The organism is Polynucleobacter sp. MWH-Adler-W8 (assembly GCF_001889925.1).
Classification (GTDB): Bacteria; Pseudomonadota; Gammaproteobacteria; order Burkholderiales; family Burkholderiaceae; genus Polynucleobacter.
Genome location: NZ_LZFI01000005.1, coordinates 56,373 through 109,923, shown reverse-complemented (window position 1 = coordinate 109,923; position 53,551 = coordinate 56,373). Strand labels below are relative to the sequence as shown.

Annotated in this window: 70 protein-coding genes (2 of these 70 only partly in view); 49 read left to right on the top strand and 21 right to left on the bottom strand. The window is 44.0% G+C overall.

The features are described from left to right. Both rfbC and waaC read left to right on the top strand, forming a co-directional pair. Nucleotides 1-13: the 3' end of a dTDP-4-dehydrorhamnose 3,5-epimerase gene (rfbC, locus tag AOC28_RS07320; RefSeq protein WP_072583318.1), read on the top strand. The gene continues 554 nt to the left of window position 1, outside the view; 13 of the gene's 567 nt are visible here — the last part of the coding sequence; its start codon lies off the left edge, out of view; it ends in the stop codon at nt 11-13. 40 nt (nt 14-53) lie between these two features. Continuing rightward, nucleotides 54-1,127 (top strand): lipopolysaccharide heptosyltransferase I, encoded by a 1,074-nt coding sequence (waaC, locus tag AOC28_RS07315; protein ID WP_072583317.1) that lies wholly within the window; start codon nt 54-56, stop codon nt 1,125-1,127. Nucleotides 1,128-1,133: 6 nt separating this feature from the next. Here waaC and AOC28_RS07310 read toward each other — a convergent pair whose 3' ends face one another. Beyond that, a complete protein-coding gene (locus AOC28_RS07310) occupies nt 1,134-2,759 on the bottom strand; it encodes a TolC family protein (protein WP_072583316.1) in 1,626 nt (541 codons plus the stop codon). Between the two features lie 120 nt (nt 2,760-2,879). On the opposite strand from AOC28_RS07310, the gene AOC28_RS07305 reads away from it, so the two are divergent. From AOC28_RS07305 to trmB, 3 genes are read left to right on the top strand one after another with little or no spacing between them, the layout of a single operon-like run. Then, complete coding sequence (locus AOC28_RS07305; RefSeq protein WP_072583315.1) at nt 2,880-3,725, top strand: undecaprenyl-diphosphate phosphatase; 846 nt, start codon at nt 2,880-2,882, stop codon at nt 3,723-3,725. A gap of 39 nt (nt 3,726-3,764) precedes the next feature. Beyond that, nucleotides 3,765-4,229, top strand: a complete 465-nt coding sequence (locus AOC28_RS07300) for a DUF2721 domain-containing protein (RefSeq protein ID WP_072583314.1) — start codon at nt 3,765-3,767, stop codon at nt 4,227-4,229. Next, complete coding sequence (trmB, locus tag AOC28_RS07295; protein WP_072583313.1) at nt 4,226-5,005, top strand: tRNA (guanosine(46)-N7)-methyltransferase TrmB; 780 nt, start codon at nt 4,226-4,228, stop codon at nt 5,003-5,005. The genes AOC28_RS07300 and trmB overlap by 4 nt, the downstream gene beginning before the upstream one ends. 8 nt (nt 5,006-5,013) lie before the next feature. On the opposite strand, the gene AOC28_RS07290 is transcribed toward trmB, so the two are convergent. The 4 genes from AOC28_RS07290 to ribBA form a co-directional block, all read right to left on the bottom strand. Then, nucleotides 5,014-6,486 carry an NAD-dependent succinate-semialdehyde dehydrogenase gene (locus tag AOC28_RS07290; protein ID WP_072583312.1) on the bottom strand — a complete coding sequence of 491 codons (1,473 nt, stop codon included), beginning with the start codon at nt 6,484-6,486 and terminating at the stop codon, nt 5,014-5,016. Nucleotides 6,487-6,596: 110 nt separating this feature from the next. Beyond that, a complete protein-coding gene (nusB, locus tag AOC28_RS07285; protein ID WP_072583311.1) occupies nt 6,597-7,106 on the bottom strand; it encodes a transcription antitermination factor NusB in 510 nt (169 codons plus the stop codon). A 5-nt stretch (nt 7,107-7,111) separates the two neighbouring features. Further along, on the bottom strand, nt 7,112-7,627 hold the full coding sequence (gene ribH, locus AOC28_RS07280; protein WP_072583310.1) for a 6,7-dimethyl-8-ribityllumazine synthase: 516 nt from the start codon (nt 7,625-7,627) through the stop codon (nt 7,112-7,114). Nucleotides 7,628-7,661: 34 nt separating this feature from the next. Further along, nucleotides 7,662-8,792: a bifunctional 3,4-dihydroxy-2-butanone-4-phosphate synthase/GTP cyclohydrolase II gene (ribBA, locus tag AOC28_RS07275; protein ID WP_072583309.1), complete on the bottom strand. Its 1,131-nt coding sequence runs from the start codon at nt 8,790-8,792 to the stop codon at nt 7,662-7,664. A gap of 151 nt (nt 8,793-8,943) precedes the next feature. On the opposite strand from ribBA, the gene AOC28_RS11390 reads away from it, so the two are divergent. The 6 genes from AOC28_RS11390 to AOC28_RS07250 are packed head-to-tail and all read left to right on the top strand — an operon-like array spanning nt 8,944 to nt 12,465. After that, on the top strand, nt 8,944-9,243 hold the full coding sequence (locus AOC28_RS11390; RefSeq protein WP_158009044.1) for a hypothetical protein: 300 nt from the start codon (nt 8,944-8,946) through the stop codon (nt 9,241-9,243). Then, the gene (locus tag AOC28_RS07270) at nt 9,167-9,832 is read left to right on the top strand and encodes a hypothetical protein (RefSeq protein WP_072583308.1); all 666 of its coding nucleotides are present in this window, start codon (nt 9,167-9,169) and stop codon (nt 9,830-9,832) included. The genes AOC28_RS11390 and AOC28_RS07270 overlap by 77 nt, the downstream gene beginning before the upstream one ends. Beyond that, nucleotides 9,829-10,158 carry a hypothetical protein gene (locus AOC28_RS07265; RefSeq protein WP_072583307.1) on the top strand — a complete coding sequence of 110 codons (330 nt, stop codon included), beginning with the start codon at nt 9,829-9,831 and terminating at the stop codon, nt 10,156-10,158. Before AOC28_RS07270 ends, AOC28_RS07265 begins: the two co-directional genes overlap by 4 nt. A 7-nt stretch (nt 10,159-10,165) precedes the next feature. Next, complete coding sequence (locus tag AOC28_RS07260) at nt 10,166-10,711, top strand: GspH/FimT family pseudopilin (protein ID WP_237767765.1); 546 nt, start codon at nt 10,166-10,168, stop codon at nt 10,709-10,711. A 17-nt stretch (nt 10,712-10,728) separates the two neighbouring features. Next, complete coding sequence (gene ribD / locus AOC28_RS07255; protein WP_072583306.1) at nt 10,729-11,844, top strand: bifunctional diaminohydroxyphosphoribosylaminopyrimidine deaminase/5-amino-6-(5-phosphoribosylamino)uracil reductase RibD; 1,116 nt, start codon at nt 10,729-10,731, stop codon at nt 11,842-11,844. A 9-nt stretch (nt 11,845-11,853) separates the two neighbouring features. After that, nucleotides 11,854-12,465 carry a riboflavin synthase gene (locus AOC28_RS07250; RefSeq protein WP_072583305.1) on the top strand — a complete coding sequence of 204 codons (612 nt, stop codon included), beginning with the start codon at nt 11,854-11,856 and terminating at the stop codon, nt 12,463-12,465. On the opposite strand, the gene AOC28_RS07245 is transcribed toward AOC28_RS07250, so the two are convergent. Further along, a complete protein-coding gene (locus tag AOC28_RS07245; RefSeq protein WP_072583304.1) occupies nt 12,462-12,707 on the bottom strand; it encodes a type II toxin-antitoxin system Phd/YefM family antitoxin in 246 nt (81 codons plus the stop codon). The two genes, AOC28_RS07250 and AOC28_RS07245, sit on opposite strands and share 4 nt — an antisense overlap. Before the next feature lie 93 nt (nt 12,708-12,800). Between AOC28_RS07245 and AOC28_RS07240 the strand changes: the two genes are divergently transcribed. Both AOC28_RS07240 and AOC28_RS07235 read left to right on the top strand, forming a co-directional pair. Beyond that, nucleotides 12,801-13,109: a type II toxin-antitoxin system HigB family toxin gene (locus tag AOC28_RS07240; protein ID WP_072583303.1), complete on the top strand. Its 309-nt coding sequence runs from the start codon at nt 12,801-12,803 to the stop codon at nt 13,107-13,109. After that, on the top strand, nt 13,106-13,489 hold the full coding sequence (locus tag AOC28_RS07235) for a transcriptional regulator (protein ID WP_072583302.1): 384 nt from the start codon (nt 13,106-13,108) through the stop codon (nt 13,487-13,489). The genes AOC28_RS07240 and AOC28_RS07235 overlap by 4 nt, the downstream gene beginning before the upstream one ends. 5 nt (nt 13,490-13,494) lie before the next feature. Here the strand turns inward: AOC28_RS07235 and queC are convergent, their stop codons facing one another. From queC to tolQ, 7 genes are all read right to left on the bottom strand, one after another. After that, entirely contained in the window at nt 13,495-14,238 is a 744-nt protein-coding gene (gene queC, locus AOC28_RS07230) for a 7-cyano-7-deazaguanine synthase QueC (RefSeq protein ID WP_072583301.1), read from the bottom strand. Nucleotides 14,239-14,248: 10 nt separating this feature from the next. After that, a complete protein-coding gene (gene ybgF / locus AOC28_RS07225; protein WP_083564263.1) occupies nt 14,249-14,980 on the bottom strand; it encodes a tol-pal system protein YbgF in 732 nt (243 codons plus the stop codon). Then, entirely contained in the window at nt 14,981-15,481 is a 501-nt protein-coding gene (gene pal, locus AOC28_RS07220; RefSeq protein ID WP_072583300.1) for a peptidoglycan-associated lipoprotein Pal, read from the bottom strand. It lies immediately after the preceding gene. Between the two features lie 121 nt (nt 15,482-15,602). Then, entirely contained in the window at nt 15,603-16,925 is a 1,323-nt protein-coding gene (tolB, locus tag AOC28_RS07215) for a Tol-Pal system beta propeller repeat protein TolB (RefSeq protein WP_072583299.1), read from the bottom strand. Between the two features lie 3 nt (nt 16,926-16,928). Further along, nucleotides 16,929-17,747, bottom strand: coding sequence for a cell envelope integrity protein TolA (gene tolA / locus AOC28_RS07210; protein WP_072583298.1), 819 nt, complete (start codon nt 17,745-17,747; stop codon nt 16,929-16,931). 23 nt (nt 17,748-17,770) lie between these two features. After that, nucleotides 17,771-18,190, bottom strand: a complete 420-nt coding sequence (gene tolR / locus AOC28_RS07205; protein ID WP_072583297.1) for a protein TolR — start codon at nt 18,188-18,190, stop codon at nt 17,771-17,773. Nucleotides 18,191-18,226: 36 nt separating this feature from the next. Then, complete coding sequence (gene tolQ / locus AOC28_RS07200; protein ID WP_072583296.1) at nt 18,227-18,883, bottom strand: protein TolQ; 657 nt, start codon at nt 18,881-18,883, stop codon at nt 18,227-18,229. Between the two features lie 76 nt (nt 18,884-18,959). Between tolQ and glyA the strand changes: the two genes are divergently transcribed. From glyA to AOC28_RS07175, 5 genes are all read left to right on the top strand, one after another. Beyond that, nucleotides 18,960-20,204: a serine hydroxymethyltransferase gene (glyA, locus tag AOC28_RS07195; RefSeq protein ID WP_072583295.1), complete on the top strand. Its 1,245-nt coding sequence runs from the start codon at nt 18,960-18,962 to the stop codon at nt 20,202-20,204. Between the two features lie 40 nt (nt 20,205-20,244). Beyond that, nucleotides 20,245-20,691: a transcriptional regulator NrdR gene (nrdR, locus tag AOC28_RS07190; protein ID WP_072583294.1), complete on the top strand. Its 447-nt coding sequence runs from the start codon at nt 20,245-20,247 to the stop codon at nt 20,689-20,691. A gap of 45 nt (nt 20,692-20,736) precedes the next feature. After that, complete coding sequence (galE, locus tag AOC28_RS07185) at nt 20,737-21,747, top strand: UDP-glucose 4-epimerase GalE (RefSeq protein WP_072583293.1); 1,011 nt, start codon at nt 20,737-20,739, stop codon at nt 21,745-21,747. A 144-nt stretch (nt 21,748-21,891) separates the two neighbouring features. Further along, nucleotides 21,892-22,194, top strand: a complete 303-nt coding sequence (locus tag AOC28_RS07180; RefSeq protein WP_072583292.1) for a type II toxin-antitoxin system RelE/ParE family toxin — start codon at nt 21,892-21,894, stop codon at nt 22,192-22,194. Beyond that, nucleotides 22,195-22,497 (top strand): addiction module antidote protein, encoded by a 303-nt coding sequence (locus tag AOC28_RS07175; protein WP_072583291.1) that lies wholly within the window; start codon nt 22,195-22,197, stop codon nt 22,495-22,497. A gap of 43 nt (nt 22,498-22,540) precedes the next feature. Here the strand turns inward: AOC28_RS07175 and adk are convergent, their stop codons facing one another. The 6 genes from adk to AOC28_RS07145 form a co-directional block, all read right to left on the bottom strand. Then, nucleotides 22,541-23,206, bottom strand: coding sequence for an adenylate kinase (adk, locus tag AOC28_RS07170; protein ID WP_072583290.1), 666 nt, complete (start codon nt 23,204-23,206; stop codon nt 22,541-22,543). Nucleotides 23,207-23,330: 124 nt separating this feature from the next. Further along, nucleotides 23,331-24,095 carry a 3-deoxy-manno-octulosonate cytidylyltransferase gene (kdsB, locus tag AOC28_RS07165; protein WP_072583289.1) on the bottom strand — a complete coding sequence of 255 codons (765 nt, stop codon included), beginning with the start codon at nt 24,093-24,095 and terminating at the stop codon, nt 23,331-23,333. A 20-nt stretch (nt 24,096-24,115) separates the two neighbouring features. Next, a complete protein-coding gene (locus AOC28_RS07160; RefSeq protein WP_072583288.1) occupies nt 24,116-24,295 on the bottom strand; it encodes a Trm112 family protein in 180 nt (59 codons plus the stop codon). A 60-nt stretch (nt 24,296-24,355) separates the two neighbouring features. Then, nucleotides 24,356-25,447: a tetraacyldisaccharide 4'-kinase gene (gene lpxK / locus AOC28_RS07155; RefSeq protein ID WP_072583287.1), complete on the bottom strand. Its 1,092-nt coding sequence runs from the start codon at nt 25,445-25,447 to the stop codon at nt 24,356-24,358. A 26-nt stretch (nt 25,448-25,473) separates the two neighbouring features. Next, nucleotides 25,474-25,950 carry a biopolymer transporter ExbD gene (locus tag AOC28_RS07150; protein WP_083564262.1) on the bottom strand — a complete coding sequence of 159 codons (477 nt, stop codon included), beginning with the start codon at nt 25,948-25,950 and terminating at the stop codon, nt 25,474-25,476. After that, nucleotides 25,947-26,588 carry a MotA/TolQ/ExbB proton channel family protein gene (locus AOC28_RS07145; protein ID WP_072583286.1) on the bottom strand — a complete coding sequence of 214 codons (642 nt, stop codon included), beginning with the start codon at nt 26,586-26,588 and terminating at the stop codon, nt 25,947-25,949. Before AOC28_RS07145 ends, AOC28_RS07150 begins: the two co-directional genes overlap by 4 nt. A gap of 313 nt (nt 26,589-26,901) precedes the next feature. Between AOC28_RS07145 and xseA the strand changes: the two genes are divergently transcribed. Continuing rightward, complete coding sequence (xseA, locus tag AOC28_RS07140; RefSeq protein ID WP_072583285.1) at nt 26,902-28,116, top strand: exodeoxyribonuclease VII large subunit; 1,215 nt, start codon at nt 26,902-26,904, stop codon at nt 28,114-28,116. A gap of 24 nt (nt 28,117-28,140) precedes the next feature. Here the strand turns inward: xseA and murB are convergent, their stop codons facing one another. Continuing rightward, nucleotides 28,141-29,178: a UDP-N-acetylmuramate dehydrogenase gene (murB, locus tag AOC28_RS07135; RefSeq protein WP_072583284.1), complete on the bottom strand. Its 1,038-nt coding sequence runs from the start codon at nt 29,176-29,178 to the stop codon at nt 28,141-28,143. 126 nt (nt 29,179-29,304) lie between these two features. Between murB and AOC28_RS07130 the strand changes: the two genes are divergently transcribed. The 13 genes from AOC28_RS07130 (at nt 29,305) to AOC28_RS07070 (ending at nt 36,927) form a co-directional block, all read left to right on the top strand. After that, nucleotides 29,305-29,790 carry a YajQ family cyclic di-GMP-binding protein gene (locus AOC28_RS07130; protein ID WP_072583283.1) on the top strand — a complete coding sequence of 162 codons (486 nt, stop codon included), beginning with the start codon at nt 29,305-29,307 and terminating at the stop codon, nt 29,788-29,790. A 70-nt stretch (nt 29,791-29,860) separates the two neighbouring features. After that, a complete protein-coding gene (locus AOC28_RS07125) occupies nt 29,861-30,160 on the top strand; it encodes a BrnT family toxin (RefSeq protein WP_072583282.1) in 300 nt (99 codons plus the stop codon). Next, nucleotides 30,147-30,419: a BrnA antitoxin family protein gene (locus AOC28_RS07120; RefSeq protein ID WP_072583281.1), complete on the top strand. Its 273-nt coding sequence runs from the start codon at nt 30,147-30,149 to the stop codon at nt 30,417-30,419. Before AOC28_RS07125 ends, AOC28_RS07120 begins: the two co-directional genes overlap by 14 nt. Nucleotides 30,420-30,457: 38 nt before the next feature. Further along, nucleotides 30,458-31,390 (top strand): site-specific tyrosine recombinase XerD, encoded by a 933-nt coding sequence (xerD, locus tag AOC28_RS07115; protein WP_072583280.1) that lies wholly within the window; start codon nt 30,458-30,460, stop codon nt 31,388-31,390. Between the two features lie 42 nt (nt 31,391-31,432). Further along, nucleotides 31,433-32,065 (top strand): glycerol-3-phosphate 1-O-acyltransferase PlsY, encoded by a 633-nt coding sequence (plsY, locus tag AOC28_RS07110; protein ID WP_072583279.1) that lies wholly within the window; start codon nt 31,433-31,435, stop codon nt 32,063-32,065. Nucleotides 32,066-32,109: 44 nt separating this feature from the next. After that, entirely contained in the window at nt 32,110-32,481 is a 372-nt protein-coding gene (locus tag AOC28_RS07105) for an MAPEG family protein (RefSeq protein WP_072583278.1), read from the top strand. 51 nt (nt 32,482-32,532) lie between these two features. Next, nucleotides 32,533-33,285 carry a GTP cyclohydrolase I gene (locus tag AOC28_RS07100; RefSeq protein ID WP_083564261.1) on the top strand — a complete coding sequence of 251 codons (753 nt, stop codon included), beginning with the start codon at nt 32,533-32,535 and terminating at the stop codon, nt 33,283-33,285. Nucleotides 33,286-33,289: 4 nt separating this feature from the next. Beyond that, nucleotides 33,290-34,228: a hypothetical protein gene (locus AOC28_RS07095; RefSeq protein WP_072583277.1), complete on the top strand. Its 939-nt coding sequence runs from the start codon at nt 33,290-33,292 to the stop codon at nt 34,226-34,228. Beyond that, complete coding sequence (locus AOC28_RS07090; protein ID WP_072583276.1) at nt 34,225-34,452, top strand: hypothetical protein; 228 nt, start codon at nt 34,225-34,227, stop codon at nt 34,450-34,452. The genes AOC28_RS07095 and AOC28_RS07090 overlap by 4 nt, the downstream gene beginning before the upstream one ends. 226 nt (nt 34,453-34,678) lie before the next feature. Continuing rightward, entirely contained in the window at nt 34,679-34,987 is a 309-nt protein-coding gene (locus AOC28_RS07085) for a high-potential iron-sulfur protein (RefSeq protein WP_072583275.1), read from the top strand. Nucleotides 34,988-35,247: 260 nt separating this feature from the next. Further along, a complete protein-coding gene (locus AOC28_RS07080; RefSeq protein ID WP_072583274.1) occupies nt 35,248-35,730 on the top strand; it encodes a helix-turn-helix domain-containing protein in 483 nt (160 codons plus the stop codon). A gap of 220 nt (nt 35,731-35,950) precedes the next feature. Continuing rightward, nucleotides 35,951-36,319, top strand: coding sequence for a PIN domain-containing protein (locus tag AOC28_RS11245; protein WP_143143904.1), 369 nt, complete (start codon nt 35,951-35,953; stop codon nt 36,317-36,319). Nucleotides 36,320-36,384: 65 nt separating this feature from the next. Beyond that, on the top strand, nt 36,385-36,927 hold the full coding sequence (locus AOC28_RS07070; RefSeq protein ID WP_072583273.1) for an HPP family protein: 543 nt from the start codon (nt 36,385-36,387) through the stop codon (nt 36,925-36,927). A 27-nt stretch (nt 36,928-36,954) separates the two neighbouring features. Here the strand turns inward: AOC28_RS07070 and AOC28_RS11385 are convergent, their stop codons facing one another. Beyond that, nucleotides 36,955-37,104 (bottom strand): hypothetical protein, encoded by a 150-nt coding sequence (locus AOC28_RS11385; protein WP_158009043.1) that lies wholly within the window; start codon nt 37,102-37,104, stop codon nt 36,955-36,957. A gap of 248 nt (nt 37,105-37,352) precedes the next feature. On the opposite strand from AOC28_RS11385, the gene AOC28_RS07065 reads away from it, so the two are divergent. From AOC28_RS07065 to AOC28_RS06985, 17 genes are all read left to right on the top strand, one after another. Then, a complete protein-coding gene (locus AOC28_RS07065; RefSeq protein ID WP_072583272.1) occupies nt 37,353-38,867 on the top strand; it encodes a mannose-1-phosphate guanylyltransferase/mannose-6-phosphate isomerase in 1,515 nt (504 codons plus the stop codon). 32 nt (nt 38,868-38,899) lie between these two features. After that, entirely contained in the window at nt 38,900-39,880 is a 981-nt protein-coding gene (locus AOC28_RS07060) for a GDP-mannose 4,6-dehydratase (RefSeq protein WP_072583271.1), read from the top strand. Nucleotides 39,881-39,907: 27 nt separating this feature from the next. Next, nucleotides 39,908-41,038, top strand: coding sequence for a GDP-mannose 4,6-dehydratase (gmd, locus tag AOC28_RS07055; RefSeq protein WP_072583270.1), 1,131 nt, complete (start codon nt 39,908-39,910; stop codon nt 41,036-41,038). Between the two features lie 28 nt (nt 41,039-41,066). Further along, nucleotides 41,067-42,047: a GDP-L-fucose synthase gene (locus tag AOC28_RS07050; protein WP_072583269.1), complete on the top strand. Its 981-nt coding sequence runs from the start codon at nt 41,067-41,069 to the stop codon at nt 42,045-42,047. A 13-nt stretch (nt 42,048-42,060) separates the two neighbouring features. Then, entirely contained in the window at nt 42,061-42,930 is an 870-nt protein-coding gene (locus AOC28_RS07045) for a DUF6492 family protein (RefSeq protein WP_143143903.1), read from the top strand. 464 nt (nt 42,931-43,394) lie between these two features. Beyond that, nucleotides 43,395-44,591 (top strand): O-antigen ligase family protein, encoded by a 1,197-nt coding sequence (locus AOC28_RS07040; RefSeq protein ID WP_158009042.1) that lies wholly within the window; start codon nt 43,395-43,397, stop codon nt 44,589-44,591. A gap of 229 nt (nt 44,592-44,820) precedes the next feature. After that, the gene (locus tag AOC28_RS07035) at nt 44,821-45,669 is read left to right on the top strand and encodes a Wzz/FepE/Etk N-terminal domain-containing protein (RefSeq protein ID WP_072583266.1); all 849 of its coding nucleotides are present in this window, start codon (nt 44,821-44,823) and stop codon (nt 45,667-45,669) included. 86 nt (nt 45,670-45,755) lie between these two features. Continuing rightward, a complete protein-coding gene (locus tag AOC28_RS07030; RefSeq protein ID WP_072583265.1) occupies nt 45,756-47,435 on the top strand; it encodes an HAD-IIIC family phosphatase in 1,680 nt (559 codons plus the stop codon). Then, nucleotides 47,432-47,668 (top strand): acyl carrier protein, encoded by a 237-nt coding sequence (locus AOC28_RS07025; RefSeq protein WP_072583264.1) that lies wholly within the window; start codon nt 47,432-47,434, stop codon nt 47,666-47,668. Before AOC28_RS07030 ends, AOC28_RS07025 begins: the two co-directional genes overlap by 4 nt. Further along, nucleotides 47,658-48,257, top strand: coding sequence for a GNAT family N-acetyltransferase (locus AOC28_RS07020; protein WP_072583263.1), 600 nt, complete (start codon nt 47,658-47,660; stop codon nt 48,255-48,257). Before AOC28_RS07025 ends, AOC28_RS07020 begins: the two co-directional genes overlap by 11 nt. Nucleotide 48,258: 1 nt before the next feature. Then, on the top strand, nt 48,259-48,663 hold the full coding sequence (locus AOC28_RS07015) for a VOC family protein (RefSeq protein ID WP_072583262.1): 405 nt from the start codon (nt 48,259-48,261) through the stop codon (nt 48,661-48,663). A gap of 20 nt (nt 48,664-48,683) precedes the next feature. Beyond that, the gene (locus tag AOC28_RS07010; protein ID WP_072583261.1) at nt 48,684-49,397 is read left to right on the top strand and encodes a class I SAM-dependent methyltransferase; all 714 of its coding nucleotides are present in this window, start codon (nt 48,684-48,686) and stop codon (nt 49,395-49,397) included. Between the two features lie 20 nt (nt 49,398-49,417). Further along, a complete protein-coding gene (locus tag AOC28_RS07005; RefSeq protein ID WP_072583260.1) occupies nt 49,418-49,840 on the top strand; it encodes an FdtA/QdtA family cupin domain-containing protein in 423 nt (140 codons plus the stop codon). Then, complete coding sequence (locus AOC28_RS07000; protein ID WP_237767764.1) at nt 49,815-50,939, top strand: DegT/DnrJ/EryC1/StrS family aminotransferase; 1,125 nt, start codon at nt 49,815-49,817, stop codon at nt 50,937-50,939. The genes AOC28_RS07005 and AOC28_RS07000 overlap by 26 nt, the downstream gene beginning before the upstream one ends. Before the next feature lie 34 nt (nt 50,940-50,973). Further along, nucleotides 50,974-52,215: an O-antigen translocase gene (locus tag AOC28_RS06995; RefSeq protein ID WP_158009041.1), complete on the top strand. Its 1,242-nt coding sequence runs from the start codon at nt 50,974-50,976 to the stop codon at nt 52,213-52,215. 44 nt (nt 52,216-52,259) lie between these two features. Then, nucleotides 52,260-53,135, top strand: coding sequence for a glycosyltransferase (locus AOC28_RS06990; protein ID WP_083564259.1), 876 nt, complete (start codon nt 52,260-52,262; stop codon nt 53,133-53,135). A gap of 48 nt (nt 53,136-53,183) precedes the next feature. Continuing rightward, nucleotides 53,184-53,551 carry the 5' end (the start) of a hypothetical protein gene (locus tag AOC28_RS06985; protein ID WP_072583256.1) on the top strand. It continues 988 nt past the right edge of the window, so only the first 368 of its 1,356 coding nucleotides appear in the window; the start codon lies at nt 53,184-53,186; its stop codon lies off the right edge, out of view.

Below are 53,551 nucleotides of genomic sequence, written 5' to 3'. Positions count from 1 at the left end.
TCCGAAATTCTAATTCGATATCAGACGCTCTTAAAAGATAAGATAATGCTCAAATGAGCGCTGTATCGTCCACCTCCGCAGTAATTTCTTCGTCTAATCCCAAGGTTTTGTTGGTGAAGCTTTCCTCATTGGGAGATGTCCTTCATAACCTACCGATTGTTTGGGATTTACGAGCACGCCTACCGCATGCCCAAATTGACTGGGTAGTTGAGGAAGGCTATGTTCATTTACTCGAGCCACTTTTAAGTCGCGATGGATTTAGAGGTATCGATCGCATCATTCCATTCGGCTTGCGTCGCTGGAAAAGGAATCTTCTCAAGGCGTCAACATGGCAGCAATTGTTTAGCTTCAAAAAAGCGCTGCAAGAAGTTTCTTATGACGTCATTATTGAAACCCAAGGACTGCTTAAATCGGCCATTGTTTGTTCTTTGGCTAGCAAATCCCCAAATGTTGTGATTGCAGGGCTTGCCAATGCAACTGAGTTTTCTGGCTACGAGCCAATAGCCCGTTCTTTCTACAACCAATCGGTTCAGGTCCCCGCTCAGTGTCATGCGGTAGACCGTTCCCGCTGGGTCATGTGCTCAGCTTTAGATTGGCCCTTGGTTGATCGTGCTAGCGCCCCAAAATTTTATCCACAGACTTATGTTGACTCCCTAAATACGAGTGCATTAAGCATCTTTGAGAAATTAAAGTCTCCCTATGTTCTATGTTTTCATTCAACAGCTAGAGAGGCCAAGCGCTGGTCCAATGAAAATTGGGTAAATCTGGGTAAGGAGTTATCCAGCAAGGGCTTCCAAGTGGTGTTTCCTTGGGGAAATGCTGCTGAGAGAAGTGTCAGCGTTCAAATTGCAGGTCAAATACCGGGTGCGATCGTCCCGCCTGCATTTTCAATTGAGGATGCTTTCTCAGTCATTGCGGGTGCCGCACTCACTGTTGGTGTAGATACCGGCTTGACCCATTTAGCTGCTGTTTTGGGCAAGCCAACAGTAGAAATTTATTGCGATTCACCAAGATGGAAGACCGAAGGTTATTGGTCTGAGAATATTCGTAACGTGGGCGATATACAAGCACCACCGAATGTGGACGAAGTGATTGCTGCTTCTTTGAACTTATTGTCTAAGAGTTGACTAGACTTAACGTAGCAAAGAATTAATCGCCAACAAATCCTCATCAGATAGGCTAGACGCACTTGCTTTGAGTTTGAGCGCATTTAAGACTGTGCTGTAGCGCGCTTGCTGCAGCAGGGAACGGGTAGTAAATAAGGTATCGACTGCAATTAATACGTCGATATTAATTAAAGTCCCAACTTGAAAGCCTAGTCGACTAGATTCCACTGCAGACTCTGAGGACCTCTCTGCCGCTTCATAGGCTTTAACGCTCGCCAGACCACCATAGAAGCCAGTGAATGCTGCGCGCGTATTTTGTGCTGCAGTACGTCTTGCATTGTCATAGTTGGCTTTAGCGGTATCTACTAGTGCAGCATTCTGTCTAATGACAGAGCTATTGAAGCCACCAGAAACCAATGGAATGCTCATTTGTAACGCAATAGTATTGTTATAGACGTTAGTTTGAGCTGGTGTGTAGCTATTCGGTGTGCCGTTTGAAGTGTTGTAGCCTGAAGTGCCCACTAAATTCAGTGAGGGATAGTTCAAAGCCTGGGCTGCGCGATAAGTGCTTTCGGCCAAGCTAACAGAAAGCTGACTTGCTAAGACTTTAAAGTTTGCGGCTTCCGTTTGATTAATCCAGTCATCTAAAGTTTGACCAGGCGGCAGTACTGGATTGACGTTATCAACAAGGGTGGCGCTTTTATTTTCTTTACTTTTGCTACGGGGATCTTTCAGAACACCATCAATTTTGGCTGCTTTCACTAAAGGCTTGAGTGCGCCAACTGGGTGCCCAACTAATTGCTCTAAAACCCCTTTTTTTACAACTAAATCTGCTTGCGCGGCAATCTCCTGTGAGACGGTGAGATCAAAGCTTGCTTGAGCTGTATTGACGTCCACAATGGTTGCAAGGCCTGCATCAAACTTGGCTTGAGCAACATCTAACTGTTGCTTAATCAGGTCTTTCTTGTTGCGATAGAGTGCCACATTGTCTTGGCTTGTCAGCGCATCAAAGTAAGCTTGTGAAACTCTCAGAATTAAATCTTGCTGAGCTTGAAAGAAATTCATATCAGCAATCTTGGTATTCAGATCGCCTTGCTTAAAAGCCTCGAGTGCAGCTACGTTAAAAACAGGCTGGGTGAGAGTAACAGTGTAGCTCTTCTGGTCAAATACACGGGAGTTGCCTGCGCCTGTGGAGACTACTGTAGACCCAGCGCCATGCTGGTAGTACCGCGTACCACTAGGTGTTGCATTAGCTTGAGGTAGTAATAAAGAGAGGCCTTGCCAGAAGAGCTCTTTGCTCGCCTGATAGTTAAAGCGCGCAGCGTTTAAAACTGGATCGCTAAACGCGGCATCTTGATAAAGCTGAATGAGGTCATTGTATTGAGCATTGCTATTACCTGAATTGTTATTTCCAAGATAGGATGGGGTTGCACTATCAGGTAATGCAGTCTTATTAGGTGGTGGCGCTATCTGTGGTGGCTGCTCTAAGCCAATCAGGGTCGATGCACTCATTGGGGTGGGTAAGGCTGGTCTAGGGGCCGCGCTAGGGCTTTGCGCAAGGGCGTCGAATGACCAGGTGCCGAGACCGAGCGCTTGACTGAGGATCAAACCAAAGGCGGTAAGTCGAGAAAGTCTAAAGCGGGTTGGGGTCATGTAATTCGGATACTTTTTAATGTGCCATGCAGTTTAAGGCTAATTTATTCAAAATGCTCATTTAGATGCTATTTTGCCAAATACCCTACGTTACCTCTAGATACCTATAAAATTTGGGCTATGGATCTAATTTTGTTACTTAAAGCAGTCATTCTGGGGGTGGTAGAGGGGCTAACCGAGTTTTTGCCGATCTCTAGTACTGGGCACCTGATTTTGGTTGGGGATTTACTCAACTTCAATGATGATCGAGGCAAGGCTTTTGAGGTCATTATTCAGTTTGGCGCTATTTTGGCGGTTTGCTGGGAGTTTCGCCAGAAACTCATGAAAGTTGTCGCCTCGTTCTCGGGTAGCCCCATTGCCCGTCGCTTCGTACTGAACTTATTAATCGCTTCTATTCCTGCAATGGGCTTGGGCTTCTTATTTGGCAAGCATATTAAGGCAGTATTATTTTCGCCGATTCCTGTAGCAAGCGCTTTTATTGTGGGAGCCTTAGTTATTTTTTGGGCTGAACGTCGTCAGCAAATTCGGACTGATGTATCTAGTCACATTAAATCAGTGGATGACCTTACTCCCTTGGATGCACTCAAAGTCGGCTTAGCGCAATGTGCGGCTTTGATTCCAGGAACGTCTCGCTCGGGCGCAACTATTATTGGCGGCATGTTATTTGGTTTGCCTCGCGCTGTTGCAACTGAGTTCTCATTCTTCTTGGCCATACCAGTGATTGGTGGCGCTACTGCTTATGAGTTGCTCAAGCTTTGGAAGGCGCCAGTAGCTTTCTCCGGTGAATTTACTCTAGCTACTATTGTTGGTTTCATTGCCGCCTTTCTCTCTGCATTTATCTGCGTTCGCTGGTTAATTCATTATGTAGCACACCATAATTTCATTCCATTTGCTTGGTATCGAATCGCTTTTGGCTTGTTAGTGTTATTGACTGCTTACAGTGGATTGATCGCTTGGTCTCACTGATCTAACCAATACCCCTCATCAAAGTTAAGGCATTTCAATATGGATGTATCAATAGACGCAATCACCAATAACATTCAGCTGGCACTAGCCCCTGTATTTTTGTTAACTGCCGTAGCAACTTTGATTAATGCGATTTCTGGACGCTTAGCTCGTTCAGTCGATCGTATGCGCGCGATTCGACATTCCATTAACCTGGGCGAGGTAACGGATGCGGCAATGCTGCAGCACATGCATAAAGAGGCTGATGAAGCTCAAATCCGGGGTCGACTTTGTACCGCCGCTATCTTTTTTGATGTTCTCAGCGGTGTTTTTATTTCCTTAACGGTTCTTGAATTATTTTTCTTTCAAGCGGGCGCGGTGCGTTCATTGCAGACAGCCTATGTCATTTGGACATTTGTACTAGGCCTCATCTTTTTTATGACCTCTTTATCCATTGTTCTAGCTGAGGTTGTTTATGCCTATCGCTCAGCAGGCTGGAATACGCCGAATGGCTTTGATAAATGAAGAGAACGGATAGAATTCGCTCATTCGTATTAAGGGCTGGAAGAACTACCGCTGGTCAGCAGCGCGCAATTGAAGAATTGGGACCCCAGTTTTTACTGCCTTATCAAGCATCTAATCTCAATTTAATTGAAGCATTTAACGGCTCAACTAAACCAAAGATATTGGAGATTGGCTTTGGTATGGGCGAGACCACCTCTAAGATTGCCGCCTTGAGAGCGGATGATGACTTTTTGGCGATCGAGGTTCATCCTCCTGGCGTAGGCGCCTTGCTGAAGCTCATAGGCGAAAACAATCTTACTAATCTCAGGCTCATACGCCATGATGCTGTTGAAGTTTTGGAGAATATGCTGGCGCCGGATTTACTGGATGGTATTCATATTTACTTTGCAGATCCTTGGCATAAGAAGCGTCACCATAAGCGTCGTTTAATTCAGTCTGAATTTGTAAGACTTTTAGTCTCTAGATTAAAGCCGGGTGGCTATTTACATTTAGCTACCGATTGGCATAACTATGCCGAGCAAATGCTCTTGGTTCTGAATGCCGAAACTACTTTGCAAAATACTTCCAGTGAATTGATGAAAGTAGAAACTTTCACCGCTGAGGATATTGCTAAGCCTGGTGAGGTTTGTAATGAATTTAAGCCTACCCTAGAACAGCTCAATGCCGAGCATCAGGGTTATGTCGTGCGCCCAGACTATCGCCCAGTGACGAAGTTTGAAAACCGTGGCATCAAGCTAGGCCACGGTGTTTGGGATCTGGTCTACAAGAAAAAATAAAAGTAAATTTACAAACCTACGCAGACGTATTTCATCTCGAGGTATTCATCCATTCCGTAGACGCTACCTTCACGCCCTAGGCCTGACTGCTTGATGCCACCAAAGGGCGCTACCTCGTTAGAGATTAATCCAGTATTAACGCCCACCATGCCGTACTCCAAGGCCTCAGCTACTTTCCAGACGCGGCCAATGTCACGACTATAGAAATACGATGCCAAGCCAAACTGACTGCTATTAGCTAACTGGATGACCTCTTCATCACTTTCAAAAGGAATGATTGGTGCTACAGGGCCGAAAGTTTCCTCGTGCGTAATGAGCATTTGACTGTTTACGTTAGCCAGAATGGTCGGCTCATAAAAGTTCTTGCCTTCAATGGACTGTTTGCCACCAGTAACTAGCTTGGCACCTTTGCTAAGTGCATCAGCAACATGCTTTTGTACTTTCTCAAGAGCGGCGGTTTCAATCAGGGGCCCTTGAGTAATGCCAGCCTCCATCCCATTACCGACTTTAATAACAGCTAGTGCTTTAGCAAACTTTTCAACAAACTGATCATGCACTTTTTTATGAACATAAAAGCGATTTGCACAAACACAGGTCTGACCAGAATTTCTAAATTTAGAAGCCATGGCACCACTGACGGCGGCATCGATATCGGCATCTTCAAAGACAATAAACGGTGCATGCCCACCTAACTCCAGAGCAAGTTTTTTGACAGTTGGAGCACACTGTTCCATCAAAATGCGGCCGACTTCTGTGGATCCTGTGAACGATAGATGACGCACTGTTGGTGAGGAGCAAAGTGTTTTGCCAATCACAATCGACTGATTAGCATCAGCAGTCACAATATTAATCACCCCATCCGGAATACCAGCACGCTTGGCAAGTTCAGCCAGAGCTAAGGCGGATAGCGGTGTCAATTCAGCAGGTTTGATGACGATAGTGCAGCCCGCTGCTAATGCAGGTGCAATCTTGCGCGTAATCATCGCAATCGGGAAGTTCCAGGGAGTGATGGCTACGCAAACACCGATCGGTTGTTTGAGAACCATGAGACGCTTATCACTCCAGGTGGTTCCCAGAATAGAACCCTCTACGCGTTTCGCTTCTTCAGCAAACCACTCTACAAATGAAGCGCCATAAACAACTTCACCAGCAGCTTCAGCTAGAGGCTTTCCTTGCTCGAGCGTCATGAGCTTTGCAAGATCTTGTGTATTTTCAATAATGAGGTCAAACCACTTGCGCATAATATGTGCGCGTTCTTTGGCTAATTTGCTGCGCCATGCAGGCAGTGCTTTTTCAGCTGCGGCGATAGCGAGCTCAGCATCTTTGGTTTCTAGATTGGCTACCGCAGCAATAATCTCATCGGTGGCTGGATTAGAAACGGCAAAGGTATTTTTAGAGCTAATCCATTGGCCATCAATAAAAGCTTCTTCTTTAAAAAGGCTTGAATCTTGTAATTGGCTACGAATGTCTACTTTTTGCATGATGTTTGACCTTGGTATAGATGTAAATCATTTTATCCCTCAATAAATAAAATAGCCCCCAAGCTTTTAGGGCCTGGAGGCTGGATTCCTTGCTGCTAGTTAGGGGGTGTTTAGCCTGCCTGAGTCTCGGCGGTGCGAAGCTTCTGGGCAAGTAGATCAAGAACGCCATTGACATACTTATGGCCATCAGTACCGCCAAAGGTTTTAGCAAGTTCAACCGCTTCATTGATGGCCACTTTGTAAGGTACCGAAAGATCGATAGCTAGCTCATAGGCGCCAATGAGTAATGCTGCATGCTCCACTGGAGAAAGTTCGTTAATTGGGCGATCTAATGCTGGGGTAATAATCGCCTCCAGCTCATCGGTACGAGCCAGTACGCCATCAAAAATACCTTGGAAGAGATCAAGTTGGCAGCGACGGAATGCGGGGTCTTCCGCAAGCTGCTTGGCAATGGAGGCGCCATTAGGGATGCTGCCAGCACGACGCATGACTAGGCTTTGATAAACACCCTGGAGGGCGTATTCACGAGCGCGACGACGTGGTGTCAGTGAGCGCTTTGGAGCAGGCTTTACTTCCTTGGCGGCTTGAGGGTTTAGTGGATTTTGGCTAGATGTAGACATGCGAATTATTCTTCTTCACTCGAGTTAATTTCGATATCAATATCAGGAGTTAATGCCAAGGCTAAATTTGCCATCTCCACTACTGCTTGAGCACATTCTGCGCCTTTTACCTGAACACGAGCAAGAGCTTGCTCATCAGTGTCGCAAGTGAGCACACCATTGGCGATTGGTAATCCAGAGTCAATCGAGATACGAGTGATGCCAGAAGCAGATTCATTGGAGACTAATTCGAAGTGATAGGTCTCACCGCGAATGACTGCGCCTAGGGCCACTAAGCCATCAAATTCACCAGTCTCGGCCATTTTTTGGAGGGCAAATGGAATCTCTAGCGCGCCAGGAACAGTCACCAATTTGATATCTGCTTGGGAAACCCCAAGCGAAATTAATTCATTGATACAGGAATTGGTTAGGGCAACGCAATGATCTTCATTAAAGCGTGCTTGCACAACACCGATACGGAGATCTTGACCATTGAGATCAGCTTCTAGTACGCCTACAAAATCATTAGTGGAACTCGTCATATCAATCTTTAAAATATTCAGGCTTTAATGGAATTTAAGAAGTGTACGGCTTGTAACCTGTAACCTCGAGCTTATAACCAGAAAGGCTAGGCACAGGACTTGGGTTGGCAAGCAAGCGCATTTTGCCAACACCAATATCTTTCAATATTTGGGCGCCAATACCGTAGCTTCTGAAATCAGTTTTTCTAGCCAACGGCTTCTTACTTTCTTCCTGCGATTGATTCAGTTTCTGAAATTGCGCTAACCAATCTTGATCATTAGGGGCGGCAATGCCAGAGGCATTGAGGAGCACGGCTACACCAGCCGGTGAAGCGGCAATTTGCTCTAAGGCCTTCGCTAGCGGCCATGAATGGTTGCTGACATTGGAGTCCAGGAAGTCTAAAACAGTGACTGGCTCATGCACGCGCACTAAGGTTTCTTGAGCTTCAGAAGGCTTGCCATGCACTAATGCAATATGAATGCATGAGCTAGGAGTATCACGATAAATAATGCCTTGGAATTTTCCCCAAGGGGTAATGAATTCACGAGTACCTTCTCGAACCACAATGCTTTCATGTTGGCTACGGTATTGAATGAGATCTGCAATGCTGCCAATTTTTAATTGATGCTCTTTCGCAAACTCTAGAAGATCTGGAAGACGTGCCATGCTGCCATCGTCTTTCATGATTTCACAAATTACGGAAGTCGCTGAGCATCCAGCCATTGCTGCCAAGTCGCAACCCGCTTCAGTATGTCCTGAGCGTATAAGTACACCACCAGGCTGTGCCATCAGTGGAAAAATATGGCCAGGTTGTACTAAATCACTGGGCTTGGCATTTGATGCCACAGCAGTTTTAATGGTGAGCGCACGATCAGCCGCTGAGATGCCTGTAGTTACTCCGCTAGCTGCTTCGATAGAAACTGTGAAATTCGTTCCCATGGATGTGCCGTTATCCCGAACCATCAAAGGTAGGTTGAGTTGTTGGCAGCGCTCGCGCGTCAAGGTTAAGCAAATCAATCCACGGCCGTGTTTTGCCATGAAATTCACAGCCTCAGCGGTGACATGATCGGCGGCTAGGACTAAATCACCTTCGTTCTCACGATCTTCTTCATCGACGAGGATCACCATTTTGCCGGCGCGGAGCTCGGCAATGATTTCTTCGGTGGAGGCAAGGGTATTTGGCATAGCCCTCTATTTTAAGCTCAGGAGCCCTTTACAGTGCTGTCCTACCTCAATATCCCGTGTTTCTGACAGCAAGAGCCTTGGTTCGGAGTTTCAGTCCACAAGACTGCCTTTGAAAATGGGCGATGCCCCCTATAAAGCTCCTCAACCCCCAATGAGATCTAAAAATGGCCAGGGATTCATCTTGCTGGAGGTTCTGGTCGCAATGGCCCTGATTTTGGGAGTTTGGATGACATCGGCGGGCGTTTATCAGCGCCTCGCTTTAACTCTGACACAACAAGAAAGTAAAAGAGCTCAACTCAGAAAGGATTCGGATACTTTTGAAATACAAGAACACAGCAGGACCAATGGCAATCTACCCAAAAAAGCCCTAAGTAATGAGTCTGCTCGAATGTCTAGTCGGAATCGCTCTATGCGCACTTCTACTCAACCCTCTCTTAAAGACAAGCGCTGATTTGGTAATTAAGCAAATTGAGTATGAAAAATCACAAGCATTAATTTCAGAGGCGGATCGTGCATTTGAATTAATTGGCCGCGCGATTCGAATGGCTGGCTACCGGAACATTCAATCTGTACAAATCTCAAACCATAAGTCAGGGCAAAAAATAAGACAGCAAAAAAACGATGGTTCATTTATTCAGGTTGAAAAAAGATCGGGATTTCGTGGATCTGATTCACTAATCATTCGTCATGAATTATCCGCTGGTACAGATTTTGATTGCATTGGTAATGCACTTACTCAAGATCGCACAAAAAATAACTTAGCCATGCAAGGATTCTTGGTGGATTATCAGGCAGGTATTCCCAAAGGTAAGAAAGTCAATGGCGGTTCGCTAATTTGTCAGTCGCTCGATCGCCAGGGACGCATTCAAAACACCACCTTAATGAATGGGGTTAATAGTCTTTTAATAGAGGAGTTGAGCCCCTCTCAAGCCCAGCATTTATCGGCATCAAGGCTTTTTAAGATCAAGCTGCAAATGACTGACGGAGCCAAGCTCAATCTAGATCTTGAAAGAACTTTTTCGACGAGGAATCTCTTGTGATTTTGGCTTGGGTGATATCGCTACTCTTACTCTGTTCATCTCTCATTGCGTATTTAGAGAGGCTGAGTGCATTACGTATCGTAGAAGTAAAAACAATGGAAGTAGCTCAGAAAAATTTTCTTGCTGCTGAAAAAGCAGTCATAGACTGCGAGAAAAATTTAACCACTCTTGCTAATTTGGAAGAGAATGTTTGCTTTGTTCAATCAGTCGGTAAAAACCGTTGGCTGATTTCGAGCAAAGAGAAGCCGGCGATTCAGATTGGTGTTGTGATTGATGCAACATCTGGCACAGTCACTCGCATAAACTGGCGACAAGTATTTGAATAACTGCAAGTTGGATTCGAAATCTGGATTTAGCCTCCTTGAATTAATGGCTGTGGTTTTACTCATTGCCATGGTTGCGATGATGACCATGCCTTTATTGCAAGAACAAATTGCCGCTCGAGAAATTAAGACTATTGCCAGAAGGTTTATTGCTCATGCCCACTTTGCTCGTCAGCAGGCCTTACATTTGGGTCAACCCGTCTACCTTGCGCCTATTTCTAGCGATCGGTGGGAGGCGGGTTGGGTGGTTAAAAGTGGCTGCATCGAAAAGCCAGCCAAACCGGGCTGCATCGAAAAGCCCTGGTTTTCGCAGGGAAGTATTGACCCCGTTTACTTTAAGGGTGGAGGCAAGCAATTTATCGACCCCAATTCGGGCAAGAAGGGCATTCTGTTTAATGCTGCTGGTGCGGCAAAAACGGCTCAAGGCGGGTTTGTGGCCAATCGATTGATCCTGGGTCACAGCAGGGCTCCCGACTTGGAGCGCCAAATGATTTTGGGAAGTGGAGGGCGCTGGCGAATCTGTGACCCTGCTAGAGATGCAAAGCGCTGCCATTGAATGGTTTAATAGACCCTATGTACAGCGCAGTTGACCACCAGTTCATGAGCGAGGCAATAGCCGAGGCTCAAAAAGCACTTTATTTATCGAACCCTAATCCTAGAGTGGGTTGTGTCATTGTTAAAGATGGCAAAGTGATTGGTAAGGGCTTTACTCAGAAGGTAGGCAGCGCTCATGCTGAGGTGCAAGCCCTAGCGAACGCTAAATCACTCGGAAATGATCCTGTTGGATCAACTATCTATGTCACGCTAGAACCATGCAATCACACTGGACGAACACCTCCCTGTGTGGATGCATTGATCGCAGCAAAACCTGAAACCGTATTTGTGGCGATGTCTGATCCCAATCCTTTGGTTGCCGGTAAAGGCTTGGAGCGTTTAACAGCTGTTGGCATCAAAGCGCATTGCGGGTTAATGGAGGCGGAAGCGCGGGCATTGAATCCAGGATTTATCTCAAGGATGACTAGAGGCTTACCTTGGGTGCGCATGAAAATCGCTGCGAGCCTTGATGGCAAAACAGCCCTGCCTGATGGCCATAGTCAATGGATCACTGGATCTTTAGCGAGAGCGGATGGCCATGATTGGCGTGCGCAAGCTTGTGCCATTGTTACTGGCGTAGGTACTGTTAAAGAAGATGATCCCACTCTGAATGTGCGAGATGTTCAAACTGAGCGTCAGCCTTGGCGCATCATCGTTGACTCCAAATTAGAAACGCCGCCGGCAGCAAAGATTCTCAACAACATTGAGCAATCAGGCGTCATCATTGTTTGTGCCAGTTTGGACAGCCCTGAAATGCAACAAAAAGCGCAAGCATTTACTGAGCGCGGTATAGAAGTCATTGCTATGGCTAACCCATCTGGCAAAGTAGATCTGCCAAAACTATTCACGTATTTAGCTAAAGAGCGTGAGATGAATGAGATTCATATTGAATCGGGCTTTAAGCTCAATGGTTCTTTGCTCAGAGAAAACTGTGTAGATGAGCTACTGCTCTACTACGGCCCATTCTTGATGGGCGATGGTATTGGAATGGCTAATATTTCGCCCCTAAATTCCCTGAATGACAAAGAACAGTGGAAAGTCATTGATCACAGTCTCTTTGGCCCCGATCTTCGACTCCGCTTAATTAAGAACTAAAATCACCTCATGTTTACTGGAATCATTACTGCAGTTGGTCAAATTAAGAGCGCTCAAGCAAAGGGCGATGGCTTGCATTTAGTTGTTGAAGTTCCATCTGGCTATTTGGATGATGTTGCCTTGGGTGACAGCATTGCCATTCAAGGTGCTTGCATGACAGCTACCCAGTTAACCAGCAATTCTTTTGCCCTGGATATTTCTCGCGAGTCTCTGAATAAAACGATTGGTCTTGATAAGGTCGGTCCAGTCAACCTCGAAAAAGCCATGCGCTTAAATGATCGCCTGGGCGGACATTTAGTTAGCGGGCACGTAGATGGTGTTGGTAAAGTGGCGCATTTTGCTCAAGTGGCTAATGATGCTTATGGATCTTGGTTGTTACGCATCGAGGCGCCAAAAGAGTTGGCGCAATATTTGGCTTACAAAGGCTCGATTGTTGTGAATGGCGTATCGCTTACAGTCAATCAGACTGAAGACACGGCAACTGCTTGCATCATCAATATCAATATCATTCCCCACACCTTGGAAAACACTACGTTGGGTAATCTCAAGCAAGGTGATGCGGTAAATCTTGAAGTAGATTTGATTGCGCGCTATGTAGCTAGAATGCTTAATAAGGCTTAAATCTTTACTTTTATAGTTTTGCCACCCCTACGAGCCTTGATAGTTTTTATTAGTGAGGCATCATCAATAAAATCAAGTACCACTTCATATGCCTTAGCTGACAAAAGATAAGCCTTAGGTTTGTTGCTATTTAAGATGGCCATAGGTAGATCGTCTGCATTACCAATAATCTTCTTAGGATTGCGTTTTAGCTCAGCCATGCTGACTGTGGTTTTGATGCGAAGTATGTCTGCAATATCCATGTGACTTGTAATTTTAAATCGCTTAAATCTTAATTGGCATAGGGTTATATGGCCCCACTTGCAATAGTCCCATTTTGGGACTAAAATTAATGTGTGCGAATAATAGCCAGAAAACACCTAACAAATTTTTGGCGTATTCATCCCGATGCCGAGCAGCCACTTAAAGCTTGGTATGACGAGGTGGCGCATGCAAGTTGGAAAAGGCCGCAAGATATAAAGAATAAGTATCGAAATGCGAGTTTTATTGCAGGCAACAGAGTTGTCTTTAATATCAAAGGAAATTCCTACCGTTTGGTGGTGGTAGTTGCTTATAGTTTTGGGGCGGTATATGTGAAATTTATTGGTAGCCATGCTGCATACGATCGAATTGATGCTTGCACAGTGCAGTTGGAGGAAAAATGAAAGAATTAAAACCCATTCGTAACAAGCTTGAATACAAGGATGCCCTAGCCCAGGCGTCTTACTATTTTGATCATGAGCCAAAACCTGGGACTAAGGATGGAGATAGGTTTGAGATCCTCTTAATGCTCATTGAGTCTTATGAGAGCAAGCACTATGCGATTCTTCCACCAGACCCAATTGAGGCAATTAAATTCAGAATGGAACAATCCGGCTTGAGTCCAAAGGATTTGCAGCCGATGATCGGTGGCCTAAATCGCGTATATGAAATATTAAATCGCAAACGCCCCCTTACACTGAAGATGATTTGGAGGTTGCACTCTATGTTGGGGATCCCTGCTGATAGTTTGATCCAGCAGGATGATGAGCTGCGCGCAGCCTAATACGTTTAATACTTTTTTTGGTAGCGAGTAGGATCGCCCACATTGGCTTGCTTAAAGCCTGCCTGCCTTAGACGGCAAGACTCACATTCTCCACAAGCTTCACCCAAATCATTAGCTTGGTAGCAAGAGACTGTTTGCGAGTAATCAACGCCTAGAGTGCTTCCTAGCTGGATGATTTCGCCTTTAGTTAGGCTGATGATAGGCGCGTGCACTCTAAAACGATTTGCATCATTGATGGCTTCTACACCTGCTTTAGTAGCTAGGTTAGCCATATGTTCAAAAGAGGCAACATATTCAGGGCGGCAGTCAGGATAGCCTGAGTAATCTACCGAATTAGCCCCATAGAAAACATCTAGTCCGCCTAATGACTCTGCCCAACCCAATGCAAGTGATAGCAGGATCGTATTGCGTGCTGGTACGTAGGTAACGGGGATTTCTTGATCTTTGCCGGGGGTCGTTGGGATTGCAATCGAGGAGTCAGTTAAAGCAGAGCCCCCAAAGCGAGTGAGATCTAGGTTAACTACTTCGTGTCGTGCCACTCCAATTTGCTTGGCAATATGTTTGGCCGCTGCCAGCTCAGATGAATGACGCTGACCATATCCAACCGAAAGGGCATACGGCGTATATCCCAGGTCTTTGGCAAGGGCTAGAACAGTAGTGGAGTCCAACCCACCCGAAAACAGAATGACCGCTGGAGCGCCTGCTTTACGGGGCGCCAGAGATTCGAATGCAGCAGAAAGCTTAGACATAGATGATTAATTACTTGGTGCTAGCAATGAGTTGCTGCGCATCCTTGGCTGCGTCAGTATCTGGATACTTAGCGATGATTTCGTTAAATGTTTTTTTAGCTGCTGCCTTATTGCCACTTTCTAATTGCGAGTTTCCTAAAGTCACCATCGCTGCAGGAATACGTGGATGATTCGGAAATTTCTTAATTAGGCTTTGTAGTTGGCTAATCGCACCGGCGTAATCTTTATTCGCATATTTGCTATTACCGCTCCAGTACAGAGCAAGTGGTAAGTAAGGGCTTTTAGGATATTTGGCTGCAAATACTGAAAATCCCTCATCAGCTTTTTTGAGACTGCCTGCTTGGAATGACTTTAAGGCGTCGTCGTAGGCTTTTTTCTCACCAGGTTGTACTGTTCCAGAAACGCCTTCAATCGTTACGGTGCGAGGCTCAAAATTACCTAAACGAGTATCGAGATCTTGGTAGTAAGTCTTCTGACTGGTACTAATGTCTTCGCCTTGTTTCTCAAGTTCTTCAACTTTGCCACGGAGCTCTGCATTCTCAGTATTGAGTTTGTCGATTTGGCCCTGTAACTCAAGCTGGGTGGTGGCTAGAGACTTACGCAGATCCAGAATTGCCTTACGCGCTTCATCATCAGAGAAGAGCGCCCAGGCGCTATTAGATGCGCCTAAGCAAATGAGAGCAGCACTTAAACAAAACGCTCGTGAGAGCGTTTGTTTTACTGAGCATGAAAGTATCTTCATTTAGTTCGTGATGTAAACAATATCAGCGCGGCGATTTTCTGCCCAAGCTGCTTCGGTATCACCTTCTGCTTTTGGTTTTTCTTTACCAAAGCTCACCGCTTCCATTTGGTCGTCAGAAACGCCCATCAAGTTCAATGATTTACGTACAGCATCAGAACGACGTTGGCCAAGTGCCAAGTTGTATTCAGCTGTGCCGCGTTCATCGGTATTGCCTTGAATAATGATCTTCTGCTTTGGATTCGCTTTTAAGTAGCCTGCATGAGCAGACAACATTTTTTGGTATTTAGTCTGAACGGTGTATTCATCAAAGCCAAAGTAAACGCTTTTCTCAAAGAGTGGGCTGCTTGGATCATTCCACGGCTGTGAGCCAAATTTGCCACTGCCGCTACCATTGGCGCCATCAGTGTCATCTAGCTTGACGCTGGAGCAGGCTGCCATCAAAAATGCTGCGGCACCAATCAGGGCGAATGTCGCTGCGCGACGTGCGATAGAAATCTTCATGAATTTTCCTTTTTCCTACGAGCTAAATCTATAAATGAATCAATAGACAATATTATGCCCCTAAGAACATCAAAAGTGACTATTTAAACCCCTAAAAGGGGGTTTAGACGTAAGTTAGGACCTAGTCCATGAATGGACCCCAGGAAGGCTGACGTACATCAGATCCTGGAATGCTCAACACCTGCTTGGAGTTCCCGTCTACTGAGACAGCAGCAAGAACGCGTTTGCCACCAACTTTGGTGGAGTAGAGAACATAGCGGCCATTGGCTGCAAAGGAAGGGGATTCATCGCTAGTGCCATCGGTAAGCGCTTGAGTATCACCAGTAGCTAAGTTCAGAATGTAGAGGCGGTATGCGCCACCAACGTTAGCAATGTAAGCCAAGTACTTTCCGTCTGGAGAGATACGAGGTGAAGTTACAAAACCTTGTTTGAAGGTAATGCGTTTGACACCTTCAGCTTGTTCACCATCAGCACTCATGCGATAGATTTGTGGGTTACCACCGCGATCGCTGGTGAAATAGATATAGCGACCATCAGCAGAATATTGCGGCTCAGTATCAATCGTGTTGCCACGAGTTAAGCGATGTAAACTCGTGCCCTCGGCATTGATGCCGTAGATCTGAGTGTTGCCGTCTTTAGATAATGAGATTGCCAATTTCTTGCCATCAGGCGACCATGCTGGAGCGCTGTTATTCCCTTTTTGGTTTGATAGGGAAATGCGACGACCAGTGGCAAGCTCGTGAACATAAATGACTGGCTTGCGATCTTCAAAAGAGACGTAAGCTACTTTCTTGCCATCAGGCGACCATGATGGAGAAATGATTGGCTCGCCACTATTCATAGCATTACGAATATTTTGACCGTCCGCATCGGAGATCACCAGCCGATAACGCTTACCATCCTTGATGACGTAGGAGAGACGGGTGGAGAACACGCCACGCTCACCCAGTAATTTGAAGATGATGTCATCAGCAATTTTGTGGGCAACCGCACGCAGGTTATCGGCGCTTGAGTTGAGATTTAAGCCGCCCAGACTTTGGGATTTACGAACATCAAATAACTTGTAATGAATATCAAACTGATTATTGCCAGTCTGCACGACTGATCCAACGACTAGTGCATCAGCACCGCGTGCCGCCCAAGACTTGTAGTTGGGCGTGCCATCATCACTCTCAACAGCATTACCGTTTTCAGTATTTTTAAAGTAACCGCTGCGTGCTAAATCTTGCCGAATGATTTCAGTAACACTGATAGGTAATTTATTTTCGTCTTTAAACCGCATTACCGCGATTGGGTAGAGTGATTGACCAACGCCCGTGATTTCAATATTCATCTGCGCTAGCGCAGGCATTGCAAAGCTGATACAAAGAGCAATAACAATCAAGCTAAAAGAGTTTAATTTTGATGCTAGCTTCTGTAGCTGTCTTTTTGCTAATTGCAACATGCATTAATCCTTGGGTTTAAAAGTCAGTTTTACTTCGCGTTGAGGAATTTTGCCATTGTCGTCTTTCGGCAGGCTTTCTGCGCGAGAGAGTGCAAGTAGTACTGCGCGATCCCAGCCAGCGTTGCCGCTAGAGGACTGAATGCTGGTGCTCAGAATAGCTCCGTCTGGAGCAAGGCTCACCAGAATGACTGCAGCAGGGTTGCCACTTACGGACTCAGGATTAAAGACAATCAATGGCTTGACTTTCTTAATCACTTTATCGGTCCAGCCTGGAGGCGCATTGCCTCCGCCACCAACACCACTTCCAACTGTGCCACCACTACCACCTTCGGCACCAGCTGCAGCACGTAAACGCGCTAACTGATCTGCACGTGCTTTTTCTGCTGCCGCATTGGCTTTGGTTTCTGCAGGAGATTGCGCTTTAGGGGCTTCAGCCTTTTTCGGCAGCTCTTCTTTCTTCGGTTTTTCCTTCTCCTTAGGTGGAGGAGATTTTACTGTTTTAGGTGTTTCTTTTAGTTCTTTTTTGGGCGGTTCTTTCTCAACCTTCTTTTTCTTGATGGCGATATCAGCAGCTTCTTCTTTAACTTCTGTTTTGAGTTCTGGTTCAGGCGGTGCTTCAACCTGCGGAGCAGAATCCCAAAGCTCAACTTCAACACCAGAAGAGGTGGTGTTATTCCAGCTAATGCCAATCATTAGAAAGGCAAGCAATCCCAAATGGGCAATGAGTGAAAAAGTAAACGCGCGCTTAGTGCTTTCTTCTTTCGTAAAACGTCCTCGCTTGAATTGCGAGAGGGGTGGCTGAAAAGAGTGTACGCTATTCATGAGCAGCTATGAAGGCCAGATTCTTACTGGGTCTTGACCGCAAGGCCAACGCGCTTCACGCCATTCTCTTTGAGCTTGGACATGACTTCCATCACTGTTTCATATTTGATGGATTTATCTGCGGCGATGACAATAGGTTGATCGGCAGACTTTTCTGCTTGTGATCTTGCAAAAGCACCGAGTTCAAATTTATTGAGTGTTTGAGTCGGATCACCATCTTTGCGCACGATGACATTCTCGTTGGCATCAATCGTTAAAAAGACTGGCGGTAGTGATTGCACTTTGGCGCCACCAACAGTGGGTAAGTTGACAACACCTGGATTGACCATTGGTGCAGTGACCATAAAGATCACGAGTAATACCAGCATTACGTCGATGTACGGAACGACGTTGATGTCAGACATTGCCCGACGTTTGTTTTTACGTAATGAAGATCCAGCCATAATTTTTTTCGCTTATCGGTTCACGCGTTATTTCAATTAACGTCCTGCAGTTTGACGCTGCAAGATATTGGTGAACTCTTCAATGAAAGTTTCAAAGCGAATGGAGAGACGGTCTACATCAGTTGCTGCACGGTTGTATGCAACTACTGCCGGAATTGCTGCGAACAGACCAATCGCTGTAGCGATCAACGCTTCTGCAATACCAGGGGCTACAGCGGAAAGAGTCGCGTTTTGCACATTGGCCAAACCGCGGAAGGAGTGCATGATGCCCCAAACGGTGCCAAAGAGGCCGATATAGGGAGAAACTGAGCCTACGGATGCCAAGAAAGGTAGATTGGCTTCCAGGAGGTCCATTTCACGTTGGTAGGTGGCTTTCATGGCGCGACGGGCGGCGTCAATCTCACGACCTTTTGCAAATTCTTGCATCCCAGCTTCGAAAATATGCTCTAGGACCGCGTCATTGCGGTTATTACGCTGGGCTGCCTCCAGGAGGGTATTGAGGTCGCCGCCGGCCCAAAAGTCGCGCTCAAAGCGCTCGGTATCCTGGCGGACCCCACGTAAAACAGCAGTTTTCTTGAAAATAATGGTCCAAGAGGCCACGGACATGCTGAGTAATAACAACATTACCAACTGTACTAATAGGCTGGCATTAAGGACTAGGGAGAGAAATGAGAGGTCTTGTGTAGGGGTCATGATGGATTTTGTATGATGTAGGTTGATTTTACTAAGTTAATTCACTCAGCAATCCAACTTTTTCAGGATTATCACCATGTTTGACCGTCAAAACACCTTAGCCAAAACCGATCCCCAATTATGGGCAGCCATTCAGAACGAAAATAAGCGTCAGGAAGACCATATTGAGTTGATTGCTTCTGAGAACTACACCTCACCAGCGGTAATGGAGGCCCAAGGCTCTCAGTTGACCAATAAATATGCCGAAGGTTATCCAGGAAAGCGCTATTACGGTGGTTGTGAATTCGTAGACGTTGCTGAGCAATTAGCAATTGATCGTGTCAAAGCGCTTTATGGTGCTGAAGCTGCTAACGTGCAACCGCATTGCGGAGCATCTGCCAACCAAGCGGTGTTCTTGGCCTTCTTAAAGCCAGGGGATACCTTCATGGGTATGAGCTTAGCTGAGGGTGGTCACTTAACGCATGGCATGGCTCTGAATATGAGCGGTAAGTGGTTCAATCCTATTTCTTATGGGCTTGATAAAAACGAAGCGATTGACTATGAGCAAATGGAGCGTTTGGCACGTGAGCACAAACCTAAATTGATTATTGCTGGTGCATCTGCCTACTCCCTCGTCATCGATTGGGAGCGCATTGGTAAGTTAGCAAAAGAAGTAGGCGCGATTTTTATGGTGGATATGGCGCATTACTCTGGCCTGATTGCTGCTGGTGTTTATCCAAGCCCCGTACCGCATGCAGATATTGTTACCTCTACTACCCACAAGAGCTTGCGCGGCCCTCGTGGCGGCATCATCTTGATGAAGGCTGAGCATGAGAAGGCCATTAACTCCGCAGTGTTCCCAGGCTTACAGGGTGGTCCTTTGATGCATGTCATCGCAGGTAAAGCAGTAGCATTCAAAGAGGCGCAGGAGCCGGGCTTTATTGATTACCAAAAGCAAGTTGTTGCGAATGCAAAAGCACTTGCAGAGACTTTGATTGCACGTGGCTTACGTATCGTTTCTGGTGGAACGGATTCTCATGTGATGTTGGTAGATTTGCGTGCCAAGAAAATGACCGGCAAAGAAGCTGAACGTGTTTTAGGTGAAGCACACATTACTTGCAATAAGAATGGCATTCCAAACGATCCAGAAAAACCAATGGTGACCAGTGGTATTCGTTTGGGTTCGCCAGCGATGACTACCCGTGGATTTAAAGAGGCAGAAGCAATACAAGTAGGTAACTTTATTGCGGATGTTTTAGACAATCCAAATGATCCTGAGAACATCGCCAAAGTGCGCGCGCAAGTTTCTGAGCTCACGAAGCGTTTCCCAGTCTACGGTTAAGTAACAAAAAATCAATACCCACTAAAGAAAAGAGCCCTCATTGCGCTGTCCTTTCTGTCATAACGAAGATACCCAGGTTCTAGATACCCGGGTATCTGACGAGGGCGATACCATTCGCCGTCGTCGCCGTTGTGCCAAGTGCGATAAGCGCTTTACTACCTATGAGCGCGTTGAGTTGGCGCTCCCAGCCATCGTCAAGAAGAACGGCAGCAGAGTCGAATACAGTCATGACAAGCTGGCAAGTTCACTCAAGCTAGCCCTGCGTAAGCGCCCAGTATCTTCAGACTCCGTCGATGAATCCATTGCCCGTATTGAAGAAAAGCTCCTTAGTCTGGGTGAAAAAGAGATTCCTAGTGAGCGCGTAGGTGAGTTGGTGATGCGTGAGCTCAAGCGTCTAGATAAGGTTGCATACATTCGCTTTGCCTCGGTCTATCGAAGCTTTGCTGATATTGAATCTTTCGAGAGTGCTTTAAAAGAATTGAAGTAGCCGATTTGGTGAGCAGCATTTACCACTGAAGATGTCATTAAAAATATGAAAAAAATTCTGGTCACAGGTGGCGCTGGTTACATTGGCTCTCATACCGTAGTTCAGCTATTGAATTCCGGCAAAGATATTGTCATTCTGGATAACTTATCCAACAGTAGCTTGGGGGTCGTCAAGCGCATAGAAGACTTGGCTGGAAAAGCGGTTGAGTTCATCGAGGGCGATATACGAGATAGAGCGCTAGTTAGAGCCACTTTTGGGCAGCTTGTATTTGATTCGGTAATACATTTTGCCGGCCTGAAAGCAGTGGGTGAATCAGAAGCCTTCCCCCTGAAATACTTTGATAACAATGTATCCGGAAGTATTGTTTTATTTGAAGAGATGATGCGCGCCAATGTAAATCAATTGATCTTCTCCTCTTCAGCAACTGTATATGGGAACCCAGGATCTGTTTGCTATACCGAAGAGACTGCTTTGTCGCCGATCAATGTCTATGGCAGAACCAAGTTGATGGTTGAAGAGATTTTGCGTGATCTACAAAAGGCTAACCCTGCTTTAAGAATTGCTTTGCTTAGATATTTCAATCCAGTGGGCGCTCATGAGTCTGGGCAGATTGGTGAAAATCCTTTTGGCAAACCAAATAACTTAATGCCCTTTATGACTCAGGTCGCCATAGGTGCTCAAGAAAAATTGATGGTGTATGGAAATGATTACCCAACCCCAGATGGAACGGGTTTAAGAGATTACATTCACGTTGAGGACTTGGCTGCAGGTCACCTAGCGGCTTTAAAAGCCCTAGAACAGAATGCATCCATCACAGTAAATCTAGGAACCGGAAAGCCGTATAGTGTTTTTGACATGATTAAGGCGTTTGAGGGAGCATCGGGAGTAAAGATTCCTTATGAGGTTGTTGCTCGACGAGCTGGTGACCTATCTGAATATTGCGCAGACCCAACGTTAGCTAAAAAAGTTTTAGGCTGGGAAGCTCAATTAGGGATTGATCGCATGTGTGCTGATTCTTGGCGATGGCAGAAAAATAATCCTAAGGGATATTCTTAATTTCAACAAAGCCTGCAGTTACAGGCTTTTTTATTTGCCTATCTAACTTCACATTACCTTAGCCATCTAAATTTTTTCATGTTTTAAAGCAGCGCTCTTGGTAAGGTTTTGTGTATACTGTAACCAATTGATTACAATCTGAAGATGTATGAAATCAATAAAACAGTTGAATTTGAGGTCTGGCTAAACGCTATTCGCGATCCTTTAACTCGAGGTCGATTATTAGCAAGACTGCGTAGGGCCGCATTGGGAAATTTGGGTGATGTTACCCCAATAACTGATGCAAATGGAATTTGGGAGATGCGAGAGCATTTTGGTTCCGGTTGGCGGATGTATTACTTGCGGCGTGGGAAGGTAGTAATTGTGATGTTGGGCGGCGGTTATAAAACAACTCAAAAGGCTGATATTAAAAAGGTTAAGAAGTTGCTTTTAACGATGGAGGATTGAATGAAAAATACAAAAAAAATAAAAATAAAAGATTTGCCTAAATTTGATGTCGTTGATTACTTAAAAACTGAGGCAGATATCGCTGGATATTTAACTGCTGTGCTAGAGGATGGAGATCCTGCTTTATTTGTTGCGGCAATAGGCGATATTGCTAGGGCAAAAGGCATGACTGCTATTGCTAAAAAGAGTGGAGTAACCAGGGAATCTCTTTATAGAGCCTTAAAAATTGAAGCGCGTCCACGATTTGAGACGGTAGCCAGGGTAATACATGCCTTGGGTATGAAATTAAGTGTGCATGCATAAAAAAAGACTGCAATGCAGTCCTTTTTTACTAATGCGAATTGAATTACTTCAGTTCAGCAAAAATAGAAGCGGTGATGTCTTCAACGTTACCAGTGCCACTTACCTTGCGATAGACTGGCGCTTTTACCTTGTCGGCTGGATTGCCTTGCGCAGCCCAAGAGGAGTAGTACTCCACTAATGGACGGGTCTGATCGTCATAAACTTGCAGACGTTTACGAACAGTTGCTTCTTTGTCATCGTCACGCTGAATGAGATCGTCGCCAGTCACATCATCTTTGCCTGCAACTTTTGGCGGGTTGTATTTGATGTGATAAGTACGGCCAGAGGCAGGGTGAACACGACGTCCGCCCATGCGATCGATGATGGCATCAAATGGCACATCGATTTCTAAAACGTAATCAATCGGAACACCAGCATCTTTCATGGCTTGTGCTTGAGGAATGGTTCTTGGAAAACCATCAAACAAATAGCCTTTGCTGCAATCCGGTTGAGTCAGGCGATCTTTAACGAGGCCGATGATGATGTCATCAGAAACGAGGCCACCCGCATCCATAATTTTTTTGGCCGCAATACCGAGTTCAGTTCCTGCTTTCACAGCAGCGCGCAACATATCGCCAGTGGAAATTTGTGGAATAGCAAATTTTTCGCAAATAAACTGAGCTTGTGTGCCTTTTCCAGCACCTGGTGCACCGAGCAGAATCAACCGCATTGTTTTCCCCTTAGAAGAGCTGACATTGTCCCGTATTTTGTCGGGATCTTAGAAGCCTATTGCCTAGGATTATCCCCGAGAAGCTTAAAACTACTGAGGTTTTAGCTTTTGGTCTGAGGTTAGTCTAGGAACCAGCCAGTAACTGGCGCACTCTTTCGAGGTCCTCTGGGGTGTCCACCCCAGCAGGCGGGGCTTCAGAGGCGGTATGAACGGCTATGCGATAACCATTCCAGAGGGCGCGTAGCTGTTCTAAAGCTTCAGCCTGCTCTGGAGGTGCTGGCTCTAGACGGGTGTAGGCCTGTAAAAAGTCAGCCCTATAGGCATAGATCCCCAGATGGCGTAAATGCGCTATTTTTTGGTTTGCCTGAGGATCTCTCACAAACGGAATCGGCGCTCTGGAAAAGTAGAGCGCTTCACTGGAGCGATTAAGAACTACTTTCACCACATTGGGGTTGTTGATCTCTGTGACATCGGTAATCGGTACGGCAACTGTGGAGATAGCGCACTCCATATGTTCAGCTAAAGTTCTGGCAACTTGATTGATTAATTCAGGTGGTATGAGCGGCTCATCACCTTGCACATTCACAATCAATGCATTGCTAGGTAGCTTCAGTAGCTGGGCCACTTCAGCAATACGGTCAGTTCCGGTTGGATGATCTGCGCTAGTTAGTAAACACTCGATACGATGCTCATCGCATGCAGCTTGTATCTCTGGTGAATCGGTTGCAACTACAACGCTTTGTGCGAGTGATTGCTTGGCGCGTTCAGCCACGCGAATCACCATCGGTTTGCCACCAATATCAGCTAGAGGTTTTCTCGGTAAACGAGTGGATCCCATTCGAGCCGGAATCACCACTAAAAAATCGGGAGCTTTAGGGGTAGCATTCATTGAGATTGAGCAGTCAATGCTTAAGCGATTTCATCAGCGCTAAGGCTGCGTGCTTCTTCAACCAGCATTACCGGCACATCATCCCGAATCGGGTAAGCCAAGCGATCGGCTTTGCAAATGAGCTCATGTTTCTCGGCGTTTAAATGCAATTGGCTTTTGCACAAAGGGCAAACCAAAATATTGAGCAGTCGTTTATCCATGATTTCTTTAATGGTGATCTAAATAGGGGATGACACAGTGTAGTGCTATGTAAGCTAAACCTACAAGGTGTAGCGATAAGGACTGGGTCTTTGCAGGATAGATTGCAGCCATTCAGCCAGGCTATCCGGGAGGGCGAGAGTCATGGGTACCACCCAAATACGTTCATCTGTAATTGCCGCGCATTTCACAGCATCCTTTTCGGTAATGAGGATGCATTGCGCATTGATCTTCTCAAAGAACTCGGGGGTATACGTCGCATGATCCGGCAAAGGAATCGATTTAGCGGCAATTCCTTGTTTGAGGAGATCATCAAAAAAGCGTTGTGGATTGCCCAAGGCGGCAACAGCGGCAATTTTATTTGGTAAATAACTATCTGCAATTTGAGCAAGCGTCTGCGTATTTGCTGAATTAATCAATTGATAGGCATTTCCCAAATTACCCAAGAGCGAGAATGCGCGACGCCCTAAATAGTATTCATCTTGGGGGCCAAGCTTAGATTCAAGACCTTTTGTTTTTCCAGTAAAGAGTGTGGCATCACGCTCGCGTGTGGCGGGTTCACGCAAAGGGCCTGCAGGTAGCAAAAAGCGATTACCTTCACCTCGTCCATCACGAACCACGAATTCGATATCGCGACCGCCTTCGCGAGAAGGCCAGCGCGCTAAACCACTGTGCTGCAAGCCATCATCGCTAATGATGACGTTGACATTGGGTGAATGCCTGAGCAAAGCACTAATACTTTTTAGGCGCTTTGGAAAAACCCAAATCGGAAATTGATCATGTGTGCGTTTTGCAATCAAGACGGGCTCGTCACCAACTAGGGTTGGATCAGAGTCGCTGTGTACTTGTAGGGGTGCTGTTTGAGAAGAAGCGCCATAGCCTCGACTAATAATTCCAGGCCTCCAACCAAGGTGACTAAGGCGTTCAGCTAGAGCAATCACGATAGGTGTCTTGCCAGTGCCGCCTACACGAATATTGCCCACAATAATCACTGGTACTGGAGCAGGCTTTTGTTTTACTAAGCCCGTATCCAGAATTAATTTACGAACGCGTATCACCAAGCCATAAAGCCAAGAGAGCGGCCATAGCAGTAAGCTCGTGGGACCACGTCTTTCCCAAAACTTGGGAGCTTTACGGAAAAAAGAAAAGGACATGAAAAATATTTTTCTTAGTTCTGAAGTTATTTTTTGGTTTGGCTGTTAACTTGGCTGCTAAATACAATATTTGAGAGATTGGCATCACGTGCCGACTCCAGTGCGCTCATCACAGCTTGGTGAGGCGCTTTGGCATCGGCATCAATATTCACTTGCAGAGAGCTGGCGGCTTCCTTCTGGCTGCTTTGTCCATTTAGCTGAGTTAATGAATTGCTGAGTTGTGATCGATCTATCACTTTGCCATTCACTGCGAAGCGGCCATCGCGACTCACTGCAATATGAATTTGCTTTACCTCTGTTTGGCTCTCATTGCCATTAGCAGTAGGTAAAGTAATGGCTAACTCTTGATAACGTGTGAAGGTTGTGGAGATCATCAAAAAGATTAAGACTACCAACAACACATCAATAAATGGAATCAGATTGATTTCTGGCTCTACAGGTGTAGCACTACCCCCAAGAGAAAATCTTCTCTTAGCTCGCGGGTGCGTTTCTAACCAACTCATTTTGCGGAATCGGCTGGATAGAGTTTTTTAAACAGTTGACGAGTAAATTCTTCGCATTCACGTTGACGTTGATTTGCCATTGCACGTAAACCGCGCCAAGCAGCAAGAGCGGGAATAGCAATCAATAGTCCAAATGCCGTGTTGTACAAGGCAACTGATATGCCGTGGGCTAATTGTTGTGGGCTACCAGCAGCGCTATTGATCGCGCCTTGGCTGCCAAAGATTTCAATCATGCCCACTACAGTGCCAAATAAGCCTAATAGCGGAGCGACTGTGGCGATCGTGGCAAGTGCGCCTAAGTAGCGGTCCAACTTTAGCCAAGTGCTTTGTGCGGTCACTTGCAACTCCTCCAGCGCAGCATCAGCATTACTGCCGGATAATTTCTCTTTCAGTGCGCAGGCCAATAAAGGGCTTGCAGGGGAAAGCTTGGCTAATTCCGTAATCTGCTGCTCAGAAATGCTGGTTTTGCTTCCAACCAACTGATTTGCAAGAGAAAAAACGCTTTCTAGGCAATTTTTGGGGAATATGTGCGTTTGACGCAGATACCAGCAACGCTCTAAGGCGATTGCTAAGCCCAATATGGAAATGATGAGGAGGGGCCAAATAGGCCAGCCAGCGGATAGTAAGATGGAGTACATAAGCTCAGTACTTTAGCTGAATTAAAAAGCCTGTTTCGGAAACCTAGCCTGTGGATAACTCTGTGCAAAACTTTTTTGAGTTTGCTCTGTAAGTCCTTGATAGATGGTTCGCGTGGTTTTGTATTGGTTCAAATGGAATTTATTGGGCTGATTAATTCTTTTATAAATCAATGGCTTGCATTTTAGATGTGGGATTTATGAGACGTTTTGGGTCAGTAATTACTTACTTATAAGCATGAAACCTAAAGTGAATCTGTATCTGTGGATATTTATTGGCGCCTAAGCCAGATGGTTGTGAGATTAAAGAGAAAAAATGTCGGAAATATCAAGGGAAATTCTGAGTGTTGGCGATCTAAACCGCGCCATTGCTGCCTCTTTAGAGGACCGTTTCGATGCGGTCTGGGTGAGCGGGGAGATTTCTAACTTCAAGGCTTATGACAGCGGGCATTGGTATTTCTCGTTAAAAGACGCGGAAGGTCAGATCCGTTGCGTCATGTTCCGTGGTCGCAACGGCCAGGTTGGGTTCATGCCGCAATCGGGGGATTTGGTAGAAGTCAGCGCCAGCCTAGGCATGTATGTCCCTCGTGGGGATATTCAGCTCACGATTCAGACTTTGCGACGCGCTGGAATGGGCGGTCTATATGAAGCCTTCTTAAAGTTGAAGGCCAAACTCGCCAAAGAAGGCTTGTTTGATGATGAGCGCAAACGCGAGATACCAACGCATCCGCGATCAATCGGCATCATCACATCACCGCAAGCAGCAGCACTCAAAGATGTGCTGAGTACTTTAGCGAGAAGAGCGCCGCATATTCCGATTGTGATTTATCCAACCTTGGTTCAAGGCCCTGATGCACCCGCCGGAATGATTGCCGCACTTAAAGCTGCCGAAAAAGAAAAAGCAGTAGATGTGATTTTGTTAGTACGCGGTGGAGGCAGCATTGAAGATCTCTGGGCATTTAATGATGAACAACTGGCTTATGCGATTGCAGACTCATCAATACCAGTAGTGAGTGGTGTTGGACATGAAACCGATTTCACTATTGCGGATTTTGTTGCAGACTTACGGGCCCCAACGCCAACTGGCGCTGCTGAGTTAGCGGCACCACGCCGAGATCAAATGCTGCAAGAGCTTGATGCCATCATGCAGGCACTGCTCCAACGGATTAACCAACGAGTTGAGCGCGAGGCGCAAACCCTAGATCAACTAGCACTTCGCTTGAGTCATGCCTTGCCTAATCCAGATCGGATGAGGGAGCAAATTCAAGGGTGGCAGCAACGTCTGAACCAGGCCTGGTCTGTGCGCATGGAAAATTGGAAGCGCAATCAATCACACTATCAATCCCAGCTGGAGATGCTCAATCCCCAGCGCACGTTAGAGCGTGGTTATGCAGTGATACTGAGTAAAAACAAAGAAGCGTTGTGTGCGGTGCGCAAACCAGAAGAATTAGTCACTGATCAAGAATATGAAATACAGGTTGCTGAAGGTAGTGTGACTGTGGAGTTAGCTAAAGTAGCTATTGTGAAATAGGAGATATTTCACTTGCCCAGAGGGCTAGAGGATATTGGGCTCTATCTGCAAGCTAACACCAAATTTATCGTGCACTTTATCGCGAATACACTTTGCTAGGCCTAGGATTTCTTGAGCCGTGCCACCACCATGATTGACCAGCACCAGCGCTTGGTTTTCATAAACGCCGACTGAGCCCATACGCTGTCCCTTAAAGCCACATTGATCAATGAGCCATCCAGCCGCTAGCTTGCGTTTGCCTGGTGCGTCGGGATATGAGACTAGGTCAGCATGAGTTTTGAGCAGGGTTTCATATTGTTCATTCGGAACAATGGGATTCTGAAAGAAGCTGCCGGCATTGCCAATCACTTTTGGGTCAGGCAATTTATGTGTGCGGATCTTACAAACTGCTAAGAAAATTTCTTCTGCAGTGGGATTGGAGTTTTCAGCAAATTGTTTTGCTAGATCTGCGTAATGAATACGAGCCTGCCAATTTTTAGGAATACTAAAAACAACCTTTGTCACAATAAAGCGCTGGGGATTTTGCTTGAAGTAGCTATCGCGATAAGCAAAGTGGCAGGCCTCTTTTGCGAGGGTGACAAAGGCATGATCTTTCGTATCAAAGGCTTCGATACGATCGATGTAATCGCCGATCTCAACACCGTAAGCCCCAATGTTTTGAATTGGTGCTGCTCCAACGGTTCCGGGGATGAGTGCTAAGTTTTCTAAACCGGGTAAATCATTCTCTAGGGTCCAAGCAACAAGTTCATGCCAATTCACACCACCACCCACAGCTAAAAGACTGGCATCCGCATCGCTGGAAATAATTTCTTGTCCGGCAATATTCATGAGAAGGGTAGCCCCCGGTAACTTGGCCGGGAGAATGACATTGCTGCCACCACCTAAAACCCGCCAGGCTAATTTTTGTTCAGCAATATCTGCAAGGACTCTCGGAATTTGCTCGGCAGAAGTAATTTCATATGCCAATTCTGCGCTGGACTCAAAGCCAAAGGTGTTGCGCCGCTTCAAGCCCAGATTTGGGATTGAATTTGCTACTTGGGGCGCATTTTGAGCACGGTTCATGCCACAATCTTATTCGTAAAAGAATCTAGCGAATATTTTTTAGGTGCAAAACTTGTAAAAGTCTCCAAAATATCTAGAAAATATGAAGATTGCTTGAATATTTACCAAAAAATATAGGGAGTAAAAATGCCAACATTTGACGTAGTTTGTGAGCCGGACATGATTGAACTCAAAAATGCTGTTGAGCAATCTAATAAAGAAATTACCAATCGTTTTGACTTTAAGGGCTCCGATAGCCGTGTAGAGCAAAAAGATGAAACTTTAATCTTGTTTGGCGATGACGACTTTAAATTAGGCCAAGTGCGTGATGTGTTGATTAGCAAAATGGCTAAGCGCAATGTGGACGTGCGTTATCTCAAAGATGACAAAACAGAAACTATTGGCAGTGATAAGCGCAAGCAGACTATGAAGATCCAAAAGGGTATTACTTCAGACCTGGCTAAAAAGGTAGTCCGCATCATCAAAGACAGCAAGCTCAAAGTACAAGCCAGTATTCAGGGTGATGCAGTACGTGTCACTGGTGCTAAGCGTGATGACCTGCAAGAAACTATGGCTCTGCTCAAAAAAGAAGTTACCGAAGCGCCATTAGGCTTTAATAATTTCCGTGACTAATGTGATGTTTGAGGGGGTATAAGAGACCCCTTGCTTTATAGGTGCATGTATATTATGATAATATACATGCATGATAGATTTTCACCGAATTACTGGGTTCCAGTGGGATGCTGGAAACGCTTACAAGAGCGAAGAGAAGCATGGTGTAACTCAAGGAGAGGCAGAAGAAATTTTCTTTAATCAGCCCCTATTGGTTTCTGGTGATGAGAAGCATAGCGAAGATGAGCAACGTTATTTGGCTCTTGGTGTTACCTCGATTGGTGAATTTTTGTCCGTAGTTTTTACCTTGCGAAAGAGTGGCACTTTAATTAGGGTGGTTTCCGCAAGGCCAATGAGTAAGAAAGAGAGGGCATTCTATGAAAAAGCCTAGCAAAACAATTCCTAAATTCAAGAGTGAAAAAGAAGAGCGCGCCTTCTGGGAGAAGAGTGATTCTTCAGAATATTTTGATTTGTCAAGGGCTGTAAGAGTCACAATGCCAAATCTGAAGCCAACAACCACTTCAATATCGCTCCGCTTATCCCAGAGTATTTTGGAGAATATTAAGTTGCAAGCGAATAAGCTTGATGTGCCATATCAATCTTTGATGAAGATATGGCTTGCAGAAAAACTGGAAGAGGTTGCTAAGTAGTTATTGATATTTGGCTGCCTAGAGCCATGCAATCTTAAATGCCAATCTCTAAAAACATCCAAAATCAGATAGCCCCAGCAAGTCAAGAAGCCATTGAGCGCTTCTGCGATGCTTGCTGGCTAGAAGACGGTCTAGCTCAAAATAGCCTGTCCGCATACCGCAGAGACTTATTGTTATTGGCCCAGTGGCTCTATAAAGACTCTGGAGCTGATCTGTACGGAGTGACAGAAAAAGATCTCACAGCCTATATTGCGCATCGACGTGCTGATAAAGCTACTACTGCTAATCGGCGCTTAACGGTTTTCAAGCGCTTCTATCGTCATGCACTCCGCATTAATTTGGTCAAGAGCGATCCTTGTATTGGATTACGTGCTGCTAAACAAGCGCTCCGTTTTCCGAAGACGTTAAGCGAAGATCAAGTCACTGCTTTACTTAATGCTCCCGATATTGAAACGCCATTAGGTCTGCGTGATCGCACCATGCTGGAGTTGATGTATGCCAGTGGCTTGCGTGTTTCAGAAATCGTTTCTTTAAAGACTGTTGCCCTTGGTTTAAATGAGGGTGTCGTGCGCGTAGTCAATGGCAAGGGCGGCAAAGAGCGCTTAGTGCCCTTTGGCGGTGAAGCAGGGCAGTGGTTACGATGCTATTTATCAGAAGCCCGCACTCCTTTGTTGGAAGGTAAAACGACTGATGCGGTTTTTGTGGGTCGCCATACTGGTACAGGCTTAACCCGTCAGGCATTCTGGGCTTTGATTAAGCGCTACGCAACTGTGGCTAATATTCCGGTGGCGCTATCACCCCATACCCTGCGCCATGCATTTGCCACCCATTTACTGAATCATGGTGCTGATTTAAGGGTGGTGCAGCTGCTTTTAGGGCACGCAGACATTTCCACTACCCAGATCTATACCCATGTGGCCAGGGAGAGACTTAAATCCATCCATCAACAGCATCATCCTCGGGGCTCTTAGGCTTCCGACTTACTTCCCTCTACAAGTGTTTAAGATAGCGGTATGGACCTTACCTTAGATCTCTTGCTTATCCCGATTGCCTATTTAATAGGCTCTATTTCTTTTGCAGTAGTGGTTAGCAAATGCATGCGCTTGCCGGATCCTCACTCTTATGGTTCGGGCAATCCTGGGGCAACCAATGTGCTGCGCACTGGCAATAAATTAGCCGCAGTGCTAACTCTGATCGGCGATGCTCTAAAGGGCTACTTTGCCGTCATGCTGGCTCGAGTTTTACTTGGAGATGAATCCCTCACCTCCACCATGAGCTCCTGGCTCTTATGCGGTGTAGTCATCGCGGTGTTCTTGGGTCATCTTTTCCCGATATTCCACGGCTTTAAGGGTGGCAAAGGTGTGGCAACCGCTTGCGGTATTTTGTTTGGTATTAACTGGATCTTGGGATTAGCCACACTGAGTACTTGGATTATTGTCGCTGCGTTCATGCGTTACTCATCTCTAGCAGCTTTAGCTGCTGCGATATTTGGTCCAATCTATTTTGTTTTCTTATTCGGCTTTCAGCCGATGGGCATTGCATTACTGATCGTTTGCCTATTACTTATTTGGCGTCATCGTAGCAATATACAAAATTTGCTCAATGGCACTGAGAGCCGCATTGGTAGTAAGAAAAGTCCAAAATAAGCACTCCTACTTCTCGCAAATAATTTCACTTTAATAAGGCCATCATGACTATTGCTTATGCGTGCATTCTCTTTATGGGGCTACTTCCCTATGTTGCTGCCGGTATCGCCAAAAAAGGCTTTGAAGGCTATGACAACGGTATGCCAAGACAATGGCTTGCTAAACAAACTGGTTTTAGGGCGCGCGCCAATGCGGCTCAAGCCAATATATTTGAGTCGCTCCCTTTTTTCTTTGCCGCTGTCATCATTGCATCCGTAGCTCATGCCCCACAAGACAGAATTGATCTGCTAGCAATGGGCTTTGTGCTTGCGCGCATTGCGTATCTGGTTTGCTACATCGCTGACTGGCCAACGACTCGTTCCACAGTTTGGTTATTTGGCATGATTTGCGTAGTTGCGTTGTTCTTCCAGATTTAAATACAAAAAATACAAAACTTATTCTTAAAATATTCGAGACAAAAACTTTATATGCCCATTAAAAAAACACCAGCCAAAAAAGTGGCTAGTAAAGCTGTGACGAAAAAAGTAAACAGCAAAGAAGATGCTGGCACTCCTTTATCAGTAGTCATTCGTCGTCGTATTGAGGCTCAAAAAGCACGCTTTCATGCGAATGACAATATTTCTGCGTTTATTAAGCCAGGTGAGTTAGAGGGTTTGGTAGATGAGGTTGCAGAGAAGATGCAGGCCGTTCTAGAGAGTCTCGTGATTGATACTGAGAATGATCACAATACTCAAAATACCAGTCGTCGCGTAGCAAAGATGTATGTTCAAGAGGTCTTTAATGGCCGCTATGTAGATCAGCCAACTTTAACGAAGTTTCCGAATGTGAGCCGTTTAAATGAGCTCATGATTATTGGGCCTATTACCGTTCGCAGCGCCTGCTCACACCATTTATGCCCCATCATGGGCCGCATTTGGATTGGTGTATTGCCAAGCAAAGACTCTGCATTGATTGGTCTTTCTAAGTATTCACGCTTAACTGAGTGGGTAATGTGTCGTCCACAGATTCAGGAAGAGGCGGTAGTAGAGCTAGCTGACATGCTCGAGAAAAAGATTAAACCGATTGGCGTTGCTGTCGTGATGGATGCTGATCACTTCTGTATGCAATGGCGTGGGGTTAAAGATCGTGACTCTAAGATGATCAACAGCGTCATGCGTGGCGCTTTCTTGAAGGACTCTAATTTGCGTCGTGAGTTCTTGGCCCTGATTGACCGTAAATAGGCCAATGAAAAAACTCCTCATTCTGTTAATCGTCTCGCTTGTGGGCTGTACATTTGGCCCTCAGCGACAGGATTATCAAGCGGCCATGAATGAAGGGGTGGAATCACCGTTCTTTTATATTCCGGCGCTAAATCAAAAAGATTATGAGGATCGCACTTGGATTCTTTTGGCGGAATCTCAGTCTAAGGTCTGGTTTTATGACCCCTACACCTTAAGCGAGGATGAAGAGGGTATTGTTACTTTTGATGCATTCTTTTCCCCTAGAGAGAAAAATACTCTAGCGCCGTATAACGCTACTATCGTCGGCCCTTATCGCCAGAAGATTGATTGCTTTGCCAATTACCAGTGGTCAGAAACTCTCTACACCCAAAATATCGTTTCCAAGGCGCCTCTAGTGGGCGACACCAAGCCAGTCAATGGTTCTGGCTGGGTTAAGATTGCCCCAAGAACCGCTATGGCCTATATGCGTTCCCGAGTATGTGGCAGAAAATTTATTGATGATCAGAACATCAATTACTTTTTGTATCAAGATAGCTCATTGCCAGCCCCCGTTGCCAAGAAAGCCCCAGTTGAAGTCTTTGATGAAAAGCTTAATAAGCAGATAGCACCTCCTAAGGAAGATGCAGTTGTTGAATCAACCGATGCGAAACCACCAGTTTTCTATGAAGTCATTAATAATGAAGTCACTATTGTTGATGTCAAGAAAGATATCCGCCAATTGAGGTTGAGCTCTTACTTCTTAAATAAAGATTTTCCTAAGCAAGCGGATTATGTATTTACGGCAAATTGCCAAAGCAATACTTATGCCCTGACCGCTCAGGGGAAAAGTGAAAAGTCTGGCGGGGCAGTTGGTGCAAAAGATTCTTTAGCGGCGGTGGCATTTAATCGTGCCTGCGGAGATCATGGCAATTACATGAAGTTAGCCAGCAAGGGAAGTAGATGACAAAAGCATTATTCAGGGCAACACAAGCTTTCTGGATCATCTCCATGCTGGGGATGCTTATCGCTTGCTCCAGTTTCCCTTCTGAAAATGAGGATCCTGCAAAGAATAATAAAGCGACTTATAACAAGGACCTCAGGGACTGCCAAGAAGACTACCCAGAAGCGGGCTCAGGTGTGCATATCAGGCAATGGATCAATTGCATGAATTTGAAGGGCTGGAAATAGCTTCTCTTCGAAGTAACTTGTTTCTTTTTGGGTGTTGAAATAAGTCTTATCTTTCCCGGCAATCTTGCATTGCAATATTTGAGAATAATTCTCATCTATATCTCCATATAAATCATGGACTTACATGCTAGCTGGATAGATTAATTCTTCTCCACTATGATCACCTTTAGTTTTTAGGGTGCATTGTCATTGCACAACATTCGCTGTTTTATTTTTTGGAGAATCCATGAAAAATAGTCGTCGCCAATTTATGATTTTGTCTGCTGCTGGTGCTTGTACATTGGCTTTGAACGGTAAAGTTCAAGCTCAAGCTATGGTTGCAGAAACTGATCCACAAGCTGCTGCATTGGGCTATAAGGCTGATGCCTCCAAGGTAGATAAAGCAAAGTACGCTAAGTACGCTGCTGGACAGCAGTGCAGCAGCTGCGCCTTGTTCCAGGGTAAAGCTGATGCAGCTGCTGGCGGTTGTGCCTTATTTGCGGGCAAGCAAGTTTCAGCCAAGGGCTGGTGCTCTGCTTACGCTAAGAAGGCTTAATTCAAAGCTCTCAAAGCCAATCGGTATTCCGATGAATAAAAATGACCGCTTAGGCGGTCATTTTTATTGCCAAAAAGGACCTTATTTAAGGGGCGCTATCGTACAAGGGTAGTCCCGGCTTGTTTCTTGTAGCCATATTGAAAAACTATGCTTTAAGTACAGTTATTTCATTTGTTTCACTTATTAAATTAGTTGCATTACACTAAGTGCAGATCTTCAAAGAAAGATTGCAACTAGATATCCTCACGTATGGAGTAAAAATGTCTGCAACATTGGATAGAAATATTGAAGAGCCAATATTGAATGATTCAGAGTCTGAGCTTGTGCGCTCTGCTACAAGATGCATGATGATGGCGCTTGATCACTCAAAAGCAAATAAGATTGCATTGCTTACTGAAAAAGAAACTTCTATCGGAGTGGATACCCCCATTTTGGAGCTACCGCCAAAAGTGTTGCGCTTAATAGCAAATGTGCTTGGCTCTATGGCAGAGAAAAAGCCTATCTTTTTAGTGCCTCAAGGCCACTTGTTAACCACCGTTGAGGCTGCTCAAATCTTAAATGTTTCTAGACCATTTCTGACCAAGCTTTTAAAGGATAAGAAAATCAGATTCACTATGGTGGGATCTCATAGAAGGGTGGCGTATGAGGATTTATTGGAATACAAATCTAAGATGAGGTTTGAGCGAGAGGTTGCCATGCAAGAAATGGCTGATCAAGCTCAAGAATTAAACTTAGGCTACTAAATCGATGGCGGGTACGGCAAGATACACGGCAATACTGGATGCAAATGTCATGTATCCAGTCAATGTGTTCGATATCCTTGCGCAGTTTTGTATTGAGGGTTTATTCACTGTAAAATGGTCTCAAGATATAGATGAAGAATGAACTCGAAACCTTCTTCTCGATAGAGTTGATTTAACGCCAGAGCAGGTTCTTAAGAGGTGCAATAGACAGAGGGTAGCTATTCCCGACTGGGAAGTAGAAAAAGAAAAGTATCAATCTTTAATTGAGGCCCTTGATCTACCTGACATGGATGACAGACATGTTTTAGCTGCTGCAATTGCTGGGCATGCTGATAGCATTGTTACCTTTAATGTCAAAGATTTTCCAAGTCACGTATTGGATCAATACAATATTGAAGCAATTCATCCTGATGACTTTATTTGCCATCAATTGGATCTCATTCCCTATCAAGCGTTAACGGCAATTAAGCATATACGCTTAAGATTAAAAAATCCCCCATACTCTGCGCAAGAATTGCTCGATAGTTATGGGAGGTCAGGACTAGTATCGACAGTGGCAAAGCTAAAAGAAGCAATAGAGCTCATTTAAGTGCTCAAGAGTGTAGAAATGCAGTATTTAATGAATTACAGAATTAAAAGGGTGAATGTAAAGAAATGAAAAATACCGTTCGGAATCTGGCGAGGCGCTATTTCTTTTATTTGGGTGGCGATCAACCGCTGGTTACCTGGCATGAGCGTTTCCGTTCAGCCATCGGGGCTTTTATAGGGCTGATGTTAGTTATTACTATCGCTATGTACCTTAGAGAGCTTAGTGGTATCGATGAATGGTTGATGGCTTCATTGGGGGCAAGCGCTTTATTGGTTTTCGTTCTGCCTGGCAGTCCAATGGCTCAGCCTTGGGCTGTTATCGCTGGCAATACTCTTTCAGCCTTGGTTGGGGTGAGTTGTGCAATCCTGTTTTCAAGCCCTTTATTGGCCCTACCAATGGCTGCTGCACTGTCAATAATGGGAATGTTTATGCTGCGCTGCTTGCATCCACCAGCAGCGGCAGTGGCTTTAATTGCGGTTTTGGGGGGCATAACGCACTACCGCTATGCCTTTTTCCCGGTGATGGTGGATTCAGCGTTATTAATACTGGTTGGGGCGGTCTTCAGTAATTTGACCGGTAAACCTTACCCCAATAGGCCGCCTAAATAACAGGCAGCTCTAACTCAAGACAAGTCTTTATTTGCTGATTCTGCTGGCTGCGATTGAGGCTTTGCAGTCCTGAATAGCGTAGTTTTGGTATTTGCCAGCATTTTCTTTGCGAATGGATTGACCGCATTCAGTCAAAGAGTTGCGTAAGTTGATTTTCGGGATATTGCCTGTTGTCATGATTGACTCCGTAATAAGTGGTTTTCATTGTGAATTTAAGCCCCAAGGACCCTCATTAAGATCTAGGCTTTGGGCTTAATAGCGCTATCTTGCGCTGGTGATAATTCTAGTGAGTTTTTTGGGTTCAGGGGTAATCATGGGTTAAATGAAGTTAAATCCATTGTTAACCCCTAGTTTCATGAAAATAGCTGCTTAAAACCTTTAAAATCACCGGATATTTACAAAAAGCATAAATGCTTTGCTAATTGATGAGCTTAACCAAACTGTCAGCTAATACCGTTATCCCAGTCATCCTTTGTGGTGGGTCTGGCACACGCCTGTGGCCGTTATCCCGCGCAGGATTTCCAAAGCAGTTTTTAGTGTTGTCTGGTGATGACTCTGGCAAGAGCTTATTTCAGCAGGCGGTAGAGCGTTTAAATACGCTCTCTAAGAATGATATTGGGCCCACATTAATTGTGACCAATGAAGAGCATCGTTTCTTGGTGCTTGATCAATTACGAGAAATGCCTAGCATTAAAGCAACTTTGCTTTTAGAGCCAGAGGGTCGTAATACGGCACCGGCATTAAGCTTGGCTGCTTTGTACGCTAGCGAGCAAAAAGATAGCAGTGGCAACCCTATTGATCCCATCTTGGTTATTACGCCAGCAGATCAAACCATCCAAAATGGTGCAGCTTTTACTAAAGCACTCAATGAATGTGTCGAAGTTGTCAAAGCGGATTCCAGTGCAAAGACAATTGCCATCCTAGGTATTACGGCAAGTGCCCCAGAAACGGGTTATGGCTACATCAAGAAAATGGGCCAACAAGGATCTCATGGTGAATACACCGTTGAGCAATTTGTAGAAAAGCCTGATGCCAAGACTGCGCAAAGTTATTTAGATAACGGCAATTACTTTTGGAATGGCGGCATGTTCGTCCTAAGGGCAAGTACTTGGCTTGCCGCATTAAAGGAATTCCGCAGCGATATATATGGTGCAACCGAAACTGCCTGGGTTGCACGTAAGATTGATCGCGCGGGTGATACGGAGTTTGTTCGTCCCGATAAAGACATCTTTAAAACAATCCCTAGTGAATCAATTGACTACGCCGTCATTGAAAAATGTCCTGGTAATGCGAGCAGTCAGTTCGGCATCAAGATGGTCGAACTCAATGCGGGTTGGAATGACTTAGGCGCTTGGGATGCAGTCTGGCAGGTAGGCAAAAAAGATGATCAAGGTAATGTTACCTCTGGCGATACCCTGCTGAGTGATGCTAGCAATTCTTTAGTACATGCTAGTAGCCGTCTTGTGAGCGCAGTCGGTGTTGATAACTTAGTCATTATTGAAACTGCCGATGCTGTTTTAGTTGCGCACCGCTCTAATAGCCAGGATGTGAAGCACATCGTTAATCAGCTAGAAAAACAAAAGCGTGAAGAGAAGAATCTTCACCGCAAGGTAGCAAGGCCCTGGGGTTGGTATGACAGTGTGGATGAGGGTGAGCGCTTTAAGGTGAAGCGCATTCAGGTAAAACCAGGCGCTAGCCTGTCATTGCAGATGCATCACCATCGTGCTGAGCACTGGATTGTGGTTAAGGGTGCTGCTGAAATCACCAATGGTGAAAAAGTCATTTTGCTCTCTGAGAATCAAAGTACCTATATACCGCAAGGTCAAACACATCGCTTGGCCAATCCAGGAAAAACTCTCTTGGAGATCATCGAGGTTCAGTCCGGTAGTTACTTGGGTGAAGACGATATTGTCCGCTTCGAAGATAACTACGGACGCTAAACAGCTCAGTCACCAAATCAGCCACTAAGTCAATGAATCAATCAATCAATTCAACCCAAACGGGTAAGCGCGTTGCACTCATTTGCGGTGTGAGCGGTCAGGATGGCAGTTATTTAGCCAAGCTACTGCTAGATAAAGGCTATGAGGTATTCGGTACTTCGCGCGATGCCCAAGGCTCATCTTTCGGTAACCTGAAAAAATTAGGCATAGCAGATCGCATTAAATATATTTCTATGGTGCCTGAGGACTTTCGTAGTGTTTTGATGGCGTTACGAAAGAGTAACCCTGATGAGATCTACTATCTTGCAGGCCAATCTTCAGTGGGCCTTTCATTTGAGCAGCCTGCAGAAACGATTCAGAGTATTACGATGGGCACCCTCAATATTCTGGAGGGTTGCCGCATGATGGATAAGAAGATTAAGATCTATCACGCTGGTTCAGGCGAATGCTTTGGTGATACCCAGGGTGAACCTGCAACTGAAAGTACGCCTTTTTACCCTATGAGTCCTTATGCAGTTGCTAAAGCCTCAGCATACTGGTTGGTAAATAATTACCGTGATGCGTATAGGCTATTTGCCTGCACGGGAATTTTATTCAATCACGAATCCCCATTGCGCCCAGAGCGTTTTGTAACGCAAAAAATTATTCACTCAGTTAAGCGTATTGCGCAGGGCAGTCAAGATAAGCTGAGTCTGGGCCGTTTGGATATTTCTAGGGATTGGGGCTGGGCTCCGGAATATGTAGAGGCAATGTGGCTCATGTTGCAACAAGATACGCCACAAGACTTTGTTATTGCTACTGGCACCACAATATCCCTTGAAGAGTTTGTGAAGGCGGCATTTGATCAAGCGGGCTTGAACTGGAAAGATCACGTGATCCAAGATCCTAACCTCTTCCGTCCAACAGACTTAGCCATTGGGCGCGCTGATCCAAGCAAGGCATTGAAAGAGCTGGGTTGGAAAGCGTCAACCCAAGGAATTAACATAGTTCAAAAAATGTATCAATCAATTTAATTAATAAAAACACTACTTCACAACACTATGAATACGAAATCAAAAGTTGCCCTTATTACTGGTATTACCGGACAAGACGGTTCTTACCTAGCTGAGTTTTTATTGGAAAAGGGGTATGTCGTTCATGGTATTAAACGCCGTGCATCATCATTCAATACTGATCGCATCGACCATCTCTACCAAGATCCTCATGTGAATCACCCAAACTTGATTTTGCATTATGGCGACTTAACTGATACCAGTAACTTAGTGCGCATCATTCAAGAGAGTCAGCCAGATGAGATCTATAACTTGGGCGCGCAATCTCACGTAGCGGTTTCTTTTGAGTCACCTGAGTACACGGCTGATGTCGATGCGATGGGACCATTGCGTATCTTGGAGGCTATTCGTATTTTAGGTTTGGAAAAGAAAACCCGTTTCTATCAGGCATCTACTTCTGAGCTCTATGGCTTGGTTCAAGAGATCCCACAAAAAGAGACTACACCTTTCTATCCAAGAAGCCCATATGCTGTTGCAAAGTTGTATGCCTATTGGATTACTGTGAACTATCGCGAAGGTTATGGCATGTATGCCTGTAACGGTATTTTGTTTAATCATGAGTCTAAGCGTCGTGGTGAGACTTTTGTGACTCGTAAAGTGACTCGTGGCTTGGCTAATATTGCTCAAGGTCTCGAGAAGTGCTTATTTATGGGCAATATTGATGCTCTACGTGACTGGGGTCATGCCAAAGATTACGTCCGTATGCAATGGTTGATGTTGCAACAAGACAAACCCGATGACTTTGTGATTGCTACCGGTGTTCAGTTCACCGTCCGTGAATTTATTACTCGTAGCGCTAAGCAGCTTGGTATTACTATGCGCTTCGAAGGCTCAGCAGAGAGCGAAAAAGGTATCGTTGCAGCCATCGAAGGCGACAAAGCACCGGCATTAAAAGTAGGTGATGTGATTGTGCAAATCGATCCACGCTACTACCGTCCTACAGAGGTTGAAACTCTGTTGGGTGATCCAATGAAGGCTAAAGAGAAATTGGGCTGGGTTCCTGAAATCACTCTAGATGAAATGATTGTGGAGATGGTGGCTAATGATTTGGATCAAGCCAAACAACATGCTTTATTACAGAAACATGGCTACTCAGTAGCAGTTGGTAAAGAAAATTAATAGAAGCTGTTTGTAGGAGATTTAAGGTATGACTCTAGAGCGCAATCCAAAAATTTATGTAGCCGGACATCGCGGTATGGTGGGGTCTGCCATCGTGCGTGATTTACAGGCTAAAGGATTGACAAATATTGTTACTTGCACTCATGCGGAGCTTGATCTCACTAATCAAGCTGCGGTTGCTGAGTTCTTTGCTGCTGAGAAGCCTGATCAGGTGTATTTGGCTGCCGCAAAAGTAGGTGGTATTTATGCCAACAATACTTTTCCTGCAGAGTTCATTTATGACAACTTGATGGTGCAGAACAATGTGATCCATCAAGCATTTGTAAATGGCGTGAAAAAGCTCTTGTTTTTGGGTTCCAGCTGTATTTATCCAAAATTAGCACCTCAACCTATGAATGAGGATGCTTTGTTAATGGGCAAGTTAGAGCCTACTAATGAGCCTTATGCCATTGCCAAAATTGCTGGTATCAAAATGTGTGAAAGTTATAACCGCCAGTATGGCGAGTCACATGGAGTGGATTACCGCTCTGTGATGCCAACTAATCTTTATGGGCCTGGCGATAATTACCATCCTGAAAATAGTCATGTGATCCCTGCGCTGATTAGAAGGTTTCATGAGGCTAAAGTAGGTAATACGCCTGAAGTGTTGATTTGGGGAACTGGCACGCCTAAGCGCGAGTTCTTATACGTTGACGATATGGCTGCTGCATCAGTATTTGTCATGAACTTGGATAAGCCTACTTATGATCAGCATACCGATCCAATGCAAAGTCATATTAATGTGGGTTTTGGTAGCGATATCTCTATTGCTGAGTTGGCAAATGCTGTAAGTCAGGCAGTTGGCTATCAAGGCAAGATTGGTTTTGATGTCAGTAAGCCTGATGGCACTCCTCGTAAGTGGATGGATTCTTCAAGATTAAATGGTTTAGGTTGGACTCCAAAAGTTCAGTTAACCGAAGGTCTAAAACAGGCTTATGCAGAATTTTTGCTGGGACATAGGGATGCCTGAGGTGTCTTCGGTGATGCCCCCTTTAGTTCCAGTAATCGATGAGGTAATTTCTGTCTGCTCAATTAAGGATATTGATGTTTGGACGGTTGCAGCAAAGCACATTGTGCAATTTATCTCAGCCAAGCAATACACCGTCATTGTTCCGGATGCTCAAGTGCAGATGTTTGCCGCCGTTACTAAGGCGCCATATCAAGTTAAGCCAGAATCACTCTTTATTGGCAATCTCAAAGAAAAAATAGCTCAGACCTTAACGCCAGAGAATCAAGATCGGGTAGGTTGGTATCTGCAACAGTTTGTAAAGATTTCTGCTGTGCTGACTCATGACGATCGGGATGCGGTCCTCATTTGGGATGCAGATACCGTGCCCTTGAAGAAGCTCGAGTTTATTAATTCGAGTGGGCGGTTTATTTATTACAAGGGAGGTGAGTATCGTAAGTCTTATTTCGACTTTATCGAACGTGCCTTAGGTCTAAAGCGCACGCAAAACTTTTCCTTTATAGCTCAGAGCCTAATTCTGAAAGTCAGTTGGGCTCGTGAATTAACAAATGCATTGGCGCAAAGTGCTCAACTACATTGGGTAGAAGCAGTCTTATCATTTTTGGATAAAACTGAACCCGCAGGCTTTGCTGAATTTGAAACCCTGGGCACCTGGATATGGAATCATCATCACGACGAAATACTCATTAGCGAGCGTCCTTGGTATCGTAATGGCTTAAGTTTGGTTGGAAATCCCCTTGTCATATCTCAGTGGATATGGACTGGACTTGCCAAATATTACGACTTCATTAGTTTTGAAGCCTGGGATCTAAAAGGGGGTATTCGAAATAGGATTCGTCGGGCATATCGAAGAGTAAAACTGGGTCTAGAAGGTAAGTTCATCTGAGAATATTTTGACTGTTGACTATTTTTATTGAGCGCTCTCCGAGTGCCTCATCAGAACTACTTCTTATAAATACCTTACTACTCTTGTGTAAAACCAGTTTTAAGAATAATGATTCTCATACAACCCTCAATAATGAGTTTAAATTTTTATGAATACTGTAAATGTAGTCGCCTTAGGATGGTGTCGATCTTTGGCAGATGGCTTCTGTAATTCGACATTAATTTTGTTAAATAAAAGAGTGTATGGATAGCCAAATTTCTAAATCATATCCGCAGCAGAGTATGCAAAAAATCCCACATTGGATTATTGTGATGATGTGTGTTTTATTTGCCCTTTTGTATGGTGTCTGGATACTTCCTCATACAGTATTTGTAAGGCACTTTGCTATGGGGCTCGGTAGCCTTTTTGGACTATGGATCACATACCAGAATCGTTTTTTGCTTTGGCAAAAAAGAGCATTACCAATGGGGCTAATCTTATTATTATTGATTTGGGTCACTATTCATCTGTTTTGGATTGGAAGAGGCTATCCACTACAAAGTTTGGAGTACACCCAGATTTGGAAAAAAATCGCTCTTAGTTTGCCTTTTGCCTTTGGCCTTGGCCTTGCAATTGCTGGCAATTACTCTGATTTAAAAAAGTCTCGTCGGTATTGGCAAATTATCTATTTAGGATTTTGTTTGCCAACACTGATTTATTTTGGCAAGTTTGCTTATGCCAAGCTTGCGGGCATTTATGGCTACCCAATTCCCAGCTATCTATTGTTAGTTCCCTATGGGGGTGGCGAACAACCTTTTGGTATTCCGCGGGCATGGTACGTGCTTTTCTGCTTACCTGCTTTTGCCATTGCTCTTGGAAGGATTGTTCAGCTTATAGAGAAAGATAATTTTGGCATGCGCAGTAGCTGGCCTTATTTAGTGATCCTACCTTTAACAGTGACCCTGTTCTTTATTGAGGCAGATCGCTTTGGAATGGTGTATGTGATGCTTTTCCTAACCCTATCACTTGGCATCATTCTCTTCAAATATTGCAGACGGCTTTCTTGGAAGGGTGGAATGATATTGCTATCGGTTCTTGTAGTGTCTTTGGGCTTAGTCAGTGTAAGTGTTAGCAAAAACTCCCAATGGCAAACGCTCGTAGCCGATTCAAAGGTCGCCGCCCAAGTTGACCGCTACGACAACTGGAAAAATCGGAACAAGGGCTATCCCATCAATGAACTTGGTCAAATTCCGACAGACTCTAATTACAGTCGTCTTGCCTGGGCTATCGTGGGTTCACGCTTGTTAATAGAAAACCCGCTGGGATATGGGTTGATGAGTCTTTCTTTTGGGGCTTTGGGTAAGGAAAAGTGGCCAGATTCAGATCTGAGTTGGACTCATAGCGCTTGGTTAGATTTTGGCTTGGGTTATGGGCTGCCTGGCCTTTTTCTTTTGGCCTTTGCGGTAATGTTAGGCTGGCACTATAGCGCTTACTCAAAAGCGCCTTGGAACTTGATTGGTCACTGGGGTTTGGCTTCGATGGCCCTCGTGATGACCACAAAGGAAGTGTCAGCCGAATCGGCAATCAATGCCATTATTTTCCTGGCTCTTTGGGTAAGTGCACTAAGCCTTGGCAATAGCAATTTGGGTGCCTCACCCAAAAGTGAATTCGTGGATAGTTAGGCCTCATTTCAAAAAAGACTAATGAGTCCTAGCTTTGGAGCTCAGCTTCAGAAAATTTTAGGGCGCTACCCTAGTGTGTAGAGCAGTAAATGAAGTGACAAGTCTCAAGCGCAGACTTTGAAATAAAAGGCCATGATGGCCATGAATTACCTAATTTTTTTTGGCGTTTTGTTGGGCTTTGACTGCTATAATAACACTAAATTTTATAGCTTTTTAGGGTTATAGGCTTATGCAGCAGACTTACTTGCAAGAAGATGAGCAGGAAATCTCCTTATTCGATATTCTCGATTTTATAAAAAAGTCCTATAAAATCATGATGTTATGTGCATTTTTGGGTCTTATGGCCGGCATAGCTTACCTTCTAGTAACCCCTCCCATGTATGAGGCTACTGCCCAAATGCGCATGGCACAGATCTCGCAAATTAATCCCGCCAACCCCTTTGGCGCAACGATAGAGGACCCTACTTCCCTCATAGCGCGGATGCAGTTTCCAACCAATTACTCTGCGCAGGTGATTGGCGCTTGCGACTATCAAGACAAACCACAAGCGGCTCTAGCCTTATCTAAAAACGTGAAATTATCGATCCCCAAGGGGGTTGCGAACACGGTGGAGTTAAAGTTTCTGGCGCCCAGCGCGCAGACGGCCGAAAACTGTGCCAAGGCAATCTTTACGCAAGTAGTTAGATTGCAAGAGCAGTTATCCAGCACCTTTATTGAAGAGGCTAAAACCAAGTTGGCCGCGGATAATGAGCATATCGAGGCCGCCAAAAAGCTCATAGCCAAAGCAGACCAATCGGGAGACGCCATGTCCGCCGCCTACTTATCGGCGCGTGATGAGCTGACCTATTTTTTAACCGACCGCGAAAAGATGACTGATTTGATTAATTCAGTGAAAAATCGGGGTACGAGCTTAGTATCCCCGATCTATGTCACGGAAAAACCCGTCTCACCCAAAAAGGCGATGAGCCTCTTAGCGGGTCTTTTAGGTGGACTGGTGTTGGGACTCTTGATTGCATTAGCTCGTCAAATGATGGCCAAACTCAAGGGTCAAAATAATGAATCGGGCGGTGTGTTGTGATGTCAGGCCTTGGACAAATGAGTGTGCGAGATCGGGCATTAGCGGGCTTGAGTCTATAAATATTATTTTGTGTTGAGTGCATAAATATGACTATTGAAAACAGCATGCAGCACTTTGATGCCCAGGAGATTTTATTTGCCGAGCATCTTTCGCGTCTGGACCTGCTCAAATTAGACTTAAGTAAAGAACATGGCAAGAAAATAGTGGTCAATATTTGGCGTACCCATGGCTTTGAGCCATTAATACCCTTGATGAAACCCTTTTTCGATTTTCAGGGTTGGCATGTAGACTTCAACATTAGTGGCTATGATGATACGTTAATGTTCGAAGGGCGAAAAGATGCCTCTCTCGATATCGTTTGGCTTGATAGCATTAGGGCTTTAGGACAGGTTGACTTTCGAGAGTGGGTAAATTGGCTTGCAGAGCGGATTATGAATTTGCGCAAGCGTTCTTCAGCACCCATTATTCTAGCTACATGGATTGAGGGCGTGGAGCAGGTGAAGCGTCTTCAAGCACTAGTTGATGCAGTACCAGGAGTTTATTTTGCTAATTTGTTAGAGTTACAGGATGAAATTTCTGGCCCCTTTATTGATATTCGCTCTGAAAAGCTAGCCGGAACTCCTCTTGGTAGAGTTGCGCAATTAGAGATTGCTCGAAAATTGGCCTGCCACTGGATGCCTGCAGCCCTTTCTTCTTCAATTAAAGCTGTTATATTGGATTTAGACAATACACTGCATTCTGGAGTTCTAGGCGAGGACGGTGTAGATGGGGTGAAATTAATGCCTGGGCATTTAGCATTTCAAAAATACATTAAGTCTCTTGGCGAGAAAGGAATTTTTCTAGCCTTAGTGTCAAAGAATGAATTGGCAGATGTTAAGGAGTTATTTGAAAAACGTGACGACTATCCTCTGCGGTTAGAAGATTTTTCCGCGGTTGAGGTATCTTGGGCACCAAAATCAGATGCCATTAAGAGAGTGGCAAAGACCTTAAGAATTGCCCCTGACGCAATGCTATTCGTGGATGACAATCCTGGTGAATTAGCCAATGTCATTTCGGGGGTGACTCAAATCCATACTCTTTATGCACATGAGGATGCGTTTTTAACTTCTAGAGCAGTTCATAACTACCCCGCCCTATGGAGATGGAGGCTAGAAGAGGATGATGCTAAGCGTATTTTGGATCTTAAAGCAAACGCTGAGCGGGAACTTCTATCGGAAAATATTTCTGATCCATCAGAGTATTTTCGTGGCCTAAAAGTGGGGTTAATCTATCGATACGATCCCTTAGAGCAGTTAACCAGAATTACCGATCTCTGTAATAAAACCAATCAATTTAATTTGGCGATACAAAGATTTAATCAGGTCGAAATTGCTGAGCGCCTTAAAAGCAAGGCTGCATCTATTGCTACTGTTCAGTTAACTGATCGACTCTCTGACAGCGGCGTTATTGCAATCATAGTTGCCTCTAAAAAAAATACTCAATTGGTTGTCGAGGAGTTATGCATAAGTTGCAGGGCAATGGGTAGACGCCTTGAAGATACCATTGTATTGCAGGCATTAAAGGGAATGTCAATTATCGATGGATGTACTGAGGTAATTTTTAAAGTCTCTCATGGTCCAAGAAATCAGCCTGCACTAGATTGGTTAGCGGATTTACTCAGTTTGGCTGAAGGGCCTCCCGAAGGTGAGGTGCATCTTCCCATTTCCCTTGTAAATGTATTTAAACCAATTGATGGTGTCAAAATTGAGCAAGGAATAATGAAGTGAATTCAAAAAAAGTTGAGAGTGTAGTTTTAGATATTTTTTCAACCATACTCAAAAGGAATGTTGATATTAGAGATAGCAGAATAACCCTTAGCCAATGGGACTCGCTAAAGCATATAGAAATTATTTTTGCTATCGAAGATGAGTTAAATATTCAATTTGAAGAAGAAGAAATTGAGCAGCTAGATGACATTGAAAAAATTATAAAGATAGCATCCGTTAAATATGCGTCATAATTTTTTAGTTTCTGGGTCTGCTTTTAGATTGAGGCCTGTAAATGATGAAGATGCCGAATTTATTCGTGATCTACGTTGTGATCCCAATCTGAATGCCTTTTTGCATGCCACTAATAGCATCACTCAAGATCAGTTAGATTGGCTTTCAAGTTATTACCAACGGCCAAATGATTATTATTTTGTAGTTGAGCGTAGTGATAACTGTGTGCCAGAGGGATTAATTTCTTTGTACGAAGTTGAGCTAAATACTCCAAAGCAGGCCGAGTGGGGGCGCTGGATTTTAAAGTCTAGCTCATTGGCTGCTGTTGAGAGTGCCGCCTTAATCTATAAATTTGGTTTTGAAATTCTTGATTTGGAGTCTATTTATTGCAGAACTGTTGCTTCTAATGAGAGAGTGGTGTCATTTCATGATTCTTGTGGGATTGTTAACCGAAAAATCCTAAAGAATTATTTTCAGTTAGGCTCGACATCTAGGGTCGATGCTGTGGAACATAGACTTGATAAAAAGTTATGGCCTGAAATTTCTACCCGCCTTCAGCGGTTGAGTGATTTAACGGCTTTGCGACTTAAAAGAATCAGGAGTTCATGAAATGAATGTTCCAGTTAATTTTTCATTTCATCATATTGGGTACGCCACTCAGTCCATTGATAAAGAGCACAATTTTTTTTCATCAATGGGCTACGTTTCTGAAGGGGAAGATTTTTCCGACGAGATACAGGGGATTCGGGGGCGTTTTCTTGTGGGTGTGGGGCCTAGAATTGAGTTATTGGAAAATTTACCAGGATCACAAACTTTAACACCTTGGCTTAATGCAGGAATTAAGCTTTATCATTTCGCTTATTTCGTTACTGACATTAATAAGGCTTTGGGCTGGGCACATAATTGCAGAGGGCGTGTTACTGTTTTGCCGGTTCCCGCTGTAGCATTTGGCGGGCGTCTAATTAGTTTTATCATGTTACGCAATGGAATGTTGATTGAGCTAATTGAGCAGTAGATATTTAAACGGATGGAAAATTGAAAAGTAATCAAGAAAAAAATAAACTCCAAGAAATTTCTGAGTCCTCTCTTTACTCAGCTGGAGTGATGCAGCTTGCTATTGAATATTGCTTTAAGATTTTATCTCGCTATATCTCTGGCGAACGAGTCCTTGAGTTGGGTCCTGCAGAAGGAGTTATGACTGAACTCTTAATTACAACGGGAAAATCGATTACTGTAGTTGAGGGCTCAAAACTTTTTTGTGACGATTTAAAAAGACGTTTTTCTAAGATTGATGTTGTTCATTGCCTATTTGAGGAGTATGTGCCCAGCGAATTATTTGACACAATTATTTTGGGGCATGTGTTAGAGCATGTTGAGGATCCGGTAGCAATTCTTAAAAAAGTTAAGTCCTGGGTAAAGCCAGGCGGAAATATTTTTGCTGCAGTCCCAAACGCTAGATCTTTACACCGACAGGCCGCAGTTGATATGGGCTTGCTGGAGGAGGAGGCGGCGCTTAATAGTTTGGACTTAAGACATGGACATAGGCGTGTATTTAGTCCCGAAGATTTCAGGGCAATTTTTTTGAAGGCCAATTTGAAAATTGATGTTTTTGGCGGGTATTGGCTAAAGCCTATCTCAAATGGACAAATCGAGAGCTCTTGGACAGCGCAGATGATCAGTGCATTTATGAAAATTGGAGAGCGTTATCCCGATATAGCTGGCGAGATCTATGTTGTTGCATCCAATTAACGAGTTTGGTGGGGCTTCATATGTTGAAAGACTGTAGATTAATTGATTTACCAAAAATTACAGACCAGCGAGGTAATTTATCTGTTATTGAAGGTGGAAGGCATATCCCTTTTGACATTAAAAGGGTTTACTACCTTTACGACGTTCCTGGTGGATCGTCAAGAGCTGGTCATGGGCACAGGGAATTGCAGCAGTTAATTATTGCCATGTCTGGGAGCTTTGATGTGATTGTGGATGATGGACTTGAAAGAAAAAAATATCATCTGAATCGTTCGTATTATGGATTATATATTCCCAAAAGAATGTGGCGTGAAGTAGAAAATTTCTCTTCGGGTGGCGTATGTTTAGTTCTCGCATCAACAGTTTATGATTCTGCAGACTATTATCATGAATACGATGAATTTGCAAAATTTGTAAATGATAATAAAAAAGAAATACTTTAAGTTAAATAAAATGATCCCATTTCTAGATTTAAGAGCTCCACATCAAGAGTTACGAGATGATCTTGAGAAAGCCTTTCATGAGGTTCTTGATAGTGGTTGGTTTACACAAGGCTCTCAGCTAGAGGCTTTCGAAAAAGAGTATGCAGATTATTGTAATGTTGAGAATTGTGTGGGAGTTGGTAATGGGCTTGATGCACTCAATTTAATTTTGCGTGCATATGATATTGGCGATGGTGACGAGGTAATAGTGCCCTCTAATACATACATTGCAACATGGTTAGCCGTGACCCATGCAGGAGCTACTCCTGTTCCTGTAGAGCCTGATGAGCTCACATACAACATTGATCCCAAAAAAATAGAAGCTTCAATTACCAAGAAAACAAAAGCCATAATGCCAGTTCATTTATATGGGCAACCAGCAGATATGGATGAAATTAATGCCATAGCAAGAAAGTACAGCATTAAAGTAATAGAGGATGATGCGCAGTCTCAGGGGGCATTATATAAAGGACGCCCAACAGGTTGCCTAGGAGATGCTGCCGGCCATAGTTTTTATCCTGGTAAGAATCTTGGTGCCTTAGGTGATGGAGGTGCTATTACTACCAATGATAAAGAGCTGGCTGAAAAATTGCGGATGCTCCGAAGTTATGGGTCACGAATCAAATATTCGCATGAGATACAGGGTTTTAATTCGCGTCTTGATGATTTACAGGCTGCTTTTCTACGCGTGAAGTTAAGAAAGTTAAATGAGTGGAATTCGCGTCGTAAAGCCATTGCAAAACGTTATCTAGAGTGCTTAAAAAATCCAAATATAACTTTGCCTTTCGTTCCCCCTTGGGCTGACCCAGTTTGGCATTTATTTGTAATACAAAGTGATGATCGAGACACTTTCAAAAAGTTGTTGGATGATGGGGGAATTTCTACATTGATTCACTATCCGATACCACCGCATCTGCAAAAAGCATATCAAGGTCTTGGATATACTCTGGGGAATTTCCCCGTGTCAGAAAAAATGGCAAAGGGGTGCCTGAGTTTGCCAATCGGACCACATCTAAATAACTCAGATGTATCTCATGTGATTTCGGTTTGTTGTAGTTGAGTATATTTTAATGAGATTAATAAAGACTAGTGCGTTGAACGCAGTAGCAGTTTTTATTAAGTTATTAAGCGGACTTTTCCTCAATAAAATTTTGGCAATTTATCTAGGGCCTGGAGGATACTCAATTATTGGGCAATTTCAAAATGTAGTGTCAATTGCTGGTAGCGTTGCCGGTGGAATTTTCACGACCGGAGTCATTAAGTCAACGGCAGATCATTTTGATAGCAATAGGAAGCAGCATGAAATATGGAAGACTGCTATTAGGATTTCCTTGTTTTTTTCAGTAGTTTGTGGGCTGGGGTTAATTGTTTTTGGCGACTGGCTGTCTTATAGGGTTTTGAATCGTACCGATATATCTGGCGTATTTATTTGGCTGGCTATTTCATTGCCTGCAATGACGGTAAGTAATTTATTACTTGCAATTATTAACGGTAAAAAAGAGGTGGGTATATATGTTATATCTAATGTTATAACTAGTATTCAAGGTTTAATATTAACGGGATTATTGGCGAGTTATTTTGGCCTCTACGGCGCGCTTGTAGCCTTTGTAATAAATCCAACACTATCAATATTATCTGTGGCATTCCTAGTTTATAAAAAGCATTGGTTTAGTTTAAATTATTTTTGGGGTCAAATTAATCGAGATGCATTAAAAGAATTAACTGGATTGGGTTTGATGGGGCTAACAACGGCCCTTGTAGTGCCGATATCATTTATAGCAATTCGTAATTATCTGTCCGAAAATATATCTTTAAACGCTGCTGGTTATTGGCAGGCTATATGGAAAATAAGCGAGACTTATTTAACCATAATCACTACCACACTGATAGTTTATTATTTACCTAGAATAGCAGAGATAAGATGTGGAAGTGAGCTTAAGAAGGAAATTATTAAGATTTATATCTTTGCAATGCCAATTACGGTAGCTGGCGCTGTATTGATCTATATCCTAAAAGACCACATTATCTTAGCATTGTTTACACCTGAATTTATGCCGATGCAAAAATTATTTGCATGGCAACTTATGGGTGATGTGATAAAAATCGCGGCTTGGATTATGTCATATGTATTGATTGGAAGAGCTTTGGTGAGGATATATATATTTACTGAAATTATTTTTTCAGCCCTATTTATACTTTTAACTATTTATTTAGTCCCCATATTTGGTTTAATAGGCGTAACAATTGCATATGCAATGAATTATTTTTTATATGGATTTTGCATGATATTTATATTAAGTAGAGAATTAAAAATAATGGGCAATAAATCAAATTAATATTTGATTCATAAAAAATAAAAATATAACTAATTATATTAACAATGAAATCAAAAAAAAAAATAATATCAGAACCTATTTTGGTATCATTCTTATTATTCACATATAATCAAGAGTCTTATATTGAAAAAGCTTTGCTTGGGGCCTTATCACAGACTTATAGACCTTTAGAGTTAATAATATCTGATGATTGTTCAACGGATAATACTTTTTCAATAGTCGAGAGAGCTATATTAAGCTACTCAGGCGATATAAATATAATCATTCGTCAAAGTAAATTTAATCTAGGCGTTATTAGGCATGTTGAAGAAGTAGTTGCACTATCCAAGGGCGATTTTATTGTTACAGCTGCTGGAGATGATATTTCTAAGCCAAATAGAACGACAAGGTTAGTTAATAGGTGGGTTCAAGATAAAAAGCAATGCGTAGTTTTTTCAAATGCCAATGTTATTGACGCTCAAGGAAGTGAGCATGGGTTTTTTTACGACTATGAGATTCCAGATAAGACTTTATTGGAGTATTTAAAGGGTCAAAAAATATTTGTTGGTGGTTTTGGCCAAGGCTTCACACCATCATTATTTCGCGATTTTAATAAAATCACAGCGAAGACTTTTCAAGAGGATGCTGTTATAGCTTTTAGAGCGATCCTTAAAGGAGGAATTTATTATATTGATGAGCCTCTTTTGTTTTACAGGAGGCACTCCTCAAATGCCTATTCCACCTCTAGCTACATTTCATGTTTAAGGCTATTTAGGAGTGAGTTGGGCGTATGTAAGCAATCTTTTCTGGATGCTAAGATGGCTTCATGGCTTCCAAAGCCCGTGCGCTATATGATTATGAAAAAAATTTTGTTAAATATAATAAAGGGACAATTTATTGTCTGGATTTCCCCTTTATATTGGGCATTATTTATTAAATAATTATTTAATAAATAATGGAATAGCAAATTATAATATAAATAATAATTAATGGAAATTATTTATTTAACTTTCTCTTTATCAATAATTGTATACTTGATATTTAAAAGACCGTCTTTACTGGTACTTAATAATTTAATTTGGGTTGGAATTTTGTTGATATTTTTTATTGGCCCAATTAAATATAGAACTGTAGGCATCGGATTTGGATGGCTATTTTTTTTATTCCTATTTTTATCTGCATTTAATTTAGGCTACTTTTGCATTTATCACATTTTATCTATTGATGGTAGGCGGGAGAATTTTAGGGGTGCTTATAGAGGATTGGCTTTAATTGGCTTCCTTGGAGTGATTTGCTGGAATATTGGGGGGATTATATATTCGATTGACTACCTTTTAACATTAAATTTTTACGATCT

What these genes read in the sequence shown, in the direction of transcription:
- AOC28_RS07045 (WP_143143903.1), top strand. Translation starts at nt 42,061, where the DNA reads ATGCCCCCTTTAGTTCCAGTAATCGATGAGGTAATTTCTGTCTGCTCA.
- AOC28_RS07270 (WP_072583308.1), top strand. Translation starts at nt 9,167, where the DNA reads ATGAGTCTGCTCGAATGTCTAGTCGGAATCGCTCTATGCGCACTTCTA.
- AOC28_RS07180 (WP_072583292.1), top strand. Translation starts at nt 21,892, where the DNA reads ATGTATGAAATCAATAAAACAGTTGAATTTGAGGTCTGGCTAAACGCT.
- ribD (WP_072583306.1), top strand. Translation starts at nt 10,729, where the DNA reads ATGTACAGCGCAGTTGACCACCAGTTCATGAGCGAGGCAATAGCCGAG.
- AOC28_RS07030 (WP_072583265.1), top strand. Translation starts at nt 45,756, where the DNA reads ATGACTATTGAAAACAGCATGCAGCACTTTGATGCCCAGGAGATTTTA.
- AOC28_RS07150 (WP_083564262.1), bottom strand. Translation starts at nt 25,950, where the DNA reads ATGAGTTGGTTAGAAACGCACCCGCGAGCTAAGAGAAGATTTTCTCTT.
- lpxK (WP_072583287.1), bottom strand. Translation starts at nt 25,447, where the DNA reads ATGTCCTTTTCTTTTTTCCGTAAAGCTCCCAAGTTTTGGGAAAGACGT.
- AOC28_RS07305 (WP_072583315.1), top strand. Translation starts at nt 2,880, where the DNA reads ATGGATCTAATTTTGTTACTTAAAGCAGTCATTCTGGGGGTGGTAGAG.
- pal (WP_072583300.1), bottom strand. Translation starts at nt 15,481, where the DNA reads ATGAAGATTTCTATCGCACGTCGCGCAGCGACATTCGCCCTGATTGGT.
- AOC28_RS07085 (WP_072583275.1), top strand. Translation starts at nt 34,679, where the DNA reads ATGAAAAATAGTCGTCGCCAATTTATGATTTTGTCTGCTGCTGGTGCT.
- AOC28_RS07120 (WP_072583281.1), top strand. Translation starts at nt 30,147, where the DNA reads ATGAAAAAGCCTAGCAAAACAATTCCTAAATTCAAGAGTGAAAAAGAA.
- AOC28_RS07300 (WP_072583314.1), top strand. Translation starts at nt 3,765, where the DNA reads ATGGATGTATCAATAGACGCAATCACCAATAACATTCAGCTGGCACTA.
- AOC28_RS07310 (WP_072583316.1), bottom strand. Translation starts at nt 2,759, where the DNA reads ATGACCCCAACCCGCTTTAGACTTTCTCGACTTACCGCCTTTGGTTTG.
- AOC28_RS07245 (WP_072583304.1), bottom strand. Translation starts at nt 12,707, where the DNA reads ATGGATATTGCAGACATACTTCGCATCAAAACCACAGTCAGCATGGCT.
- ybgF (WP_083564263.1), bottom strand. Translation starts at nt 14,980, where the DNA reads ATGAAGATACTTTCATGCTCAGTAAAACAAACGCTCTCACGAGCGTTT.
- AOC28_RS07145 (WP_072583286.1), bottom strand. Translation starts at nt 26,588, where the DNA reads ATGTACTCCATCTTACTATCCGCTGGCTGGCCTATTTGGCCCCTCCTC.
- glyA (WP_072583295.1), top strand. Translation starts at nt 18,960, where the DNA reads ATGTTTGACCGTCAAAACACCTTAGCCAAAACCGATCCCCAATTATGG.
- AOC28_RS07035 (WP_072583266.1), top strand. Translation starts at nt 44,821, where the DNA reads ATGCAGCAGACTTACTTGCAAGAAGATGAGCAGGAAATCTCCTTATTC.
- AOC28_RS07130 (WP_072583283.1), top strand. Translation starts at nt 29,305, where the DNA reads ATGCCAACATTTGACGTAGTTTGTGAGCCGGACATGATTGAACTCAAA.
- kdsB (WP_072583289.1), bottom strand. Translation starts at nt 24,095, where the DNA reads ATGAATGCTACCCCTAAAGCTCCCGATTTTTTAGTGGTGATTCCGGCT.
- AOC28_RS07250 (WP_072583305.1), top strand. Translation starts at nt 11,854, where the DNA reads ATGTTTACTGGAATCATTACTGCAGTTGGTCAAATTAAGAGCGCTCAA.
- tolQ (WP_072583296.1), bottom strand. Translation starts at nt 18,883, where the DNA reads ATGACCCCTACACAAGACCTCTCATTTCTCTCCCTAGTCCTTAATGCC.
- AOC28_RS07050 (WP_072583269.1), top strand. Translation starts at nt 41,067, where the DNA reads ATGACTCTAGAGCGCAATCCAAAAATTTATGTAGCCGGACATCGCGGT.
- ribH (WP_072583310.1), bottom strand. Translation starts at nt 7,627, where the DNA reads ATGACGAGTTCCACTAATGATTTTGTAGGCGTACTAGAAGCTGATCTC.
- AOC28_RS11385 (WP_158009043.1), bottom strand. Translation starts at nt 37,104, where the DNA reads ATGACAACAGGCAATATCCCGAAAATCAACTTACGCAACTCTTTGACT.
- waaC (WP_072583317.1), top strand. Translation starts at nt 54, where the DNA reads ATGAGCGCTGTATCGTCCACCTCCGCAGTAATTTCTTCGTCTAATCCC.
- AOC28_RS07105 (WP_072583278.1), top strand. Translation starts at nt 32,110, where the DNA reads ATGACTATTGCTTATGCGTGCATTCTCTTTATGGGGCTACTTCCCTAT.
- AOC28_RS07235 (WP_072583302.1), top strand. Translation starts at nt 13,106, where the DNA reads ATGAAAGAATTAAAACCCATTCGTAACAAGCTTGAATACAAGGATGCC.
- AOC28_RS07125 (WP_072583282.1), top strand. Translation starts at nt 29,861, where the DNA reads ATGATAGATTTTCACCGAATTACTGGGTTCCAGTGGGATGCTGGAAAC.
- plsY (WP_072583279.1), top strand. Translation starts at nt 31,433, where the DNA reads ATGGACCTTACCTTAGATCTCTTGCTTATCCCGATTGCCTATTTAATA.
- AOC28_RS06990 (WP_083564259.1), top strand. Translation starts at nt 52,260, where the DNA reads ATGAAATCAAAAAAAAAAATAATATCAGAACCTATTTTGGTATCATTC.
- AOC28_RS07000 (WP_237767764.1), top strand. Translation starts at nt 49,815, where the DNA reads ATGATAATAAAAAAGAAATACTTTAAGTTAAATAAAATGATCCCATTT.
- nusB (WP_072583311.1), bottom strand. Translation starts at nt 7,106, where the DNA reads ATGTCTACATCTAGCCAAAATCCACTAAACCCTCAAGCCGCCAAGGAA.
- AOC28_RS07175 (WP_072583291.1), top strand. Translation starts at nt 22,195, where the DNA reads ATGAAAAATACAAAAAAAATAAAAATAAAAGATTTGCCTAAATTTGAT.
- AOC28_RS07095 (WP_072583277.1), top strand. Translation starts at nt 33,290, where the DNA reads ATGAAAAAACTCCTCATTCTGTTAATCGTCTCGCTTGTGGGCTGTACA.
- AOC28_RS07005 (WP_072583260.1), top strand. Translation starts at nt 49,418, where the DNA reads ATGTTGAAAGACTGTAGATTAATTGATTTACCAAAAATTACAGACCAG.
- adk (WP_072583290.1), bottom strand. Translation starts at nt 23,206, where the DNA reads ATGCGGTTGATTCTGCTCGGTGCACCAGGTGCTGGAAAAGGCACACAA.
- AOC28_RS07070 (WP_072583273.1), top strand. Translation starts at nt 36,385, where the DNA reads ATGAAAAATACCGTTCGGAATCTGGCGAGGCGCTATTTCTTTTATTTG.
- AOC28_RS07160 (WP_072583288.1), bottom strand. Translation starts at nt 24,295, where the DNA reads ATGGATAAACGACTGCTCAATATTTTGGTTTGCCCTTTGTGCAAAAGC.
- galE (WP_072583293.1), top strand. Translation starts at nt 20,737, where the DNA reads ATGAAAAAAATTCTGGTCACAGGTGGCGCTGGTTACATTGGCTCTCAT.
- AOC28_RS07100 (WP_083564261.1), top strand. Translation starts at nt 32,533, where the DNA reads ATGCCCATTAAAAAAACACCAGCCAAAAAAGTGGCTAGTAAAGCTGTG.
- trmB (WP_072583313.1), top strand. Translation starts at nt 4,226, where the DNA reads ATGAAGAGAACGGATAGAATTCGCTCATTCGTATTAAGGGCTGGAAGA.
- AOC28_RS07060 (WP_072583271.1), top strand. Translation starts at nt 38,900, where the DNA reads ATGAATCAATCAATCAATTCAACCCAAACGGGTAAGCGCGTTGCACTC.
- xerD (WP_072583280.1), top strand. Translation starts at nt 30,458, where the DNA reads ATGCCAATCTCTAAAAACATCCAAAATCAGATAGCCCCAGCAAGTCAA.
- AOC28_RS07020 (WP_072583263.1), top strand. Translation starts at nt 47,658, where the DNA reads ATGCGTCATAATTTTTTAGTTTCTGGGTCTGCTTTTAGATTGAGGCCT.
- gmd (WP_072583270.1), top strand. Translation starts at nt 39,908, where the DNA reads ATGAATACGAAATCAAAAGTTGCCCTTATTACTGGTATTACCGGACAA.
- AOC28_RS07290 (WP_072583312.1), bottom strand. Translation starts at nt 6,486, where the DNA reads ATGCAAAAAGTAGACATTCGTAGCCAATTACAAGATTCAAGCCTTTTT.
- ribBA (WP_072583309.1), bottom strand. Translation starts at nt 8,792, where the DNA reads ATGCCAAATACCCTTGCCTCCACCGAAGAAATCATTGCCGAGCTCCGC.
- AOC28_RS07080 (WP_072583274.1), top strand. Translation starts at nt 35,248, where the DNA reads ATGTCTGCAACATTGGATAGAAATATTGAAGAGCCAATATTGAATGAT.
- AOC28_RS07040 (WP_158009042.1), top strand. Translation starts at nt 43,395, where the DNA reads ATGGGGCTAATCTTATTATTATTGATTTGGGTCACTATTCATCTGTTT.
- AOC28_RS07065 (WP_072583272.1), top strand. Translation starts at nt 37,353, where the DNA reads ATGAGCTTAACCAAACTGTCAGCTAATACCGTTATCCCAGTCATCCTT.
- AOC28_RS07090 (WP_072583276.1), top strand. Translation starts at nt 34,225, where the DNA reads ATGACAAAAGCATTATTCAGGGCAACACAAGCTTTCTGGATCATCTCC.
- tolA (WP_072583298.1), bottom strand. Translation starts at nt 17,747, where the DNA reads ATGAATAGCGTACACTCTTTTCAGCCACCCCTCTCGCAATTCAAGCGA.
- xseA (WP_072583285.1), top strand. Translation starts at nt 26,902, where the DNA reads ATGTCGGAAATATCAAGGGAAATTCTGAGTGTTGGCGATCTAAACCGC.
- murB (WP_072583284.1), bottom strand. Translation starts at nt 29,178, where the DNA reads ATGAACCGTGCTCAAAATGCGCCCCAAGTAGCAAATTCAATCCCAAAT.
- AOC28_RS07015 (WP_072583262.1), top strand. Translation starts at nt 48,259, where the DNA reads ATGAATGTTCCAGTTAATTTTTCATTTCATCATATTGGGTACGCCACT.
- tolR (WP_072583297.1), bottom strand. Translation starts at nt 18,190, where the DNA reads ATGGCTGGATCTTCATTACGTAAAAACAAACGTCGGGCAATGTCTGAC.
- queC (WP_072583301.1), bottom strand. Translation starts at nt 14,238, where the DNA reads ATGTCTAAGCTTTCTGCTGCATTCGAATCTCTGGCGCCCCGTAAAGCA.
- AOC28_RS11390 (WP_158009044.1), top strand. Translation starts at nt 8,944, where the DNA reads ATGAGATCTAAAAATGGCCAGGGATTCATCTTGCTGGAGGTTCTGGTC.
- tolB (WP_072583299.1), bottom strand. Translation starts at nt 16,925, where the DNA reads ATGTTGCAATTAGCAAAAAGACAGCTACAGAAGCTAGCATCAAAATTA.